The sequence below is a fragment of the Streptomyces sediminimaris genome (assembly GCF_047049295.1).
GTDB classification, from domain to species: Bacteria; Actinomycetota; Actinomycetes; order Streptomycetales; family Streptomycetaceae; genus Streptomyces; species Streptomyces sediminimaris.
In genome coordinates this window covers 2004762-2060951 of sequence record NZ_JBJWOT010000001.1, presented here as the reverse complement: position 1 = coordinate 2060951, position 56190 = coordinate 2004762, and the positions used below count along the sequence as shown (strand labels likewise).

The window sequence follows — 56190 nt, the reverse complement described above, 5'->3', positions numbered from 1 at the left end:
GTAGGCGGGGGCGTGCCCGAGGCCGTCGACGACGGCGTACAGCAGCGCGCCGCTCAGGCCGGCGCAGAGCATGGTGGCGCCCGCCGCCAGCACCAGGGGCCGCAGCCGGGCGTGCGCCCGGAGGAAGCGTGTGCCCTCGGCCGTCCGGGCCCACCAGCCCCCCGCCGGCGTCGCCGCCTTCTCCTCGCGGACGCGCAGGAGGGCGCACACCCCCGCGGCCAGGACGAAGGTGACCGCGTCCAGCAGGGCGACGGCCGGGCCGCCGGACATCGTGTAGAGACCGGCGCCGGCGAGCGGCGCCACCAGCTTCATGCCCTCGTTCGCCGTCATGCGCAGCCCGTTGAAGTCGCCGAGCAGGGAGCGGTCGACGGTGGCGGCGACCAGGGCCGACTCGGCCGCGTCCTGCACCACGCCCGCCGCGCCGTACAGGAACAGGACCGCGTAGACCAGCCAGACCCGGCCGGGCGAGCCGACGGTGAGGAGGGTGAGCAGCAGGGCGGCCGGCAGGAGGTTCGTGCCGATCAGCAGGGGCTTGCGGCGCACCCGGTCGGCGAGGGTGCCGAGCAGCGGACCGGCGAGCGTGGGCGCCCACATGGCGAGCAGGCTGAGGGCCGCGAGGCCGTCCGAGCCGGTCAGGTCCTTCACCCACACGCCCGACGCCAGCCACAGCGCCGAGCTGCCGAAGCCGGAGACCACGACCGCGACGAGGTACAGCCCCGCGTTGCGGTCCCGCAGGACGCGCATCAGGGTCCATTCCGGTCCCGAGGCCGGTTCTTGCGATGCCGATGCCGATGTCGTCATGCCTGGCCATCGTGCGGCTAAGGCCCCCGCCCGGGCATGGGGCAACTGCCCTAGAAAGGCGGCGCGGGCGAGGGGGCGTCCGCCGGTTCTCCCCCCGGCGATGAGTTCCGCGTGCCGGGCCGGTCCACCCTTGCGAGGAACCCCGACCCGGAGGAGCAGCGGATGACCGACACGACCCTCGACCTCGGACCGCAGACGCAGGTCGTCGCGAGCCTGGCGGAGGGGGTGCGCGAGGAGCACATGGTGGGGCCGACGCCCTGTCCCGACTACCCGGTGCGCGCCCTGCTGGCCCACATCCTCGGCCTGGCCGTCGCCTTCCGCGACGCCGCCCGCAAGGACCTGGGCGGCACCACCGACACCTCCCCGCAGGCCGGGCTGCCCGAACTCGGCCCCGGCTGGCGCGAGGAGCTGCCCAAGGCCCTCGACGAGCTCGCCGAGGCCTGGCGCGACCCGGCCGCCCGGACCGGTATGACCCGCGCCGGCGGCGTGGACCTGCCCGGCGCGGTCGCCGCCGCCGTCGCCACCGACGAACTGGTGATCCACGGCTGGGACCTGGCCCGCGCCACCGGCCAGGAGTACACCCCGGACCCGGCCGCCCTGCGTGCCTCGCACGACTTCCTGCGGGCGGCGGCCGGCGATCCGGCCCGCGGCCGCATCTTCGGGCCGATCGTGCCGGTCCCGCCCGGCGCCGCACTGCTCGACCGGGCGGTCGGGCTGAGCGGCCGGGACCCGGCCTGGCGCCGGGAGGGCTGAGCCGAGCAGCCCAGGAACGCCCGGTCGGGGCCGCGCACACCGCGCGGCCCCGACTTCTTCTGCCGGAACCATTGACGAAACCGGCACCCCCTCCTACCTTCGACGCGTCGTACTTCGTACGTCATATATGAGACGCGATACGCGAGATCTGATCACTGGGATCACCCGGATCTCGCGTTGACTCCCGAGAGGCGCGCATGACCTCTGTGCCCACGCCGATCCCGTCCCGCACGCAGTACGTGCTGGACGCGATCAAACACCGCATCCTCACCGGGCAGCTGACGCCCGGTCAGGCCCTGGTCGAGACCGAGCTCGCCGCGCAGTACGGGGTCTCCAAGACCCCGGTGCGCGAGGCGCTCAAGACCCTGGCCGGCACCGGGCTCGTGGTGATGAGCCAGTACAAGGGCGTCACGGTGCGCATGGTGGACGCGGACATGGCGCGCGAGGTCTACGACGTGCGGCTGCTGCTCGAACCGGAGGCGCTGCGGCGGGCGGTGCGGCGCGGCGCCCCGCTCGACGCCGCGCGCGACGCCCTGACCCGGGCCGACGACGCGGGCGACACCGCCGAACGCTCCCTCGCCAACCGGGAGTTCCACCGCGCGCTGTACCTGCCGTGCGGCAACCCGCTGCTCGGCCGGATGCTCGACGAGGTGCGCGACCAGGCCGCCCTGGTCTCCGCGGTGGCCTGGGCCTCCGACCCCTCCTGGGAGCGGGAGGCGGGCGAGCACCGGGAGATCCTGCGCCTCGCCCTCGACGGCGACGCCGACGGCGCGGCCCGCGCCCTGCACGCGCACATCGCGTCCTTCGTGCGGCGGGCGTTCCCCGAAACCCGGTCCGGGGAAGGCCAGGAATGAGCAGCGCGGCGTTCGAGAGCCAGCGGACGGCCCTGGCCGACGTGGTGGCGATCCCGGTCACCCCGTTCGCCGGGGACGGCACCGTCGACACCGGCGCCCACCGGGCCCTGCTGCGCCGGCTGCTGGACGGCGGAGTCACCACCCTCACCCCGAACGGCAACACCGGCGAGTTCTACGCCCTGACCCCGCAGGAGCGCCGGCTGGTCACCGAGCTGACCCTGGAGGAGAGCGGCGACCGGGCGGCGGTCCTGGTCGGCGTCGGGCACGACGTGCCCACCGCCGTCGCCTCCGCCCGGCACGCCCGCGAGCACGGCGCGCGGATGGTGATGGTCCACCAGCCCGTCCACCCCTACGTCTCCCAGGCCGGCTGGGTCGACTACCACCGCGCCATCGCCGCGTCCGTCCCCGAGCTGGGCGTCGTCCCCTACATCCGCAACGCCCGGCTCGCCGGAGCCCGGCTCGCCGAACTCGCCGACGCCTGCCCGAACGTCATCGGCGCCAAGTACGCCGTCCCGGACGCCGCCAGGTTCGCCGCCTTCGCCCGGGACGCGGGCCTCGACCGCTTCGTGTGGATCGCCGGTCTCGCCGAGCCCTACGCCCCCTCGTACTTCTCCGCGGGCGCCACCGGCTTCACCTCCGGGCTGGTGAACGTCGCCCCCTCCGTCTCGCTGAACATGATCGAGGCGCTGCGCGCCGGCGACTACCCGGCCGCCATGAAGGTCTGGGAGCAGATCCGCCGCTTCGAGGAACTGCGTGCCGCGAACGGTTCCGCCGACAACGTCACCGTCGTCAAGGAGGCCCTCGCCTCCCTCGGCCTGTGCCGCCGCGACGTCCGCCCGCCGAGCAGGCAGCTGCCCGCGGAGGAACGCGCGGAGGTCGCCGCGATAGCCGCCGGATGGTCCCTGTGAACGCGCCCGCCGGCCGAATGCGCCCCGAAGAGCTCCGCAGCCACCAGTGGTACGGCACCGAGGGGCGGCTGCGCACCTGGTCGCACAACGCCCGCATGCGCCAGCTCGGTTACGAGGCGGAGGAGTACCGGGGCCGCCCGGTCGTCGCCGTGCTCAACACCTGGTCGGACATCAACCCCTGCCACCTCCATCTGCGCGAGCGCGCCGAGGCGGTCAAGCGGGGGGTGTGGCAGGCGGGGGGCTTCCCGCTCGAGTTCCCGGTCGCCACGCTCTCGGAGACGTACCAGAAGCCGACCCCGATGCTCTACCGCAACCTGCTCGCGATGGAGACGGAGGAGCTGCTGCGCTCGTACCCGATCGACGCGGCGGTGCTGCTCGGCGGCTGCGACAAGTCGACCCCGGCGCTGCTCATGGGCGCGGCCTCGGCCGACGTGCCGTCGCTCTTCGTCCCCGCGGGGCCGATGCTGCCGGGCCACTGGCGCGGTGAGACCCTCGGCTCCGGCACCGACATGTGGAAGTACTGGGACGAGCACCGCGCCGGCAACCTGACCGACTGCGAACTGCGCGAGCTGCAGGGCGGCCTGGCGCGTTCCCCCGGCCACTGCATGACCATGGGGACCGCGTCCACGATGACCGCGGCCGCGGAGGCCCTCGGCATGACGCTGCCGGGCGCCTCCTCGATCCCGGCCGTCGACTCCGCGCACGAGCGGATGGCCGCCGCCTCCGGGCGCCGCGCCGTCGACCTCGCCTGGACCGGGCTGAAGCCGTCCGCGATCCTCACCCGCGAGGCGTTCGAGGACGCCGTCACCACGGTGCTCGGGCTGGGCGGTTCCACCAACGCGGTCATCCACCTGATCGCGATGGCGGGACGCTGCCGGGTGCCGCTCACCCTCGACGACTTCGACCGCGTCGCGCGCACCGTGCCGGTGCTCGCCAACGTCCGGCCCGGCGGACGGACCTACCTCATGGAGGACTTCCACTTCGCCGGCGGCCTGCCCGGCTTCCTCTCCCGGATCACCGACCTGCTGCACCTGGACCGGCGGACCGTGAACGGCACGCTGGGGGAACAGATCGAGGGGGCGGCCGTCCACGACGACGACGTCATCCGCACCCGCGACAACCCGGTCGCGAGCGAGGGCGGAGTCGCCGTCCTGCGCGGCAACCTCTGCCCGGACGGCGCCGTCATCAAGCACATCGCCGCCGAGCCGCACCTGCTCGGGCACACCGGCCCCGCGGTCGTCTTCGACGGCTACCGGGCCATGCAACGCACCATCGACGACCCCGGCTCGGGCATCACGGCCGACAGCGTGCTGGTGCTGCGCAACTGCGGGCCCAGGGGCGGCCCCGGCATGCCCGAGTACGGGATGCTGCCGATCCCCGGCCACCTGCTCAGGCAGGGCGTGCGGGACATGGTGCGGATCTCCGACGCCCGGATGAGCGGCACGAGTTACGGCGCCTGCGTGCTGCACGTCGCGCCCGAGTCCTACGTCGGCGGACCGCTCGCCCTCGTCCGCTCCGGGGATCTCATCACCCTCGACGTCGAGGCACGCGCGCTCCACCTCCACGTGGACGACGAGGAGCTGGCGCGGCGCAGGGCCGACTGGACGCCGCCGCCCACCCGCTACGAACGCGGCTACGGCGCGCTCTACGACGAGCAGATCACCCAGGCCGACACCGGCTGCGACTTCGAGTTCCTGGCCCGCCCGGGCACGGTCGCGGACCCCTACGCGGGCTGAGCCCCGCGGACAGCGCGACCCCGCCGCGCCACATACGTCGAGAAAGCGCTTCACCCATATCCGCACACGACCCACCGCAAGCGAACGGAGAAAGTCATGGCCCAAGCCGCAGCCGTGGCGCGACCGCCCGCACCGGCCCGGCGGCGCCGTGCCTCCGCCACGCCACGCCGGCTGCCCTACCTGCTGATCGCGCCGGGCGCCCTGCTGATGCTGGGCTTCATCGCCTACCCGGTCCTCAGCGTCTTCTACTACAGCCTGCAGAACTACAACCCCACCAAGCCGTGGCGGAACGGCTACGCGGGCTTCGGCAACTTCGTCCGGATCTTCACCGGGGACCCGCAGTTCTGGGACACGCTGACCTTCAGCGCCAAGTGGGTCGTGGTCGAGGTCGGCCTCCAGCTGCTCTTCGGCCTCGCACTCGCGCTGATCGTCAACCAGACCTTCGCCGGGCGGGCGCTGGCGCGCGCGCTGGTCTTCTCCCCGTGGGCCGTCTCCGGCGTGCTGACCTCCGCGATCTGGGTGCTGCTCTACAACTCCCAGACGGGCATCACCCGTTACCTGGCCGACGCCGGGATCGGCTCGTACGGCACCAGCTGGCTCTCGGACACCTCCACCGTCTTCCCCGCGGCGATCGTCGCCGACCTGTGGCGCGGCGTCCCCTTCTTCGCCATCCTCATCCTCGCCGACCTGCAGTCCGTCTCCAAGGACCTCTACGAGGCCGCCGAGGTCGACGGGGCGAGCCGGCTCAAGCAGTTCTGGCACATCACGCTGCCGCACCTGAAGGACGCGATCGTGCTGTCCACCCTGCTGCGCGCGGTGTGGGAGTTCAACAACGTCGACCTGCTCTACACGCTCACCGGCGGCGGCCCCGCGGGAGAGACGACGACCCTCCCGCTCTACGTCGCCGACACCAGCGTCGACGCCCACGACTTCGGCTACGCCTCCGCCCTGACCACGGTGGCGTTCGTGATCCTGCTCTTCTGCTCGATCGTCTATCTGCGGCTGAGCAAGTTCGGAGGTGAGGGCAGGTGATCACCGAGGTCGCACCCGCGCCGGAGCGCCCGGCGTCCGCGCCCGCCCGGCCGGGCAGGAGGCGCCGCGCCTGGGACGAGGTCCCCCGCCGGCACATCTACCTCCCGCTCGCCGTCTATCTGCTCTTCACGCTCGTCCCCTTCTACTGGATCGTGCTCTTCGCGCTCCGCCCGGCCGGCTCGACCTCGCTCGTGCCCTGGCCGATGACCTTCGACCACTTCGAGAAGGTCTGGAACGAGCGGGCCTTCGGCACCTACTTCCAGAACAGCGTCCTCGTCGGGCTCGCCACCCTGGTGACGACGACCCTGGTCGCGCTGGCCGGCGGTTACGCCCTCGCCCGGTTCGACTTCCGGATCAAGAAGGCGTTCATGCTGGCCCTGCTCTGCACGCAGTTCGTGCCGGGGGCGCTGCTCCTGGTGCCGCTGTTCGAGATCTTCGCCGACCTGCGGATGATCAACTCCCTGGGCAGCGTCGTCCTCGCCGAGACCGTCTTCCAGCTGCCGCTGTCGATGATCCTGATCGGCGGGTTCATCCGGAACGTGCCGTACTCCCTGGAGGAGGCCGCCTGGGTCGACGGCTGCGACCGGTTCACCGCCTTCCGCATCGTCGTGCTCCCGCTGCTGCGGCCCGGGCTGATCGCCGTCGGCTCCTTCGCCTTCGTGCACGCCTGGAACCACTTCCTGTTCGCCCTGATGTTCCTCAGCGACCAGGGCAAGCAGACCATCCCGGTCGGCCTCAACACGCTGATGAACGCGGACAGCGTCGACCTCGGCGCGCTCGCCGCGGGCGGCATCGTCGCGGCCGTGCCCGTGGTGATCGTGTTCGCCTTCATCCAGAAGTGGCTGATCACCGGCTTCAGCGCGGGGGCGGTGAAGGGATGAGGCTCCGACGGACCGCGGCGGCCACCAGTGGCGCAGGGAGGACCCCATGACCGTACCGATCGTGCTGGCGGGCGCGCGTGGCCACGGCCGCCGGCACCTGGACAACATCCGCCGGCTCCAGGACCGGGGCGCGGTGCGCCTGGCCGGGATCTGCGAGCTGGCCCCGCTGGCCGCCGAGGAGATCCCCGACCGCCTGGGGGCGCCCGAGCAGTCCACCGACCTCGGCGCGCTGCTCGACTCCACCGGCGCCCGGATCGCCGTGATCTGCACGCCGATCCCGACCCACACCGACCTGGCGCTCACGGCCGCCCGCCGGGGCGTGCACCTGCTGCTGGAGAAGCCGCCCGCGCCGTCGTACGCCGCGTTCCGGCGGATGGCCGACGGGGTGGCCGCGGCGGGCGTGGCCTGCCAGATCGGCTTCCAGTCGCTCGGCTCGCACGCCGTGCCCGCGATCCGCCGGATGGTCGCCGAGGGCGCGGTCGGCGAGGTCGTCGGCATCGGCGGGGCGGGCGCCTGGGCGCGGCCCGAGTCCTACTACCGCCGGGCGCCCTGGGCGGGCAGGCGGCGGCTGAACGGCGTCGACGTCGTCGACGGCGTGCTGACCAACCCCCTCGCGCACGCCGTCGCCACCGCCCTCGCCCTGAACGGCACCCCGCGCGCCGAGGACGTCACCGGCATCGAGCTGGAGCTGCTGCGCGCCAACGACATCGAGTCCGACGACACCTCCTGCGTGCGCGTCACCACCACCCGGGGCGCGCAGGTCACCGTCGCCGCGACCCTGTGCGCCGAGGACCCCGACGAGCCGTACGTCGTGGTGCACGGCACCAGCGGCCGGATCACCTTCTGGTACAAGCAGGACCGCGTCCTGCTGCAGCGCGCCGGCCACGGCCCCGAGGAGTACGAGTACGCCCGCACCGACCTGCTCGAGAACCTCACCGACCACCTCGCGCACGGCAGCGGACTGCTGGTGCCTCCCGCCGCGACGGGCGCCTTCATGAAGGTCGTCGAGGCGATCCGGCGGGCCCCCGACCCGGCCCCGCTCCCGGACGGCACCTGGCACCTGCTCCCCGGCGAGGGCCGCCGGGTCGTCCCCGGTGTCGACGGACTCGTCGCCGCCTCGGCCGACACCCTCGCCCTCTACTCCGAACTCGGCGCCGCCTGGGCCCCGCCGAGAGAGGTGAGCGCCCGATGACGACCACCGACTCGCCCGTCCTGCGCGTCGCGGGCCGCCCGGTCGGCCGCTACGTCACCCGGCCCGAGCTGCCGCCGCGGCTGGCCCCGCGCCCGTATCTGCACCCCGTCACCACACTGGCCGGCACGGCGGTCACCGAGCTGAGCCCGGCCGACCAACGCGTACGGCTGCGGGTCGAGATCGGGCCCGGGGCCCGCTGCCGCTTCTTCCACGACGCCGGGGACGGCCCGCGCCCCTCCGGTGTCGTCTTCGCCGCCACGCCCTGGCGCTGGGTCGGCGCCCTGCTCGGCCTGTTCGCGCTGGCACCCGTCGGGACGGGCCACGCCGGCGCGGCGGCCTTCACGCACTTCAGGATCACCCCCCTGTAACACACCGCACCCGTACGCCTGTCGGGAGCCGCCATGTCACACCTTCGCAGCAAGCGCTTACCCCGCTGGTCGCCCCCTCACCACCCCCTGTCTCCGTCCCATCCGGAAGAAGAGAGCCGACCGATGAAGAGCAGCATCCGCAGAAACAGGCGCGCGGCCGTCGCCGTCGCCCTGGGCTCCGTGCTCGCGCTGACCGCCACCGCCTGCGGCGACGACGGCAGCGGAAGCGCGGGGGACAAGGGCAGCGAGGGCTCCGGCAAGGGCGAGATCACCTTCTGGGACAACAACGGCGGTGTCCGCACCGACATCTGGAAGCAGATCATCGCCGACTTCGAGAAGAAGAACCCGGACATCAAGGTGAACTACGTCGGCATTCCCGCCGCGAGCGCCCAGTCCAAGTACGACACCGCCATCCAGGGCGGCGGACTGCCGGACGTCGGCGGCGTGGGCACCGCGATGCTCGCCGAGGTCGGGGTCCAGGGCGCTCTGGAACCGCTGGCGGGCCGGCTGGCGAAGAGCCCGCTGAAGGGCAGGCTCAGCCAGAACCTGCTGGACAGCAGCAGGGCCGCGGGCGGCGGCGACCAGCTCTACCAGATCCCGACCTCGTCGAACAACGGAACCCTGTGGTACCGCACCGACCTGTTCGAGAAGGCCGGGCTGGCCGCGCCGACCACGTGGGACAAGTTCTACGCGGCGGCCGACAAGCTCACGGACAGGAGCAAGAACGAGTTCGGGTTCACCATCCGCGGCGGTGAGGGGTCGATCGCGCCCGCGCTGGACGCGGCCTACAGCCAGAGCGGGATCACCTCGTTCTGGAACGGCGACAGGACGACGGTCAACGACCCCAGGAACGTCGCCGCGCTGGAGAAGTACGTCGCGCTCTACAAGAAGGACACCCCGTCCGCCGACGTCAACAACGACTTCACCAAGATGGTCGCCCAGTGGGACAGCGGCACCATCGGGATGCTGAGCCACAACCTCGGTTCCTACCAGGACCATCTGAAGGCGCTGGGCCCGGAGAAGTTCCGCGGCCTGCCGAACCCGACGCGGGCCGACGGCACGCGGGTGCAGATCTCCAACCCGGTCGACGGGCTGAGTCTGTTCAGGTCCAGCAAGAACAAGGCCGCGGCCTGGAAGTTCATCGAGTTCGCCGTCTCCCACGAGGAGAACTCCAAGTTCAACGAGTCCGCCGGGCAGATCCCGGCGAACACGGAGGCCGCGGGCGACGCGTGGATCCAGAAGGCGGAGCCCACGAAGCTGGCCGCCGCCGCCCTCAACGGGGGCGAGACCAGGATCGTGCAGTTGCCCTACTACCTGCCGGACTGGAACACCATCTCCAAGGCCGGCAACGAGCCGGACTTCCAGAAGGTGCTGCTCAAGAAGATGAGCGTGAAGGACTTCCTGGACACGCTGGCCGATCAGCTGAACAAGGCCCAGGCGGACTGGAAGAAGAACCACTGACAGCCCGGGTGGTTCCGGGCGGCGGGGGACCGCGGGTCCGCCGCGACGGTCGCGCGCTTCCCCGCCGCCCCTGAACGGATCAGCTCCCCCAGCCGGAAAGGAACCGCTGTGCCGCTCACTCGCAGACAGGTCTCCCTGGCCGCTCTCGGCGCCGTACCGCTCGCCCTCGCCGCCACCGGAACCGCTCGGGCCGCCCACCGGCGGCGACGCACCCTCTACATCGCCGGCGACTCCACCGCCGCCCAGAAGTACGCCGACGCCGCGCCCGAGACCGGGTGGGGCATGGCGCTGCCCTACTTCATGCACAAGGACCTTCCCGTCGTCAACCGGGCGGTGAACGGGCGCAGTTCGAAGAGCTTCATCGACGAGGGCCGGCTCGCCGCCGTGCTCGACGAGATCCGGCCGGGGGACTTCCTGCTGATCCAGTTCGGGCACAACGACGAGAAGAAGAGCGACCCCACCCGCTACACCGAGCCCTGGACGACGTACCAGGACCACCTGCGGCGGTACGTCGAGGGCGCGCGGGCCCACGGGGCGCGGCCCGTGCTGGCGACGCCGGTCGAACGCCGCAGGTTCGACGCCGACGGCGACGCCGTGCCGACTCACGGCGACTACCCGGCGGCGATGCGCGCGCTCGCCCGGCAGGAACGGGTGGCGCTGCTGGACATCGAGGCCCTGTCGCTGGCGCTCTGGCAGGAGCTCGGGGCGGAGGAGACGAAGGTCTACTTCAACTGGACCGCCACCGAGCAGGACAACACGCACTTCAATCCGCCGGGCGCGATCGCCGTGGCGCGGCTCGTGGCGCGGGAGCTGCTGCGCACCCGGGTGCTCGCGCCGCGGGACGTCGTCCGGCTGCACGACGAGATTCCGACGTCCTGGATCACCTGGCCCGAGGCGACCGACGCCCCGGCCGCGTAACCAAGGAGAGCCGCACAGTGCGAACACATATATGTCATGGACGTGCCATAGCGTCGATCGTGGGATGCGCCGCGCTGGTGCTCGGCGTCACGGGGACGGCCGCCGCGCACCCCCGGCACCGCGACGTCGCCCGGCAGGTACTGGGCGCGAACGACGGCTGGGGCTCCTACGGCACCGGCACCACCGGCGGCGCGGCCGCCGGCGCGGCGCACGTCCACACCGTCACCGACTGGGACGGCTTCAAGGCCGCCCTGGCCGACGGCGGCGACGCACCGAAGATCATCAGGGTGCGGGGGACCATCGACGCCGACGGGCCGAGCTGCGCCTCCTTCGAGGCGCCGGGGTACGACTTCGGCACCTACCTCAAGACGTACGACCCCGCCGTCTGGGGCCGCGACAAGAACCTCGACGGCGAGCCCGACGACAGCCCCGAGGGCCTGCGCCGCGCCTCACAGGCCAACCAGGACGCCTACATCAAGGCCTACGTCCCGGCCAACACCACCATCATCGGCGTCGGCCGGGACGCCGGCTTCAGGGGCGCCAGCCTCCAGATCAAGGGAGTCGACAACGTCATCGTCCGCAACCTGAGCTTCGAGAGCCCCCTCGACTGCTTCCCGCAGTGGGACCCGACCGACACCGCGGCGGGCAACTGGAACTCCGAGTACGACAGCGCGGTGGTCCACGGCTCCACGCACGTGTGGATGGACCACGACACCTTCACCGACGGCGACCACCCCGACAGCACGCTGCCGAGCTACTTCGGGCGGATCTACGAGCAGCACGACGGCGAGCTGGACATCGTCAAGGGCGCCGACTACGTCACGGCCTCCTTCAACGTCTTCAAGGACCACGACAAGACGATCCTGATCGGCAACAGCGACAGCGCCTCGACGGCCGCCGTCGACCGCGGCCACCTCAAGGTCACCTTCCACCACAACCTCTTCTCCAACCTGGTGGAACGGGCGCCGCGCGTGCGCTTCGGGCAGGTCGACTCCTACAACAACCACTTCGTGGCGAAGGACGGCTACGGCTACAGCTACGGCATCGGCAAGGAGTCCCAGCTCGTCGCGGAGCACAACGCGTTCACGCTGCCCGACGGGACCGGCGCCGGGAAGATCCTCAAGCGGTGGAACGACTCGCCGCTGACCGCCGACGACAACTACGTCAACGGCGTGCCGACCGATCTGATCGCCGTCCACAACGCCGAGGTGCCCACGGAGGTCCTGCGGCCGGGCGCGGGCTGGACGCCCACCCTGCGCACCCGGGTCGACCCGGTGCGGGCCGTGGCGCACATCGTCGACCACCGAGCGGGCGCAGGCCGCCTGCACTGACGTCCCGGCGGCCGGGGCGCCCGCCGCCCCGGCCGCCACCTCCCCCGTCGCACCGCATCCCCGCATCCCCATCCGCCCCATCGACCCCACCCCAGCATCCCCGCATCGCGAAGGAGCACCCGCATGCCCTCTCCCCGTCCCCGGCACCCGCTGTCCCGGAGGGGCGTCCTCGCCGCGGGCGCCGGCGCCGCCGCCGCGCTCGCCGTGGCCTCCGGCCCCGCGGGCGCCGCCGCACGCACGCGCCCCTTCGGCCGCTTCGGCTCCCCGGAGCGCCGCCTCACCCCCAGGACCCTCTACGTCGACCCGCACGCGCGCGGCGACTTCACCACCGTCCAGGCCGCCGTCACCGCGGCGGCCGGCCGCGGCTGGACCCTGGTCCTGGCTCCCGGCACCTACCGGGAGACGGTGGCGCTCGACACCACCCGCACCGAGGCGACCTGGATCGGCGCCGCGGAGGACCCGCGTGCGGTCGTGATCGTCTACGACCACGCCGCCGGCACCGCCAAGCCGGGCGGCGGCACCTACGGCACCACCGGATCCGCCACCACCACCGTGCGGGCGGACGGCTTCACCGCCCGCTGGATCACCTTCGCCAACGACTGGCTGCGCGCCGGCCACCCCGGCGTCACCGGGACACAGGCGGTGGCGATCAAGGTGCAGGGCGACCGCAGCGCCTTCACCCACTGCCGCTTCCTCGGCCACCAGGACACCCTGTACGCCGACTCGGCGGCCCTCACCGCCTTCGCCCGCCAGTACTACGCCCACTGCTACGCCGAGGGTGACGTCGACTTCGTCTTCGGGCGGGCGACGGCGGTCTTCGAGCGGTGCCACTTCCGCACCCTGAACCGCACCGACCTGACCGCGCCCCCGTACGGCTTCGTCTTCGCGCCCTCCACGGCGGGCGCCGCCCCGCGCGGCTACCTGGTGACCCGGAGCCGGGTGAGCAGCGGGGCCCCGGACGCCTCCTACAAGCTGGCCCGCCCCTGGGTGCCCAGCTCCGACCCCACGGCCCGCCCGAGCCTCGTCGTCCGCGACACCCACCTCGGTCCCGGCATCGACGCGGTCGCGCCCTACGCCAACATGTCGGACGCCCATCCCTGGCAGGACCAGCGGTTCGCGGAGTACCGCAACACCGGCCCCGGCGCCGTGGTCTCCGTCCCCGGCAACAGGCCCCAACTCACCCCGGGGCAGGCCGCGTCGGCCACCCCCGCCGCCTATCTGGGCGACTGGACGCCGTGGAGACAGACCCGCTGACCTCACCTGGGGGCCGCCTCCGCCCGGCTCCGGCCGCCCGGCTCGGCGCCGTCCCGCGGACTCCCCGGGGGGAGGAAGCGGAACCGGACGGTCCAGGGTGCTTGACCCGCTTTTGACCCGACGCGGAGATATCGATCGGGCAACGGGCCTCGCGCCCAGCAGGATGACGCGCGTAGAAACCTGTCATGCATAAGCCACTGCGTATCGCGGCGATCGCCGCAGCGTGTGCCCTCTCCGGCGGTGCTCTGTACGGCGCCGGCGCGGCCACGGCCGGACAGTCCACGGCCAACTCCACCCACGAGCCCTACAACATCGGGCTGCTGGTGAAGGACATCGACACCTACTACGGCACCGCGGCCGACGCGGACGGCGTGTACCAGGCGTCGCCGACCAGCCCGTACGCCAAGGACCTGGCGCGTATCGACTCCGCGGCCAGGAAGTACATCGACAGGGCGGCGCGCAAGGCCCGCCACCACGGCGAGAAGCCCGCGGTCGTCTTCGACATCGACGACACGCTGCTGCTCAGCCTCGACTACGAGAAGCGGTACAACTACTCGTACAACCCGGCCACATGGGCCGCGTACGTGAACAAGGCCGACCGGCCGGAGGTCTTCGGCAGCCCCGGACTCGTGCGGTACGCCGAGAAGAAGGGCGTCGAGGTCTTCTACAACTCGGGCCTCGGCGAGGCGCAGCGCGCGGCGGCCGTGGAGAACCTGAAGAAGGTCGGCGCCGACGTCGGCCTCGACGCCGGCCACATGTTCCTCAAGGACACCGCGAACCCGCCGTCCTACCTGAGCTCGTGCGCCACCCCGGGCAGCTGGACCTGCACGACCGTGCAGTACAAGTCCGGCACCCGCAGGCACATCGAGAAGGACCTCGGGTACGAGATCATCGCCAACTTCGGCGACCAGTACTCGGACCTCGACGGGGGTTACGCCGACCAGAGGTACAAGCTGCCGAACCCGACGTACTTCGTCGGCTGAGCCCCGGCACGCTCACCGTCCCGCGACCGGCCCACCGGCCGGGCGCGGGACGGGGTGTCTACGAGCGGCCCCGGCCGTCCGGCCGGGCCGTGAAGCCGCCGCCCACCGCCCACCGCGTACCGTCCGCCGCGGCCTCGACGGTGTAGCGGTCGTCCCGGTCGTCCCGGCCGCCGCGCCGGTGGTCGTACTGCCCGGCGAACACCCACTCGCCCGCCGGGACCGTGCGGCCCTCCTTCAGCACCCAGGTGTAGACGAGGAAGCCGTCGCGCTCGCCGATCGTGAGGTCGAAGTCCCGCTCGGGCAGGGTGCGCCAGGCCCCGGTGGAGCTCACGCCCCCGGTCTGGGCGATCCGCAGCCGCACGGTGAGGGAGGTGAGCCGTGCGCCGGTGCGCAGGGTGAGGTCGCTCTGCGCCCAGAAGTCGTTGCCGTGCGGGTCGACCGAGCCGTCCGACCACAGCGGGCCGTCCGTCTCACCGGTGGCGGACGGCGCGGACACGGTGGGCCCGGGCGCGGGGGTGCCGCTCGCGTCGGCGTGCGGACCGGGCGTCCGGCCCGGCGCCGGCGTCGGATCGACCCGCGGTGCGGGCGCGGCCGTCGGGGACACCGCGACCGTCTGGCGCCGCGCGGGCGTGCCGTCGCGCACCGCGGACGCCACCGCGTAGCCGCCGGCCGTGAGCATCGCCACGACCGCGGCCGCCGCGCCCGCCACCCGGGCCCAGTCCCGCACCGGCCGCGGCGTCCGACGGTGGCCGGCGCGGCCGTACTCACCCATGCCCCGCTCGATCCGGGCCAGCATGCCCGCCCGGTCCGGCCGGTGCGCCCCGGCCGCCTGCCGCAGCCGGGCGCGCAGCTCGTCGGGCACGTCCTGCCGCCTCACCGGTCCGCTCCTCCGCTCCCGCCGCCGCGTGCGATCGCCGCGTGCACCCTGCGGGGCTCGTCCCGGGTGCCCAGCAGCCGCTGCAACTCGGCCATCCCCTTGGACGTCTGGGACTTCACCGTACCCACGGAGACGCCCAGAGCCAGGGCGGTGTCCCGTTCCGAGAGATCGAAGGCGTGCCGCAGCACCACGCACGCCCGCTTCCTGAACGGCAGCGCGCGCAGGGCCTGCCGGACGTCCACGACGCCCGCGACGTCGGGGTTCTCGGTCCGCTCCGCACGCTGCGCCCAGAACAGCGAGACCCTCCGGCGTTCGCGCACCGCGCCGCGGACGCGGGTGCGGGCCAGGTTGGCGACGACTCCGCGGGCGTAGGCGACGGGGTGGTCGGCCGTGCGCACCCGGTCCCAGCGGCGCCACAGCGCGAGCAGCGCGTCGGCCGCGAGGTCGTCGGCGGCGTCCGCCTCGCCGGTCAACAGGTGGGCCATACGGGAGAGTTCGGCGTAGTGGCGCTCGAAGAAGGCGTGGAACTCCACGGAGGCCGCGTCGTCGACAGTGCCCACGGGGCGAGCGTAGCAGCGGACCGCCTCGCCCGTACGGGACTTCGAACACCGTCCGGACCACCGGCCCTGATTCCGTAACACACGGAAAACCTGAAACCGGTTCGGCGGGGGAACAATCCAGCCAGCATCCGCACACTGATCCATCCGGCGACGAGGAGCATCCGCCATGACCGACACCGAGACGACGGCCGGCCGGCCCGGTACCGCACCACCGGCGGCGAACGGCGTCGACCGGTACTTCAGGATCTCCCAGCGGGGATCCACCATCGGCCGGGAGATACGCGGCGGCTTCGCCACGTTCTTCACGATGGCCTACATCCTTGTCCTGAATCCCATCATCCTGGGCAGCGCGAAGGACAAGTTCGGCCACACCCTCGACACCGGCCAACTCGTCACCGCCACCGCCCTGGTGGCCTGCGTGATGACCGTGATCATGGGCGTCGGCGGCAACCTGCCGCTCGCCATCGCGGCCGGCCTCGGCCTCAACGCCGTCGTCGCCTTCCAGCTCGCCCCCATCATGAGCTGGCCCGACGCGATGGGCCTGGTCGTCATCGAGGGCATCGTGATCTGCGTCCTGGTGCTCACCGGGCTGCGCGAGGCGATCATGAACGCCATCCCGCAGCAGCTCAAGCAGGCCATCGGTGTCGGCATCGGCCTGTTCATCGCCTTCATCGGCTTCGTCGACGCGGGCTTCGTCAGCCGTATCCCGGACGCCGCCGACACCACCGTGCCGGTGCAGCTCGGCGCCGTGGGGCGGCTCACCGGCTGGCCCGTGCTGGTCTTCTGCCTCGGCGTGCTGCTCACCATCGCGCTGCTCGCGCGCAAGGTGAAGGGCGCCATCCTGATCAGCATCGTGACGATGACGGCCGTCGCGATCGTCATCGACGCGACCGCGGACATCAAGAGCTGGGGCCTGACCACCCCGCACCTGCCGGACAAGGTCGTCTCCACCCCCGACTTCGGGCTCATCGGCCACTTCAGCCTGTTCGGCGGCTTCGCGAAGGCCGGCGTCCTCACCGCGGTCCTGCTGGTGTTCACCCTGATCCTGTCGGACTTCTTCGACGCGATGGGGACCATCGTCGGCATCAGCGCGGAGGCCGGACTGCTGGACGAGAAGGGACAGGTGCCGGGCATCGGCCGTGTGCTGTTCATCGACGGCGCCGCGGCCGTGGCCGGCGGTCTCGGCTCCGCCTCCTCCAACACCGCCTACATCGAGTCCGCGGCCGGCGTCGGCGAGGGCGCCCGCACCGGATTCGCCAACCTGGTCACCGGCGGCCTCTTCGGTCTCGCGCTCTTCCTCACCCCGCTGCTGACGATCGTCCCGCTGCAGGCCGCCGCGCCCGCCCTGATCGCGGTCGGCTTCCTGATGATGACCCACGTCAAGCACATCGACTGGGACCGGTACGAGATCGCCATCCCGGCCTTCCTGACGATCGCCACCATGCCGTTCACCTACTCGATCACGGACGGCATCGGCGCCGGCTTCCTCGCCTACGTCGTCATCAAGTCGGTCCTCGGCCGGGCCCGCGAGGTCAACTGGCTGCTGTGGGGGGTGTCGGCGCTGTTCCTGGTGTACTTCGCGATCGATCCGGTGGAGCAGATCCTGGGCGTGAAGTAACCGACGGCGCCGCCCGCTTCCTCAGCGGCTCACCCCGTCAGCGGCTCACTTCTTCAGCGCCGCCTCCATCATGGCCTTGGCCACGGGGGCGGCCAGCCCGTTTCCGCTGACCTCCGAGCGCGCCGCGTCCGACTGCTCGACGAGGACCGCCACGGCGACCTCCTTGCCGCCCGCCTTGCCGTAGGAGGTGAACCAGGCGTACGGCGTCTTGCTGTTGTTCTCCCCGTGCTGGGCCGTACCGGTCTTGCCGCCCACGGTCACGCCGGGGATCTGCGCGTTGGTGCCCGTGCCGTCCTGCACGACCGTCCGCATCGCCGACCGCAGCTGCTCGGCGGTCGAGGCGCTGAGGATCCGCTTCGTGCTCGTGCCGTCGTCGTAGTTCTTCAGCACGTCGCCGCCGCCGTCGGTGATCTGCGAGACCATGTGCGGCGAGCGCAGCTCGCCGCCGTCGGCGATGGCCGCGGACACCATGGCCATCTGCAGCGGGGTCGCCGTGACGTCGTACTGGCCGATGCCGGTCAGGGCGGTGGAGGGGCGGTTCATGTCCTTGGGGTAGACGCTGGTGTAGGCGCGCACCGGCACGTCCTGCTCGGTGTCGTCGAAGCCGAACTTCTCGGCCATCGCCCGCACCTTGTCCTGGCCGAGGTCGACGGCCATCTTCGCGAAGACGTTGTTGCAGGAGTACTGCAGCGCGGTGCGGATGTCGGCGTTCTCGCAGGGCGCGTTCGGGTTCTCGTTGGACAGGGGGGTGGTGGTGCCGGGCAGGGTGTACGGGTCCGGGCTCGTCGTGTGCTGGTCGACCGAGGAGTACAGCCCGTCCTCCAGCGCGGCGGACGCGACGACCAGTTTGAACGTCGAGCCCGGCGGCAGCGGCTGGCGCAGCGCGCGGTTGGTCAGCGGCTTGTCCGGGTCGGCGTTGAGCCTCTTCCAGGCGGTGCCGGCCGTGTTGGCGTCGGTCAGGGACGAGGGGTCGTAGGAGGGGGTCGAGACGACCGCCAGGATCCTGCCGGTCTTCGGGTCGATCGCGACGGCCCCGCCCTTCTTCTCGCCGAGCGCGTCGTAGCCGGCCTTCTGCACGGCCGGGTCGATCGTGGTGACCACGTCGCCCGGGTCGGCGCGCTTGCCGGTGATGGTGTCCATCAGGGTCCTGAGGCGGGGGTCCGTGCCGTCGAGCAGGTCCTGGTAGATGCCCTCCAGCTGGGTCGGGGCGTAGGCCTGTGAGGCGTAACCGGTCACCGCCGCGTACAGCTTGCCGTCCTTGTACGTGCGCTTGTACTTCAGGTCGCCGTTCTTCGTCGGCGCGGAACCGGTGACCGACCGGCCTCCCACGATGATGTTCCCCAGCGGCTCCGCGTAGGTCTTGATCGCGTTGCGCCGGTTGTCCTTGTCGTCCGCGAGGGCCTTGGCGTCGTAGAACTGCACCCAGGTCGCCCTGATCAGCAGAGCGAACACGAGCAGCAGTGTGAAGACGGAGGCCCGCCTGATCGTTTTGTTCATCCCGTTACGAATGACGAGCGAAACCGAGCAGATCGTTCCCTTCGGCTCCGATTTCTCATCGGACGCTCAGGAAACCGGCCTCGTAGGCCGCGATCACCGCCTGGGTCCTGTCCCGGGTCCCGGTCTTCGCCGGCACCGCCGCGACGGGCGACTTCACGGTGGCGGTGCCCACCTCCGTGCGGCGCGCGATCTCCGCGTTCGTCAGCCCGTCCGCCAGGTGCCGCAGGACCTCCCGCTCCTGGCCGGTGAGCTTCGCCACCCAGGGCGGGGGCGCGGGGTACGCGCGCGTGCTCCTCGGCCGGCGCCCGCACGGCGGACGGGAACAGCAGGCCGGGTGGAGAGCACCGCGCCCGGGACTCATCCCTTCAGGGTGAGGACCAGTTCGTCGATCTCGGCGCCCCGCGCGTTCGCGAACCCCGACGCGTGCGCCGTGACCGTGAAGCCGCACTTCTCCAGCACGCGCCGCGACGCGGTGTTGTCCGCGGCGGCGCGCGCGTACAGCGGGCGTTCGCGCACCTCGGCCAGCAGTTCCCGCAGCGCCGCGGTGGCCACGCCGCGTCCCCAGTACGCGCGGTCCACCCAGTAGGTGACCTCGCGCTCGCCCGGGTGCCCGTACACCGACGTACTGCCGACGACGTCACCGTCGGCCAGGATCGTCCGCGCGACGTCGCCGGAGGACCGGATCCGTTGCCACAGCGCCTGGAAGGCGGCCCAGTCGGCCGGGTCCTCGGGTGTGAAGGCCGCCATTCTCAGGGCCTCCGGATCGTTCATCTGCCGGTAGAAGACGGGCAGATCGCTGTCGTGGACCGCGCGCAGGACGACGTTCATGGCGTCAGAGCCTACGGGTCGCCAGTGTCAGCCGGTCCCGGGCGTCGAACAGGGCGTCCTTCACCATCTGTTCGTGCGCGGGCGTCAGCCGCGCCACCGGCACCGAGCAGCTGATCGCGTCCCGTGCCGGGGTGCGGTAGGGGATCGCCACGCCGAAGCAGCGCAGCCCCAGCGTGTTCTCCTCGCGGTCCACCGCGAAGCCCTGCTCGCGGACCTGGTGCAGCTCCTCGATGAGCCTCTCCCGGTCCGTGATCGTGTTCTCGGTGAGGGCGGGGAGCGTCTCCGGGAGCAGCTTGCGGACCTGCTCGTCGGTGTACGTGCTCAGCAGCGCCTTGCCCAGCGAGGTGGAGTGCGCGGGCAGCCGGCGTCCCACCCGGGTGAACGGGCGCAGGTAGTGCTGCGACTGGCGGGTGGCCAGGTAGACGACGTTCGTGCCGTCGAGCCGCGCGAGGTGGATGGTCTCCGTGGTGTCGTCCGACAGCCGGTCCAGCGTCGGCCGGGCCGCCGCGACCACCTCGTCGCCGTCGATGTACGACGTGCCGACCAGCAGCGCCCGCACCCCGATGCCGTACCGCGTGCCCGTCGCGTCGGTCTCCACCCAGCCGAGCTCCACCAGCGTGCGCAGCAGCATGTAGAGGCTGGACTTCGGGTACCCGACGGCCTCCTGGACCGAGGCGAGCGAGTGCATGCCGGGGCGCCCGGCGAAGTACTCGAGCAATTCAACGGTCCGCACCGCGGATTTGACCTGCGCCCCGCCGCCTGCCTCGCCTGCCGACATCGCCCCTGACCCCTTCGTTGGACGGGAAACCGAAGATATAGTCTCTGACAGCAGCATTCATCATCAGAGACGGCGTTCAGTATATCGAACGACTCCGGTGGATGACCCCGAAATACCTGGAGGGACCCGCGGTGGCAGCAGCACCAGTCTGGAGTGTCGACCCCCGAACCGGGAAGCAGCGTGAACAGGTTGCGGTGGAGGCCACGGCCCAGGAGGTGGACGCCGCCGTCCGTGCCGCGCACGCGAGCCGGGCCGCCCTCGCCGACCGCGCGGTCCGCTCGGCCTTCCTGCGCACCGCCGCCGAGCAGCTCGAGGCGGCCAGGGACGGGCTCGTGGAGACCGCGGACGCCGAGACCGCGCTCGGCCCGGTCCGGCTCACCGGCGAACTCGCCCGCACCTGCTACCAGCTGAGGGCCTTCGCGGACATCGTCGACGAGGGCGCCTTCCTCGACGTCATCATCAACCACCCCGACGACACCGCGACCCCGCCGATCCCGGACCTGCGCCGCTACAAGGTGCCGCTGGGCGTCGTGGCGGTCTACTCCGCCTCCAACTTCCCCTTCGCCTTCTCCGTCGCCGGCGGTGACACCGCGAGCGCGCTGGCCGCGGGCTGCCCGGTCGTCGTCAAGGCCCACCCCGACCACCCGGCCCTGTCCGAACTGGTCGCCAAGGTGCTGCGCCGGGCCGCCGCCGCGCACGGCGTCCCGGAGGGCGTCGTCGGCCTGGTGCACGGCTTCGGGGCGGGCGTCGGGCTGGTCGAGCACCCGCTGGTGGCGGCCGCCGGCTTCACCGGTTCCGTGAAGGGCGGCCGGGCGCTGTTCGACGCCGCCGCCGCGCGCCCGAACCCGATCCCCTTCCACGGCGAGCTGGGCTCGCTCAACCCCGTCGTCGTCACCGAGGCCGCCGCCGCCGAGCGCGCGGAGGTGATCGGCACCGGGCTCGCCGGGTCGATGACGCTGGGCGTCGGGCAGTTCTGCGTGAAGCCCGGCCTGGTGCTCGCGCCGTCCGGCGCGGCGGGCGACCGCCTGCTGAAGTCCCTGACGGACGCGGTCAGCGACACCGACGCGGGGGTCCTGCTGGACCACCGCATGCGCGACAACTTCCTCAACGGCGTCGCCGAGCGCACCGGACTGCCCGGTGTCGACTCGCCGGTGACCCCGGGCGCGGGCGGCGAGCACACGGTGAGCGCGGGCTTCCTGACGGTGGAGGCGCAGAAGCTGGCCGCCGAGGGGGCGTACGACCTGCTCCTGGAGGAGTGCTTCGGGCCGGTCACGGTCGTGGCCCGCTACGAGGACGAGGCCGAGGTGGAGTCCGTGCTGTCCCGGCTGCCCGGCAACCTCACGGCGACGGTCCACCTCTCGGCCGAGGAGGCGGCGGGCGAGGGCCGGGGCGCGGAGCTCCTGGCCGAGCTGACCCCGCTCGCGGGCCGGGTCCTCGTCAACGGCTGGCCGACCGGTGTCGCGGTCGCACCGGCCCAGCACCACGGCGGCCCCTACCCGGCGACCACCTCGACGTCGACCTCCGTCGGCGGCACGGCGATCGAGCGCTGGATGCGGCCGGTGGCGTACCAGAACGCACCCCAGGCGATCCTTCCGCCGGAGCTGCGCGACGACAACCCGCTGGGGCTGCCGCGCCGCTACGACGGCCGTCTCGAGCGCTGACCGCCCCGGGCCCGCGAGGCGCGCGCGGAGGTGCCACACTCTCCGGATGGACGTGGAACTCCCCGAACTGCCCTTCGCACTGCGCACCTATGGCCCCGCGGGCAACTGGTCCTACGAGGACGGTGTCCTCACCGGCTGGGCCGGACCCCGGCAGGACCGGTTCGTACCGCCCACCGGTGAGGCCCTGGAACCCGCCTCGGACGCGCCGCGGCTGCTCGGGGCGCCCGAGGGGGACTTCCAGCTGATCGCGCGCCTCACGGTCGGCTTCGCCGGGGCGTTCGACGCGGGTGTGCTCTACGTCCACGTCGGCGAGCGGGCCTGGGCCAAGCTCTGCCTGGAGTACTCCCCGGACGTGCCCACCGTGTGCACGGTGGTCACCCGGGGCCACTCCGACGACGCCAACTCCTTCACCGTCCAGGGCAGTTCGGTGTGGTTCCGGGTGAGCCGGACCGGCCGCGCCTTCGCCTTCCACGCCTCCCGCGACGGCCGGCGCTGGACCTTCGTCCGCCTCTTCACCCTCGGCGGCGAGAAGGAGACCGGCGACGCCCTGGTCGGCTTCATGACCCAGTCCCCGATGGGCGAGGGGTGCGTGGTGACGTACGACCACATCGAGTACCGCCCGCACTGGCCGAGCGACCTGCGGGACGGCAGCTGAGCGCGGGACCGGCGATGTCGCCGGGACACGGAACCGCGGCCGCCGCGGACACGTCCTCCGCTGCATGATCGAAGCGAAGCGGACCGTCGACTCACTGATGATCAGAACCGTCCTGCCCGCCGAGGCCGCGGCCGTCGCCGCGCTGCATCTGCGCGCCCGCGCCACCTACTACCCGGGCGGCCTGCCCGACGACGGCCACGACTGGCCGGCGCTCTGGGCGCGGGCCGTCGCCCGCCCCGACGGGCAGGTCCTGTGCGCGGTCCGCGAGGGCCGCCTGGTCGCCGTCGCCTCCTTCCGCACGCCTCAGGACGCCCCCGCGGACACGGTCGAGCTGATGCAGTTCCACGTCGACCCCGACCACTGGTGCTCCGGCGTGGGCACGGCCCTGCACGCCGCGTGCGTCGAGCAGTGGCGGGCCGACGCCCGGCGCACGGCCGTCCTCCACGTGCACGCCGGCAACCACCGCGCCCAGGCCTTCTACGCCCACCGGGGCTGGATCCCGGACCCGGAGAACCCGCCCGCCGAAGATGACCACCACCTCTGCCTGCGCTTTGCCGTGCCCGGGGAATGACCCGGGCTGCTTGAACGTTCATACACCGGGCGGAGGACGTCTCCGTGTCCGTTTCCGTACGAGCGGGAGAGAGCCGGGAGCATGAAGGTCGAGATCTGGTCGGACATCGCGTGTCCCTGGTGCTACGTGGGCAAGGCCCGCTTCGAGAAGGCGCTGGCCGCCTTCCCGCACCGCGACCGGGTCGAGGTGGTGCACCGCTCCTTCGAGCTGGACCCCGGCCGCGCGAAGGACGACGTCCAGCCGGTGATCACCATGCTCACCGCGAAGTACGGCATGAGCGAGGCGCAGGCCCGGGCGGGCGAGGAGAACCTGGGCGCGCAGGCCGCCGCCGAGGGCCTGGACTACCGCACCGCCGGCCGCGACCACGGCAGCACCTTCGACATGCACCGCCTGCTGCACCTCGCCAAGGAGCACGGCAGGCAGGACGAGCTGATCCAGATCCTCTACCGGGCGAACTTCGCCGAGGAGCGCTCCGTCTTCTCCGAGGGCGACGAGCGGCTGGTGGAACTCGCCGTCGCGGCCGGCCTGGCGGCCGAGGACGCCCGCGGGGTGCTCGCCGATCCCGCCGCCTACGCCGACCAGGTCCGCGCCGACGAACGCGAGGCCGCCGAGCTCGGTGCGAACGGCGTGCCCTTCTTCGTCCTCGACCGCGCCTACGGCGTCTCCGGAGCCCAGCCCGCCGAGGTCTTCACCCAGGCACTCACCCGGGCGTGGGACGAGCGGTCCCCGCTCCGGCCGGTCGACGATGGCGACGCGCAGGCGTGCGGCCCGGACGGGTGCGCGGTTCCCCGGCAGTGAACGCGCGGACCGCGGCAGAGCCGCAGGTCAGAGCCCATATATAAGCGCAGCTTCGCGGATCCACGTAGAAATCGGCAATGGACTGTGGAATCCCGGGGGCCCACAGTGGACCCATGGAGACCTTCGAGAGCCTCGTCCGTGCCGAGTTCGCCCCGAAGAACACCTACCTGAACACCGCGAGCACCGGACTGCTGCCGGCCCGCACCGTGGCCGCCCTGCGCACCGCCGTGGAGGCGGCCGCGGCCGGCGCCCCGACCGACATGTTCGCGGACGTCGAGGCGAGCCGCGCCTCGTTCGCGCGGCTGGTCGGGGTCCCCGAGCGCCGGGTGGCCGCCGGGACGTCGGTCGCCGTCTACACCGGACTGATCGCCGCCTCCCTCCCGGCCGGCGCCGAAGTCCTCACCGCCGAGGGCGACTTCAGCTCGGTGGTCAATCCCTTCCACGTCCGCGCCGACCTCAAGGTGCGCGGTGTGCCGCTGGAACGCGTCGCCGAGTCCGTGCGGCCGGGCACCGCCCTGGTCGCGGTCAGCGCCGCGCAGTCCGCCGACGGCCGCGTGGCCGATCTGCCCGCGATCAGGGAGGCGGCGCGCGCGCACGGGGCCCGCACCTACGTCGACGCGTCCCAGGCCGCCGGATGGCTGGATCTCGACGCGGACGCCTACGACTACTGCGCCGCCGTCGCCTTCAAGTGGCTCGTCTGCCCGCGCGGCGTGGCCTTCCTCACCGTCCCGGAGGACCTCGGCGGTCTCACGCCGCTGTTCGCCGGCTGGGTGGCGGGGGAGCACCCGTGGGACGCCTGCTACGGCCCCATCGGCGAACTCGCCCACTCCGCCCGGCGGTTCGACGAGAGCCCCGCCCTCTTCTGCTACGCGGGCGCCCGCCGCTCCCTCGAACTGCTCGAGGAGATCGGCCCGGGCGCCGTGCGCGTCCACGACCTCTCCCTCGCCGGGCGTTTCCGCGCGGGCCTGGACTCCCTCGGCCACGAGCCCGTCCCGGCGCCCGGCTCGCCGATCGTCTCCGTCCCCGGACTCGGCCACCGCCAGGGCGAGCTGAGCAGCGCGGGGGTTGAGGTCTCCGACCGCGCGGGCAACCTGCGGGCCGCCTTCCACCTCTACAACACGGCCGCCGACGTCGACCGCCTGCTGGACGTCCTGTCCGGCTGAACGGCGCGGTGCGAACCCCGCCCCGCCGTCCGGCACGCACGGCAGCGGGCGGCGTCACGCCGTGGCCGTGAGGCCGGTGACACCGCCCGCTCCGGGTATCCGGTCCGCCGCTTCCGCTACTTCACCGGGGTGAAGTCCCGCGCCCCGATGAACTCGGGCCGGCGCACCGGCGCCGCGAACGGCTCGACCGCGGCGTTCTCCACGCTGTTGAACACGATGAAGACGTTGCTGCGCGGGAACGGGGTGATGTTGTCACCCGAACCGTGCATGCAGTTGCAGTCGAACCACGTCGCCGAACCGGCCTTGCCCGTGAACAGCTTGATGCCGTAGTCGCCGGCCATGGAGGTCAGCGCCTCGTCCGAGGGCGTGCCCGCGTCCTGCATCTGCAGCGACTGCTTGTAGTTGTCCTTGGGCGTGGCGCCGGCGCAGCCCAGGAACGTCTTGTGCGACCCCGGCATGATCATGAGGCCGCCGTTGGTGTCGTAGTTCTCGGTCAGCGCGATCGAGACGGACACCGTGCGCATGTTGGGCAGGCCGTCCTCGGCGTGCCAGGTCTCGAAGTCCGAGTGCCAGTAGAAGCCGCTGGCCCCGAAACCGGGCTTGACGTTGATCCGCGACTGGTGGACGTACACGTCCGAGCCGAGGATCTGCCGCGCCCGGCCGACCACGCGCTCGTCGCGCACCAGGTTCGCGAACACCTCGCTGATCTTGTGGACCTCGAAGACCGAGCGGATCTCCTTGGACTTCGGCTCGACGATCGAGCGCTCGTCCGCGCGGATCTGCGGGTCGCCGACGAGCCGCTCGAGCTCCTGCCGGTAGAGCGGGACCTCGTCCGCGGTGATCAGCTGGTCGATGGCGAGGAACCCGTCGCGCTCGTACGACTGGAGCTCGCTCGCGGAGATCGGGCCCGGGGTGTCGGGGGAGCCCCAGACGACCGGGTCCTTGCGCGGTACGGACACCTCGGCGGGGCCGCGGCTGGGATAGAGATCAGTGATGGCGGTCATGTGATGTCACACCTCCTCGGGCTCGGTGAGCAGCGGGTAGACGCCGTTCTCGTCGTGATCCTCCCGTCCGGTCACGGGCGGGTTGAAGACACAGATGCAGTGGAAGTCCTCCTTGACCTTGAGCGTGTGCCGCTCATGGCCGTTGAGGAGGTACATGGTGCCCGGCGTGATGTGGTACGTCTTGCCGGTCTCGCGGTCGGTGAGCTCGGCGTCGCCCTTGGTGCAGACGACGGCCTCGATGTGGTTCGCGTACCACATCGACGTCTCCGTACCCGCGTACAGGATCGTCTCGTGCACCGAGAAGCCGACCCTCTCCTTGGCGAGGACGATTCGTTTGCTCTCCCAGGTGCCGGACGCGGACTTCACATGCCGGTCGGTGCCTTCGATCTCCTTGAACGAACGGACGATCACGGTGGTGCGATGCCTCCTAGATGGTGCCCACAACGGGGGTTCTACTGGTGTTCAGGCGGTCTCGCGCACGGCGCGGGCGAGGATGCTGAGCCCCTCGTCCAGTTCTTCGGCCGTGACGGTGAGCGCCGGGAGGAGTTTGACGACCTCGCTCTCCGGGCCCGAGGTCTCGATGAGCAGCCCCAGCTCGAAGGCGCGTCCGGCGACCCGGTTCGCGCGCTCCTTGTCGTGGAACTCCATGCCCCAGACGAGACCGCGGCCGCGGTACTCCTTGACGGCGGCGGGGTCCTCCTCGGCGATGGCGGCGAAGGCCCGCTCGACCTGCTCGCCGCGGGCCCGGGTCTGCTTCTCCATGGCGGACCCGTCCGCCCAGTACGCCTCCAGCGCGGCCGTGGCCGTGACGAAGGCGGGGTTGTTGCCGCGGAAGGTGCCGTTGTGCTCGCCCGGCTCCCAGATGTCCAGCTCGGGCTTGAACAGGCACAGCGACATCGGCAGTCCGTAGCCGCTGATGGACTTCGACACGGTGACGATGTCCGGCGTGATGCCGGACTCCTCGAAGGAGAAGAACGCACCGGTGCGGCCGCAGCCCATCTGGATGTCGTCGACGATGAGCAGCATGTCCTGGCGCTCGCACAGCTCGGCCAGCGCGCGCAGCCACTCGGCCCGCGCGACGTTGATGCCGCCCTCGCCCTGCACGGTCTCGACGATCACGGCGGCGGGCTTGTTGAGCCCGGAGCCCTGGTCCTCCAGGATCCGCTCGAACCACAGGAAGTCCGGGACCTGGCCCTCGAAGTAGTTGTCGAAGGGCATGGGGGTGCCGTGCACCAGCGGGATGCCGGCGCCGGCCCGCTTGAAGGAGTTGCCGGTGACGGCGAGCGAGCCCAGGGACATGCCGTGGAAGGCGTTGGTGAAGGACACGATGGCCTCGCGGCCCTTCACCTTCCGGGCGAGTTTGAGCGCCGACTCGACGGCGTTGGTGCCCGTCGGGCCGGGGAACATGACCTTGTACGGCAGGTCGCGCGGCCGCAGCACCAGGTTCTGGAAGGTCTGCAGGAAGGACCGCTTGGCGGTGGTCGACATGTCGAGCCCGTGCGTGACGCCGTCCCGCTCCAGGTAGTCGATCAGCGCCCGTTTCAGGACGGGGTTGTTGTGCCCGTAGTTGAGTGAGCCGGCCCCGGCGAAGAAGTCCAGGTACTCATGGCCGTCCTCGTCGTACATGCGGCTGCCCTGCGCACGGTCGAAGACGGTGGGCCAGCCGCGGCAGTAGCTGCGCACCTCGGACTCGAGGGTCTCGAAGACGCTGAGGTCGGGCTGGGTGATGGTCACGACGATTCGCTCCTCGTTGCGTGGTGGAGTGCGTGGGGTCGTCAGGTTCTGCGGAAGTCCCCGCGGCTCCGGGAAGCCCTTGGCGGCTTCGGGAGGCCTTCGGCGACTTGAGGGAGATCAGAGGGAGAGAGGACCGATGCGGTACAGGACTTCGGGGTCGTGCGGCCCGTCGGGGAACAGGCTCGTGTCGAACAGCACCTCGCGCTCCACCGCGGCGCCGTGCCGCTCGGCGAACGAGGTGAACAGGCGCTCGGAGGCGGTGTTGCCGGGCGTGATGGTGGTCTCCACGGCGGTGATCCGGTGCTCGCCGGAACCGCGTGCCACCAGCCCGTCGAGGAGCGTGGCCGCGAGGCCGCGTCCCCGGTACGCCTCGTCCACCGCCACCTGCCAGACGAGCAGAGTGCGCGGACGCTCCGGCCTCACGTATCCGGTGACGAAGCCGACCGCCTCCCCGCGCGCGTCGCGGGCCACGGCGGTGGTGCCGGCGAAGTCGCGGCACCACAGCAGATAGCTGTACGACGAGTTCAGGTCGAGCGTCTTCGAGTCCCGGGCGATCCGCCACAGCGCGGCGCCGTCCGTCACCGACGGACGGTCTATCTGCAGTTCTGCTCGGTCTGCGTGTGCGGCAGTCATGCAAATTGAATTTACCGAGGGAAAATGCAAAATGCATGGCTGGATAGGGTTACGTATGGGCGTGCGGTGTGTTATCACGCGGGCGTGAGGCGTCCCGTGACGGGCAGGCGAAACGCCGGTTTTGTGCGGTAAATCCGGGGCAAACCGGGCGCGATGTGGAACGCGTCACACTCACCTAACCTGCACGAGATCTGCCCGAATTACACCCGTTGGGGTTCGCGGAATCTTGATGTTTAGCCTAGTGAAAAGCGGGCAGAAGAAGACGGGAAGCTGCCCCTGGTAAAGCCGGAAAATAATAGCACTAATAGCGTCGAATTCAGGCTCCGGTCACCCCGTCGATACACTCACGGAGAATGTCCGCATGGCCGTTGTGCCGGGCGTACTCCTCGACCAGATGGACGAGCACCCAGCGCACGCTGACCTCCCCGGTGAGCAGGGGGCGCGGGCCGTCCGTCCGGAAGGTTCTGCGGTGTGCGGGCAGCCATGGGGGGAGCATGACATATCGGGCAACGGTCCGGCAGCGCCCTGAAGGGGCGCGGGGAACTGCGCGACCAGCCACGACGGCGCGGCAGCCGGGGGCGGCACACGAGGGCGCGGTCGACGCCCGGCGCCGCAGCGGACGCCCGGCACCCGGCACCCATGCCGTAGCCGGCGCCCGGTGTCCGGGCCGTGCCCCGTGGACGGGTGCCCGCGGCACCCGCGGACGCGCCCCCGCTTCCGTCGCGGAGCGCTCAGCGCCAGGCGGCCTCTGCCGCGCGCCGTGCCCTCGCCGGGGCCGCCGGCAGTCCACTGGCCGTCAGTGCGGCGCCCAGTGCCGTCAGGGGCGCCCGGACCGCGTCCACGGTCGCGTCGGGGCCGTAGTGGTTGACGTGGATCATCTCCGCGGTCGGCGGCAGCGCGGGGCCGGACTCCAGCGCCCGCGCGACCGGCTCCGACGCGGCGACCGCCGCCGGCCTCCGCGGCGTGGCGGTCGCGCGGATCGCCCCCTCCAGCAGCAGCAGTGCCTCACCCTGCGTGATCACGGCGTCCTGCTCGGTGCCGAGCAGCCGTGCCACCCGGTCCTCGACCGAGGTGAGGTGGACGGCGCTCATCGGGGGCAGGCCGAGGAAGGGGTGGGTCACGGCCTGCTCTCCTGCCTCACGGCGGTCGGCGTCCGTCGAGGGTATCCGGCGGGTATCCGCCACTTTGACCCCTCCCCGCACTCGCGACTTCTTAGGCGGGGCAGCCCCTCTGCCATGGGTTTGGTTTGAGCAACTCAAACTTCTCCTTATAATCGGAGTTCGCAGTTCACCGACAGGAGGCCTTCCGTGCAGATCTTCTCCGGGCGCCGGACCCGCGTTCTGGCCGCCACCACCGCGACGGCCGGGCTGGTGCTCGTGGCCGCCTGCACCTCCAGCGGCAGCGGCGGCAGCGGGAGCAGGACGGCCGCCGGCGGGGTCGAACTCGTCAAGGCCGGGCAGCTCACCACGTGCACGCACCTGCCGTACCCGCCCTTCCAGTCGGAGATCGACGGCAAGGTGCAGGGCTTCGACGTGTCGATGATCGACCTCGTCGCCGCGGACCTGGGCGTGAAGCAGCAGATCCTCGACACGCCCTTCGAGAACTTCAAGACGGGCGCCTTCCTCAACTCCGGCGAGTGCGACCTGGCCGCGGCCGGCATGACCATCACCGCCGAGCGCAAGAAGAACGTCGACTTCTCCATCCCCTACTTCGACGCCACCCAGGCCCTGATGGTCGCCAAGGACAGCGGCATCACCTCGCTCGCCGACGCCAAGGCGAAGAAGGTCAAGCTCGGCGCCCAGGCGCAGACCACCGGCGAGGACTACGCCAGGAAGCAGGGCGTCGACCCGGTCTCCTTCGAGTCCTCCGACGCCGTCCTCAACGGCCTGCGCACCGGCCAGGTCAAGGCCGTGGTCATCGACTACCCGGTGGTCCGGGGCTGGCTGAAGGACAAGGCCAACGCCGCCTACAAGGTCGCCGACAACATCAACACCGGTGAGCAGTACGGCTTCACGGTGAAGAAGGGCAACACCAAGCTCCTCGCCGCGGTCGACAAGGCGATCAAAGACGCCAAGGCGGACGGCACGTACAAGAAGCTGTACGAGAAGTGGATCGGCCCGTACGACGCGTCAGCGGCACCGGGTGCCTCCACCGCCTCCCCGTCCGCCTCCTGACCCCATGACCGACACGGACGTACGACTCCAGCCGAGGAAAAAGGGCCTGACCCGGCGTCAGAAGCGCAGCCTCTCGCGCGGTGCGCAGTACGTCGTCTTCGTCGCCGCGGTGATCGCCTTCGCGGTCTCGGCGGACTGGGGACGGCTGAAGAACCAGTTCGCGCAGGGCAGCATCGCCAGGCAGATGTTCCCGGACGTCATCACGCTGGCGCTGAAGAACACCGTGCTGTACACGCTGTCCGGCTTCGTCGTCGGCCTCGCGCTCGGCATGCTCATCGCGCTGATGCGGCTGTCGTCGGTGGGCCCCTACCGCTGGCTGGCCGGCGTCTACATCGAGATCTTCCGCGGTCTGCCCGCCCTGCTGATCTTCATCTTCATCGGGGTCGCGGTGCCGCTGGCCTTCCCCGGCACGGAGATCGTCGGCGGCACCTACGGCAAGGTCGCCCTCGCCCTCGGCCTGGTCGCCGCCGCGTACATGGCCGAGACGATCCGCGCGGGCATCCAGGCGGTGCCCAAGGGGCAGATGGAGGCGGCCCGTTCCCTGGGCTTCTCACCCGCCCGCGCCATGATCTCGATCATCATCCCGCAGGCGTTCCGCATCATCCTGCCGCCGCTGACCAACGAACTCGTCCTGCTCTTCAAGGACTCCTCCCTGGTGCTGTTCCTCGGCGTCACGCTGGAGGAGCGCGAACTGTCCAAGTACGGCCGGGACCTGGCCAGTACGACCGCCAACTCCACGCCGATCCTGGTCGCCGGCCTGTGCTACCTGCTGGTGACCATCCCGCTCGGCTTCGTCGTACGCCGTATGGAGGCCAAGGCCCAGGAGGCCGTGAAATGAGCGAACAGCCGCTCGGTGCGGGGCCGGAGATCGACGTGCGCGGCCTGCACAAGTCGTTCGGCGACAACGAGGTGCTGCGCGGCATCGACCTGGAGATCGGCCGGGGCGAGGTGGTGTGCGTCATCGGCCCCTCCGGCTCCGGCAAGTCGACGCTGCTGCGGTGCGTGAACCTCCTGGAGGAGCCGACGAAGGGGCGGGTCTTCGTCGGCGGCGCCGAACTCACCGACCCGGACGTCGACATCGACGCCGTGCGCCGCCGGATCGGCATGGTCTTCCAGCAGTTCAACCTCTTCCCGCACCTGACGGTGACCGAGAACCTCACGCTGCCGCAGCGCCGGGTGCTCAGGCGGGACAGGGCGGAGGCCGCGCGGGTGGCCGCCGAGAACCTGGAGCGCGTCGGCCTGTCGGACAAGGCGGACGCCTACCCCGCCTCCCTCTCCGGCGGCCAGCAGCAGCGCGTGGCGATCGCGCGCTCGCTGTCGATGGGACCCGAGGTGATGCTCTTCGACGAGCCGACGTCGGCGCTCGACCCGGAGCTGGTCGGGGACGTGCTCGCGGTGATGCGCATGCTGGCGCGCGAGGGCATGACGATGATGGTCGTCACCCACGAGATGACCTTCGCACGCGAGGTCGCCGACCGGGTCGTCTTCATGGACGGCGGTGTGATCGTCGAGGACGGCGCCCCCGCCCGGGTCATCGGCGACCCCCGCCACGACCGTACCCGGCACTTCCTCTCCCGGCTCCTGGACCCGGCGATGGCGGAGGTCGAGGAGGAGACGTCCGGCCAGGTGGGCCGGGGCGAGTAGCCGGTCATAGGGTGCAGGCATGAGCGATCGCGCGGTGCTGCACGTGAAGGGCCGGATCCTGGCCGGGCCCGACGACGTCCGGGACGAGCTGTGGGTGGTCGGCGGGCGGATCTGCTACGACCGCCCCGCCGGCGGCCGTGACGTCCGCACCGTGGAGGGCTGGGCCCTGCCCGGTCTCGTGGACGCCCACTGCCACGTCGGTCTCGGCCCGCACGGTCCGGTCGAGCGGGACGTTGCGGAGAAGCAGGCGCTGACCGACCGGGACGCGGGCACGCTGCTGATCCGCGACGCGGGCTCGCCCTCGGACACGCGCTGGGTGGACGACCGCGAGGACCTGCCGAAGATCATCCGGGCCGGTCGGCACATCGCCCGCACCCGCCGCTACATCCGCGGCTACGCCTGGGAGATCGAGCCGGAGGACCTCGTCGCGTACGTCGCCCAGGAGGCCCGCCGCGGCGACGGCTGGGTGAAGCTGGTCGGCGACTGGATCGACCGCGAGGCCGGCGACCTGGCCCCCAGCTGGCCCCGGGACGCGGTGGAGGCGGCCATCGCCGAGGCCCACCGCCTGGGCGCCCGGGTCACCGCGCACTGCTTCGCCGAGAACTCCCTCAAGGACCTGGTCGAGGCGGGCATCGACTGCGTCGAGCACGCCACCGGCCTCACCGACGAGCTGATCCCGCTCTTCGCCGAGCGCGGCGTCGCGATCGTGCCGACCCTCGTCAACATCGCCACCTTCCCGCAGCTCGCGGACGGCGGCGAGGCCAGGTTCCCGCGGTGGTCGGCCCACATGCGGCGGCTGCACGAGCGCCGCTACGACACCGTGCGGAGCGCCTACGACGCCGGCATCCCGGTGTACGTCGGCACCGACGCCGGCGGCCACCTCGCCCACGGGCTGGTCGCGGGCGAGGTGGCGGAGCTCGTCACCGCCGGCATCCCGCCCGTCGAGGCGCTGTCGGCGACGACCTGGGGCGCGCGGCGGTGGCTCGGCCGGCCGGGACTGGAGGAGGGGGCGCCGGCCGACCTCGTCGTCTACGAGGAGGACCCGCGCACCGACGTACGGGTACTGGCGGCCCCGAAGCGGGTCGTGGTGAACGGGCGGCCCCTCGTCTAGGCCCGCACGGCGGGCCGGTGCCGTGCGCGCCGGCCGTGCGCCGGTGCGCCGGCCGTCGTACGCCCCGAGAGAGGCGGTGCGGCGGGGAAAGAGTGGAACGCCTGTGCCGTGCGATTCGAAAACGTTCACGGGGAACGCACGATGGGGTGAAGTGGCGCCGGAACGCCGCCGGTTCACCCCTGGTGCGTAATTCTTGACGGGTCCCGAGCAAGTCTCCTCCGAGGGGTCCCCACCTTGAACGGCTTCAACTTCCGCATGCCCGCACGCCGTCTCGCCACCGTCGCGGCGGCCACGGCCCTCGCCGCCGGTCCCGCGGCCCTGGCCGGCGCGGGCGCCGCGCACGCGACCGGCGACCAGGGCCACGCGAGCGCCGTGGTCCTGCGCACCGGACTCGACGTGTCGCTGCTGAACAAGACCGTGAACGTCCCGCTCGCGGTCTCGCTCAACCAGGTCGAGGCGCCGCGGAGCGCCGGGAAGACCGCGCTGTCCGCCAGACTGGACGGCGTCGACGGCGGCAAGCCCTTCACCGTGCTGTCCGCGCGGGCGGCCTCGGCGAAGGCGACCGTCACCGCCGGCCGGGCCGAGGGCCGCACCAGCCTCGCGCACGCCAGTGTGCACGTCCCCGGACTGCCGCTGCTGTCCCTCATCGAGATCGAGCAGGTCACCTCCGAGGCGACCTGCGCGGCCGGCCGAACGCCCGTCGCCACTTCCGACCTGCTCGGCTCGGTGAGCGTCCTGGGCAAGAAGGTCACCCTGACCACCGGCGGCACCACGGACGTCAAGGTGCCCGGCGTCGGCGAGGTCCGGCTGGACCTGTCGAAGCGGGAGACCACCTCCCGCACGGCGGCCGCCACGGCGCTCGAACTCAAGGTCTCCGTCAACCCGCTGAAGCTGAACGTGGCCGACGTGGAGGGCACCCTGACCCTGGCGAAGGCGACCTGCCGGGCACCGGCCGCCGACGCGCCGCGGTCACCCGCGCCGACCGCTCCGGCCGGCGGCACGAAGCCCCAGGGCGGCCACGGGACGGACCTCGCCGAGACCGGCGGCAACCCCATGACCCCGTACGTCGCGGGCGGGGCGCTCGCGCTGCTCGTGGCCGGCGGCGGGGCGGTGGCGCTGGCGCGCCGCGGCCGGAGCTGAGCCGGCCCTGCCGGTGGCGGGCCCCGGCCGGCGTGCTCAGCGGTGCGAGGCCAGCGTCAGGGCCCGGTCCAGCGCCTGCAGGAAGGAGTTGACCGTCGCCCGGTCCCGCACCGCCAGCCGCAGCCACTCCCCGCCGAGGCCGGGGAAGGTGTCGCCGCGCCGCACCGCGAAGCCCAGATCGCGCAGGTGCCGGCGCACGGTGGCCGCCCGGGGCAGCCGGACCAGGACGAAGGGGCCCTCGGCCGGCTCCACCAGCCGCAGCCCGTCCGAGGCGAACTCGCCGAGGCCGGCCACGAGATGGGCGCGGTCCGCGGCGACGCGGTGGGCCGCGTGCCCCGCCTCGGCGAGGGCCCGCGGCTCCATGCAGGCCTCGGCGGCGGCCAGCGCGGGCGTGGAGACCGGCCACAGGGGCTGGGCGCGCTCCAGGCCGGCGATCGTCCCGGGGGCGGCGAGGACGTAACCGATGCGCAGCCCGGCCAGCCCCCAGGTCTTGGTGAGACTGCGCAGGACCACCAGGCCCGGTACGTCCGTCCGGCCGGCCAGCGTCTCCCGCTCCCCGGGCACCGCGTCGATGAACGCCTCGTCGACGACCAGCGTCCGCCCGGGGCGGGCGAGTTCGGCGACGGCCTCGGCGGGGTGCAGGACGGAGGTGGGGTTCGTCGGGTTGCCGATCACCACCAGGTCCGCGTCCTCGGGGACCGCCGCCGGGTCCAGCCGGAAGCCGTGCTCCTCCCGCAGCAGCACCCGGCGCACCGGGTGACCCGCGTCCCGCAGCGCCGCCTCCGGCTCCGTGAACTGGGGGTGGACCACCACGGGTCTGCGGACCTCCAGGGCCCGGGCGAGCAGCACGAAGGCCTCGGCCGCGCCCGCCGTCAGCAGCACCCGCTCCACCGCGAGCCCGTGCCGCGCCGCCACCGCCGCCCGCGCGGCCCGCCCGTCCGGGTAGGCCGCGAGCGAGCCGAGCGCGCCGGCGACCCGCTCGCGCAGCCACGCCGGGGGAGTGCCGGCGCGGACGTTGACGGCCAGGTCGACGAGTGCGGAACCGCCGTCCCGCACCTCGGCGTCCCCGTGGTGGCGCAGATCGTGCTCGTGGTCAGTGTGCATGGGCGTGTCCGCCGTGGTGGTGCCCGTGGTGCGGGTGGCCGTCGTCGTCCGGGTGGAAGTGCGGCTGCTGCGGCATGCCGACCTTGTCCTCGAACCCCGGCAGCGCGACGCGGTACACGCAGGAGTCGCAGTTCATCCGCACATCGCCCCCCGCGGCCTCCTCGTAGCGCTCCATCACCAGGTCGAGCAGCTCCGGCTCCGGCCCGATGACGTCCGCGGAGCGCACCTCGACCGCGCGGTGCGCGGCCGCCCAGTCCGCGGTCTGCTCGCGTACCCGCTCCGGCAGGACGCCGGTGAAGAGGAAGTACGGCAGGACGACGATCCGCCGCGCGCCCAGCCGGGCGCACCGGTCCAGGCCGCTCGGCACGTCCGGCGCCGCGAGCGACACGAACGCCGTCTCCACGCCCGCGTAGCCGCGCCCCTCCCACAGCAGCCGCGCCGCCTTGTGCACCTCGGCGTTGGCGTCGGGATCGGTGGAGCCCCGGCCGACCAGCAGCACGGTCACGTCGGCGCGGTCCCCGGGCCCGCCGCCGAGCGCCTCCTCCAGGCGGCGCTCCAGGACCGAGAGGATCTTGGGGTGCGGGCCCAGCGGGCGCCCGTAGGCGTACGTCAGCCCCGGGTGCCGCTCCCGTTCGCGGGAGAGCGCCGCGGGGATGTCGCCCTTGGCGTGCCCGGCGGACACCAGCATCAGCGGCACGGCGGCGAACCGCCGCACCCCCCGCTCCACCAGCTCGGTCACCGCCTCGCCCAGCGGCGGCGGGGACAGCTCGATGAAGCCGCCCGCGACGGGCAGCCCGGGGTGGCGCTCTCCCAGCCGCCGTACGAAGGCGCGGAACGCCTCGGCTCCGGCGTCGTCCCGGGTGCCGTGGCCGGCGATGAGCAGGGCGGGCGCAGCGGTGGTCACGATGACTCCTCGGAGTGTGGAACGGGGTGGTACAGCAGGGCGTTGAGCGCGGCGGCGGCCACCGCCGACCCGCCCTTCTCGGACACGTTGCTGACGGCGGGCAGCCCGCTCTCGCGCAGCGCGGCCTTGGACTCGACCGCGCCGACGAAGCCGACGGGCAGGCCGATGACGAGCGCCGGGTCGGCGTCCAGGGTGAGCAGCTCCTCCAGGGCGGTCGGCGCGTTGCCGATCACCCAGAGGGCGCCCGGGCCGACCTGTTCGTGAGCGAGCCGTACGGCGTGCGCCGAACGGGTCAGTCCCGGCCCGGCCACGGCGTCCCCGAGGCGGCAGACGGTCTCGCGGCGGGTGATGCCCGCGCCGACCATCTCCACGTCCACGACCACGGGCGCCCCGCCGTGCAGCGCCGCGTGCGCCTTCGTCAGCTCGCCCTCGTCCATGACGAGGTCGCCCGCGTACGCGAGGTCGGCGGCGGAGTGGACGACCCGCTCCACCACCGCGCGCGTCAGCGGCGGGAGGTGCGAGGTGTCCAGGCGGGCCCGCAGCCGCCGGTAGGACTCCTCCTCGATCGGATGGACCACGCGGTTCACCGGGCCTCCCCCTGCCAGCGGTAGCCGCGAGGGGTCACCATGCGGCCCGCGACGATCCGGGTCGCGGTGTTGCCCACGGTCACGACCGTCATCATGTCGACGGTGGCCGGGTCGAGTCCGGCGAGCGTGGTCACCCGGCTCGACTCCTCCGGCCGGGAGGCGTTGCGTACGACGCCGACGGGTGTACCCGGCTCCCGGTGCCCGGCGAGGATCGCGAGCGCCTTCGGCAGCTGCCAGTCACGGCCGCGGGAACGGGGGTTGTAGAAGGTGACCACGAGGTCCGCCTCCGCCGCCGCGCGCACCCGCCGTTCGATGACCTCCCAGGGGGTGTGCAGGTCGGAGAGGCTGATCGACACGTGGTCGTGCCCGAGCGGCGCGCCCAGGATCGCCCCGGCCGCCAGGGCGGCCGTCACGCCGGGCACGCCGATCACGTCGATGTCGTCGGAGGCCTCGGCGAGCGCGGGGGAGGCCATGGCGTACACGCCGGCGTCCCCGCTGCCGATCAGCGCGACGGCCTGGCCGCGACGGGCCTCGACCACCGCGGTCCGGGCCCGCTCCTCCTCGGCGCCGAGCCCCGACTCCAGGACGCGGGTGCCGGGCCGCAGCAGGTCGCGGATCTGGTCGACGTACTGGTCGAGCCCCACGAGCACGGCGGCGCGCCGCAGCTCGGCCGTGGCGCGCGGGGTGAGCAGGTCGCGGGCGCCGGGTCCGAGCCCGACCACCGCGAGCCGCCCGCGCGCCGGACGCCGTACGACGGCACAGGTCGCCATCGCCGCATGCCCGTCCGCACGCGCCGACTTCCGCTTGGGGACGAGGAGTTCACCGCCGCGGGCGAGCGCGGCGGCCTCGGCGACCGAGGGGGTGCCCACGGCGGTGAGGGGGGCGCCGGAGGGGTTGGGGACCGCGACCTTCGCCAGCTCCTCGGCCGGATGGGTCAGCACGGGCACGCCGAACCGCGCGGCCGCCTCGACGATGCCGGGCTCGTCGCGCTTGGCGTCCACGGTGGCGAGGGCGGCGACGCTGCGGGCGGACAGCCCCGCGTCCCGCAGCGCGCCCTCGACCAGTGCGCACACCTCGTCCGCCGAGACGCCCCTGGACGCGCCGACACCGACGACGAGGGACGGCGGACGCAGCAGCACCTCACCGCCCTGCGGCCGCACCGCACGGTCCGTCAGCCGGACGGTGTGCCCGCCCCGGGCGGCGAACGGCAGCGCCGGCAGGGGCCACGGCACCTCGGCGTCCAGCGTGACCGGCTCCCCGTCCAGCAGCGCCCGCGTCACCCCGGCGACGTCGCCCTCCACGGGCAGCCCCAGCGTGTCCAGGCCGGGGACGCCGACGGCATCGGTCGCCGTGGTCACCACGGGCTCGGCACCCAGCACCCCGCCCACCCGCCGGGCGAGTTCGTTCGCGCCGCCGGCGTGCCCGCCGACCAGCGACACGGCGAACCGCCCGCCCTCGTCGACGCAGACCACACCGGGGTCGGTCGCCTTGCCGCCCAGCAGCGGCGCCACGAGCCGTACGACGGCACCGGTCGCGAGGAAGCACACGAGCTGCTCGCACTCCGCGAACGCGGCCCGTACGGCGTCCCCCACGGGCCCCTCGTACACGCGCGTGCGCCGCGGCCAGGCGGCGGCCAGCCGGTCGCGCGCCGCCGCCCCCGCCGCGGTGGCGGAAATCAGGCCGATCACAGGGCAACTCCTTCGTCAGCGACGGCGCGCGGTCGCACGCCCCACAGCAGGAAAACGGGATTGGCCGCCGCCAGCCGGGTCACGTCCCCCGGCAGCGGCGCGAGCCGGGAGGACTGCAGCAGCACCCCGTCGCAGGCCAGCCCGGCGCCGCCGAGCGCGGCGCGCACCGCGGGCACCCGGTCCAGCGCGGCCACGGCGACCACGACCGTCCGCCGGGCCCGCCGCGCGCACGCGCCGACGATGCCGGGCAGTCCGCGGCCCCCGCCCCCGACGAACACCGCGTCAGGGGCGTCGAGACCGTCCAGGGCGGCGGGTGCCTCACCGTGCACCACGTGCACGTCCACGCCGTGCGCGGCGGCGTTGGCGCGGATCCGCCCCACCCCGTCCGCGGCCTTCTCGACCGCGCTGACGGCGGCGCCCAGCCGCGCGCACTCCACGGCCACCGACCCCGAGCCGGAGCCGACGTCCCACACCAGGTCGCCGGGGCGCGGCCCGAGCCGGGCCAGCGCCAGGGCCCGCACCTCGTACTTGGTGATCATCGAGTCGCGGTGCGCGAAGTCGCCCTCGTCCAGCGCCCATCCGGCGGGCCGGCCGGCCGCCCCCGCGAGCGTGCGCGCGGCACCGGGCGCCCGCGTCTCGTCCAGGCACAGCACGACGCTCACCGCCGTGCCCCAGTCGCGGGCCGCGGCCTCGGCGGGGGAGACCCGCTGCACGCGCTCCGCCGCCGAGCCCAGCGCGGAGGCGACGACGAGGACCCGGTCCGGCACGGTACGGGCGAGCGCGGCGCCCAGCTGGGCGGGAGAGGCGCCCGGCCCGGTGAGCACGGCGACCTTCGGGTGTGCCCGGCACACGTTGACGGCCGTGCGCGGATCCCGCCCGTGCGCGCTGACCACGACCGCGTCGTCCCAGGTCAGTCCCAGCCGTGCGAAGGCGGCGGCGACGGACGGGACGCCCGGCCGCACGTCGAGGCGCCGCGCGCCGAACCGCTCGGCCAGCGCCTGCACGATCCCGAAGAACCCCGGGTCCCCGGAGGCCAGCACGACCACGCGCCGCTCGGCGGCGACGTACTCCTCGACGACGTCCAGGGCGGGTGCCAGCGGACCGAGCACGATCCGCTCGGCGGCCGCGGGCAGCCGTACGGCGTCCAGGTGCCGGCGCCCGCCCACGACGAGCTCGGCGTCCGCCACCGCGTCGGTGACGGCCGGCGCGCCCGTCCCCGTGCCGATGACCGTGATCACGTGCTCGCCCCGCGTTCGCGCAGGGCCTTGCGGGCCTGCGGGTCGGCCCTGCGGTAGCCGTGGAAGTGGCCGGGGTGGTACAGGTGCGACCGGGTGCCCTCGGCGTCCAGCGCGGGGCCGACCACGAAGAGCGTGTGCTTCCAGAGCCTGTGCTCCTTGACCGTCTCCTCCAGCGTCCCCACCGTGCACTTCACGACGAGTTCCTCCGGCCAGGTCGCCTGGTGGGCGACGACGACCGGGGTGGACGTCGGATAGCCGCCCTCCAGCAGCTCCCGCACCAGCTGCCCGCTGCGGGCGGCGGACAGGAAGATCGCCATGGTGGTGCCGTGCCTGGCGAACTCCCGCACCTCCTCCCCGGGCGGCATCGGCGTCTTGCCGCCGCCGAGCCGGGTGAGCACCACCGACTGCGCGACCTCCGGGACGGTCAGCTCGCGCCGCGCGAGCGCGGCGACGGCGGAGAACGCGGAGACACCGGGCACGACCTCGGTCTCCACGCCGATCCGCGCGCACCGGTCGAGCTGCTCCTGCGTGCCGCCCCACAGCGCGGGGTCGCCGGAGTGCACCCGGGCCACCCGCAGCCCCTCCGCCCGGGCCCGCTCGTAGACGGTGACGACGTCCTCCAGGGACATCGTCGCCGAGTCGAGGATCTCCGCGTCCCGGCGCGCGTGCTCGAGGACCTCCGCCTGCACCAGGCTCGCGGCCCAGATCACGATGTCGGCCTCGGCGATGGCGCGCGCGGCACGGAACGTCAGCAGGTCGGCGGCGCCGGGGCCGGCACCGACGAAGGTCACCTTGCCGGTGGTGGCGTCGGCCATGAAAATCGGTCCTCTCTGGACAAAAGGTCATACAGGCGGTGCCGGTGGGGCCGCACGATGTGCGCGAACGGCCGTTGATCGGATAACAAGGCCCCATGGCGGTCTTCGTCGCGCTCGGCGCGTTCCTGATGACGCTGGCCGGCGGCTGGACGGCGCAGCGGGTGACCGACCGCCGCCATCTGGTCCTGGGGCTGGCCGGCGGACTGATGCTCGGTGTCGTCGGCCTGGACCTGCTGCCGGAAGCCCTGAAAGCGGCCGGCGGCGAGGTCTTCGGCGTGCCGGCGGCCCTGCTGCTGTTCGTGACGGGCTTCCTCGTGGCCCATCTGGTGGAACGGCTGCTGGCCGCCCGCCAGGCCTCGCACGGCGGCGAGGAGAACAGTGGCCGGGTGCCCGAGGTGGGTCTGACGGCCGCGGCGGCCATGGTCGGTCACAGCGCCATGGACGGTGTGGCGATCGGCGCGGCCTTCCAGGTCGGCGGCGGCATGGGCACGGCGGTCGCGCTGGCCGTCGTCGCCCACGACTTCGCGGACGGCTTCAACACGTACACGATCACGAGCCTGTACGGCAACGCCCGCCGCAAGGCGCTGACCATGCTGTTCGCGGACGCGGCGGCACCGGTCGCGGGTGCCGCCTCGACCACGTTCGTCACCATCCCGGAGGGACTGCTCGGCGGCTATCTCGGGCTCTTCGGCGGCGTACTGCTCTACCTCGCCGCGGCCGAGATCCTGCCCGAGGCGCACCACGAGCACCCCGCCCGCTCGACGCTGCTGTGCACGGTCGCGGGCGCGCTGTTCATCTGGCTGGTGGTGGGCCTGGCCGGCTGAGCCGGGCCCGCCGCGCCTTCTGCGGGGTGTCACAGCTTGCCGCCCCGCCCGCCGTCGCGCCGCGCGGGCGCGATGAGCGTGGAGAGGTACGGCAGGGGGGTCCCGTCGAGTTCGGCGGCGGGCCGGATCGACTCGGCCTCGAGCCCGAGCGCGCAGCCCCACACGGCGCCGTCGAGCCGTCCCGTCTCGCGCAGCGCCTCGGCGACCTCACCGGCCTGCCGGCCGAACTTGTAGGCGACGACGGTGCCCGGCCCGGCCAGCGCGTCCTTGAGCACGGCGGCCCCGGCGGTGACGGGCACGAGGACGAGCGGCTCGGTGCCCTCGGTGAGCACGGCCCCCGACCGTGCCGCGAGGTCCTGCATGGCGGTGATGCCGGGCACGGTCTCCACCACCGTTCCCGCAACCAGCGCGGCGACGGTCTGCGCGAGATAGGTGAAGGTGGAGTACACGTTGGGGTCGCCGATGGTGGCGAAGGCGACGCTCCCGTGCTCCCGCAGGAGCTGGGCGACCCGCTCCCCGGCCGCGTCCCAGGCGGCCACCCGCCGTCCCCGGTCGCTGCGCTCGTTGAGCGCGAACACGACCCGTACGACCTTCTCCGCGGGCACGTAGTGCAGCACGGTCGCCTCGGCGCGCCCGCGTTCCCCGGTGTCCATGACGGGCACGACGACAACCCCGGCGGCCCGTAGCGCGTTGACGCCCTTGACGGTCACCAGCTCGGGGTCGCCGGGCCCCACTCCCACTCCGGTCAGCCTGCTGCTCATGACGTCCGGCACCTCTCCACGAACCGACGGGCGGCACCGGGCAGCGAGGCCCAGTGCGTGTGCAGATAGCTCGCGTGCACACCGTGTTGCACGAAACCTTCGACGCGCCGCCCGGGGGCGCGCACCCCCCATGCCGGAGCCGTCCCCGCCCCCGGTTCGACGACGGTCCGGTGGAACTCGTGCCCCCGCGTCCGCGTCCCGGCGACGGCCAGCGCGCTGTCGCTCACGGCCACGGCGTCGCGGTACCCGAGGGTCAGCCGCTCGCTCATCCGCGCGGTGGCGTCCAGCACCCCGCACATCGGCAGCCCGTCCAGCTCCCGGCACAGATACAGCAGCCCGGCACACTCGGCCGCGACGGGCGCCCCGCTCCCGGCGAGCGCGGCGACGGCCTTCCGCAACGGCTCGTTGGCGGACAACTCGGCGGCGTACACCTCGGGGAACCCGCCGCCGATGACCACACCCCTGGTGCCGTCCGGCAGTTGCTCGTCCCGCAGCGGATCGAAGACGACGACCTCGGCACCCGCGGCGGTCAGCAGCTCGGCGTGCTCGGCATAGGAGAACGTGAACGCGCTGCCGCCGGCCACGGCGATCGTCAGCCCGTCCGCCGTCCGCGGACGAGGCCCTCCGGACCGACGGGGGCCCGGAGGCCCAGCCCCCACAGCCTCAGCCGCGTCCCACGCCGCACACGGCAACGTCCCCGCACTCCGCGCCAGCGCCCACAGCGCGTCCACGTCGCACCCGGCAGCGACCTGCGCCCCCATCGCCGCCACGGCCCCCACCGCGGCGGCGCCCCGCTCCGCGACCGGTACCAGCCCCAGGTGCCGTGACGGCGTGTGCACCGGCGCGGCCCGCCGCAGCGCACCCAGCACCGGTACCCCGGCCGCGTCCAGCGCCTCCCGCAGAAGCGCCTCGTGCCGGTCGGAGGCCACCTTGTTCAGGATCACGCCGCCGACCCGCACCTCCGGGTCCCAGGAGGCGAACCCGTGCACCAGCGCCGCCACCGACCGCGACTGCGAGGACGCGTCCACGACCAGCACGACGGGCGCCCGCAGCAGCTTGGCGACATGGGCGGTGGAGGCCAGCTCGCCTTCGCCGGCCGCCCCGTCGAACAGCCCCATCACCCCCTCGACGACGGCGACGTCGCAGCCGCGCGCCCCGTGCGCGAACAGCGGCCCGATCAGCTCCGGCCCGCACAGACAGGCGTCGAGGTTGCGCCCCACCCGCCCGGTGGCGAGCGCGTGGTAGCCGGGGTCGATGTAGTCCGGCCCGGCCTTGTGCGGGGACACGGCGAGCCCCCGCGCGGCGAACGCGGCCATCAGGCCCGTGGCGACGGTGGTCTTGCCGCTGCCGGAGGAGGGCGCGGCGATGACCAGCCGGGGCACACCGGTCACCACTCGATGCCCCTCTGACCCTTCTGGCCCGCGTCCATGGGGTGCTTGACCTTGGACATGTCGGTCACGAGGTCGGCGAAGCCGACGAGCTTGTCGGGGGCGTTCCGCCCGGTGATCACCACGTGCTGGGTCCCGGGCCGGTCCCGCAGCACGTCGACCACCTCGTCGGTGTCGACCCACCCCCAGTGCATCGGGTACGCGAACTCGTCGAGGACGTAGAGCCGGTACGTCTCGGCGGCCAGGTCCCGCTTGACCTGCTCCCAGCCCTCGCGGGCCTTCTCCTCGTTGTCCAGCTGCTCGTCGCGCTGCACCCACGACCAGCCCTCGCCCATCTTGTGCCAGTCGACCGTCCCGCCCTCGCCGGAGGCGCCGAGCACCCGCAGCGCGTTCTCCTCGCCGACCTTCCACTTGGCCGACTTCACGAACTGGAACACCCCGATCGGCCACCCCTGGTTCCAGGCCCGCAGCGCGAGCCCGAAAGCGGCGGTGGACTTGCCCTTCCCGACCCCGGTGTGCACGACGACAAGAGGCCGGTTGCGGCGCTGACGGGTCGTCAGTCCGTCGTCCGGCACGACACTCGGCTGTCCCTGCGGCATCACGCGGCCCTCCTCGACGTCCCCTGCACATCCCTCACCAGCCCGGCGATCGAGTCCGCCCGCAGCTCGTCCAGCGTCACCGCCGTGCCGCCGAGGTCTCCCGCGAGCTGCCCCGCGAGCCCCAGCCGCACCGGTCCCGACTCGCAGTCGACCACCACCGAGGCGGTCCCCTCGGCCGCGAACAGCCGCGCCGCCCGCCCGGCGAGCGCGACCGGCTCGGGGCCGCCCGTGGCCCGCCCGTCGGTCACCACCACGACGAGCGCGCGCCGCGCCGGATCCCGCAGCCGTTCCACCCGCAGCACGTCGTGCGCCTTCAGCAGCCCCGCCGCCAGCGGCGTCCGGCCCCCCGTCGGCAGGGACTCCAGCCGGACCGCCGCCGCGTCCACGGACGAGGTCGGGGGCAGCGCCACATCGGCCGCCGACCCCCGGAAGGTCACCAGCCCCACCTTGTCCCGCCGCTGGTAGGCGTCGAGCAGCAGCGACAGCACGGCGCCCTTCACGGCGCCCATCCGCTGCCGAGCCGCCATGGACCCCGACGCGTCGACGACGAACAGCACGAGGTTGCCCTCGCGCCCCTCGCGCGTCGCCTGCCGCAGATCGTCGCGCCGGACCACCAGCCCGCGACCGGAGCGTCCGCGCGCCCGCTGGTGCGGGGCGGCGGCCCGCACGGTCGCCGCCAGGTGCAGCTTGGTCAGGGCGCCCCGCGGCCGCCGCGCCCCCGTCGTCCGCCCGTGCTCGGTCCGCGCCCGCGAGCGCCGCCCGGCGGCCCCCTCGCCGATCCCGGGAACGCTCAGCACCTTGGTCCTGAACGGCTCGGAGGCGCGTACGGCGGACTGCTCCGCGGCACCGGAGGGCTGCGGCGCGCCGTCCTCGCCGGCCTCGGGACGGGCCCCGGTCTCCCCGCCCTGCGGCCCCTCGTCCGGCGCCGGCCGCCCGCCGCCCCCGCCGCCCCCGCCGTCCGGACCCGGGTCGTCGTCGTCCTCCGGCTCGGCGGACTCCTCCAGCGCCTCGTCCAGCTTGTCCTCGTCGAGGCCCGGCGCGTCGAAGGGGTTGCGGCGGCGCCGGTGCGGCAGCGCGAGCAGTGCCGCCCGCCGAACGTCCTCGGCGAGCACCTCGGCCCGCCCGGCCCAGGCCGCGAGCGCGGTGGCGGTACGGGCCATCACGATGTCGGCGCGCATGCCGTCCACCTCGAAGGCGGCGCACGTCGCCGCGATCTGCCTGAGCGCCGCGTCGCCCAGCCGCACCGACGGCAGCACCTTCCGTGCCGCGACGATGCGCCGGCGTACCGCGGCCTCCTCGTCCGCCCAGCGGGCCGCGAAACCGGCCGGATCGTCGTCGTAGGCGAGGCGCCGGCGCACCACCTCCACCCGCTGGTCCGGCTCCCGCGAGGCCGCGACCTCGACGGTCAGCCCGAACCGGTCGAGCAGCTGCGGCCGCAGCTCGCCCTCCTCGGGGTTCATGGTGCCGACGAGCAGGAAGCGGGCGGCGTGCCGCACGGAGACGCCCTCGCGCTCCACGTACGAGGCGCCCATCGCGGCGGCGTCCAGCAGCAGGTCGACCAGGTGGTCGTGGAGGAGGTTGACCTCGTCGACGTAGAGGACGCCGCGGTGCGCCTCGGCGAGCAGGCCGGGCTCGAAGGCCTTCACGCCCTCCGCCAGCGCCCGCTCGATGTCCAGGGCGCCGACCAGCCGGTCCTCCGAGGCGCCGACCGGCAGTTCGACCATCCGCGCCGGGCGGGTCCCGAGCGCCCCCGGCGCGTGCGGACCGTCCGGGCACGCCGGGTCGGGGGCGGCGGGATCGCAGGAGAAGCGGCACCCGGAGACGACGTCCAGTTCGGGCAGCAGCGACGAGAGGGCGCGCACGGCGGTGCTCTTCGCCGTCCCCTTCTCGCCCCGCACCAGGACGCCGCCCACGGCAGGGCTCACCGCGTTGAGGAGCAGGGCCAAACGCAGATCGTCCTGCCCGACGACTGCAGTGAAGGGAAAGGGCGTGCTCATGCCTGGATCACTCCTTCGAGTGGCCGGTGTCCAAGTCGGCCGCGTGCCGGGCACACGGCTGCCAACGTGTCGCTCGGATCCCCGCCGATGCGGGGGTGGCCCGTCCCGTTTCCCCGGGTCCAAGACGTACTCGGTGTGCTTCCCGCCGACGCGGGGATGTCCCGGGAGATCACGCGTCTCCCTCCAGATCTCCCTCGAGTTCGAGGTAGGTCGCCCGGAGCCGGTCCAAGGTCTCCTGGTCCGGCTCCGCCCACAGCCCGCGGTCAGCCGCCTCCAGCAGCCTTTCCGTGATGCCGCGCAACGCCCAGGGGTTGGACTTCCGCATGAACGCCTGGTTCTCGGGCGAGAACACGTACTCGGCCGACAACTTCTCGTACATCCAGTCGTCGACCACGCCCGCCGTGGCGTCGTAGCCGAACAGGTAGTCCACCGTGGCCGCCATCTCGAAGGCGCCCTTGTAGCCGTGCCGGCGCATCGCCGCCATCCAGCGCGGGTTGACCACGCGCGCCCGGAAGACCCGGTGCGTCTCCTCGCCCAGCGTGCGGGTCCTCACCTGGTCGGGGGTGGCGGAGTCGCCGACGTACGCCTCGGGGCTCTCGCCCGTCAGATGGCGCACCATGGCGACCATGCCGCCGTGGTACTGGAAGTAGTCGTCGGCGTCGACGAGGTCGTGCTCGCGGGTGTCGACGTTCTTGGCGGCGACCGCGATCCGCCGGAACGCCGTCTCCATGTCCCCGCGCGCGGCCCGCCCGTCGAGCCCGCGCCCGTAGGCGTAGCCGCCCCAGACCGCGTACACCTCGGCGAGGTCGGCGTCGGAGCGCCAGTTGCGGGCGTCGATCAGGGGCAGCAGGCCGGCGCCGTACGCGCCCGGCTTGGAGCCGAAGACACGGGCCGTCGCGCGCCGCCGGTCGCCGTGCTCGGCGGTGTCCTGGTCGGCGTGCGCCTTGACGAAGTTCCGCTCGGCGGGCTCCGGCAGCTCGGCCACCTCCCGCACCGCGTCGTCGATCAGCCCGACGACGTGCGGGAAGGCGTCCCGGAAGAAGCCGGAGATACGGACCGTGACGTCGATGCGGGGGCGCCCGAGCTCCGCGAGCGGGACGATCTCGAAGCCGGTGACCCGGCGCGAGGCGTCGTCCCACACCGGCCGGCAGCCCAGCAGCGCCAGGACCTCGGCGATGTCGTCGCCCTGGGTGCGCATCGCGGACGTGCCCCAGACCGTCAGGCCGACGGACTTCGGGTACGCGCCGGTGTCCTGCAGATAGCGCTGGACGAGCGAGTCGGCGAGCGACTGCCCGACCTCCCAACTCAGCCTGGACGGGATGGCCTTGGGGTCGACCGAGTAGAAGTTGCGGCCGGTCGGTAGGACGTTGACCAGGCCGCGGGTGGGGGAGCCGGACGGCCCGGCCGGGACGTAACCGCCGTCGAGCGCCTTGAGGATGTGGCCGATCTCGTCTCTCGTGCGGGCCAGCCGCGGCACGACCTCGGTGCACGCGAACTCCACCACGGCGACCGCCTCCGGCAGTTCGGCGCCCAGGACGTCACGGACCAGGCCCGGGGCGGCGGCCACGGCCCACTCCCGCTCCTCCATCCCCTCCGCGATCCGCCGGCACAGCCGCTCCAGCAGGTCGATCGCGTCGGCGGCCGAACGGGACGGACCCTCGACGAGGTCCGTGAGCTCCGCCGGCACCTTCACCGGCGCGCCCGGCTCGGCCAGCAACTCCTTCTCCACCAGCCCGAAACGGGCCGCCAGCGAAGCCCTGAGCCCCGGCAGCGCGTTCGCCTGCCCGCCCCACACCTGGGAGGCGCGCAGCACGGCGAGCACGAGGTTCACCCGCGGCTCGCCGACCGGGCCGCCGCCGAGGACGTGCAGGCCGTCGCGGATCTGCACGTCCTTGATCTCGCACAGATAGCCGTCGATGTGCATGACGAACTCGTCGAAGTCGCCGTCGTCCGGCTGTTCGTCCACGTGCAGGTCGTGGTGGAGCTCGGCCGCCTTCACCAGCGTCCAGATCTGCGCGCGCACCGCCGGGGCCTTCGCCGGGTCCAGGTCGGAGACGAGCGCGTACTCGTCGAGCAGCTGCTCCAGCCTGGCCAGGTCGCCGTAGGTGTCGGCCCGTGCCATCGGCGGTACGAGGTGGTCGACGACCGTGGCGTGCCCGCGCCGCTTGGCCTGGGTGCCCTCACCGGGGTCGTTGACGATGAAGGGGTAGATCAGGGGCAGTTCACCGAGCACCGCGTCCGGGGCGCAGCCGCGGGAGAGGCCGAGTCCCTTGCCGGGCAGCCACTCCATCGTGCCGTGCTTGCCCATGTGCACGATCGCGTCGGCGCCGAAGCTGTTCTCCAGCCAGCGGTAGGCCGCCAGGTAGTGGTGCGACGGCGGCATGTCGGGGTCGTGGTAGATCGCGATCGGGTTCTCGCCGAAGCCGCGCGGCGGCTGGATCATCACGACGACGTTGCCGAACCGCAGGCAGGCGAGCACGATGTCCTCCCCGTCGACGTACAGCGAGCCCGGCGGCTCGCCCCACGCCTCGGTCATCGCCTCTCTCAGCCCGGGGTCGAGCGTGGCGAACCACGCCCGGTAGTCGGCGAGCGGCACGCGCGCGGGGGCCGCCGCGAGCTGGTCCTCGGTCAGCCACTCGACGTCGTGCCCGCCCGCCTCGATGAGCCGGTGGATCAGCTCGTCGCCGTCCGCGGGGTACCCGCTGACGCCGTATCCGGCCTCCCGCAGCGCGTCCAGGACGCGCACCGCCGAGGCGGGCGTGTCCAGGCCGACGGCGTTGCCGACCCGGGAGTGCTTGGTCGGGTAGGCGGTGAAGACGAGCGCGACCTTCTTCTCGGCGTCGGGCCTGTGCCTCAGCTCCGCGTGCCGTACGGCGATCCCGGCGACCCGCGCGGCCCGCTCCGGGTCCGCCACGTACACGGGCACGTCGTCCGGGCCCTGTTCCTTGAAGGAGAAGGGGACCGTGACGAGCCGCCCGTCGAACTCCGGGATCGCGACCTGCATCGCCGCGTCCATGGGGGAGAGGGCGGCGTCCGACTCCTCCCAGGCGGCCCGCGACGAGGTGAGGCAGAGCCCTTGCAGCACCGGCACGTCCAGGCCGGCGAGCGCCCCGACGTCCCACGCCTCCTCGTCGCCGCCCGCCGACGCCTGCGAGGCGTGGGTGCCGCCCGCGGCGAGGACGGTGGCGACCAGGGTGTCGGCCTTCGCCAGCAGCTCGTACAGGCCCGCGTCCGCGCCGCGCAGCGAACCGCAGTACACGGGCAGGGCGTTGGCGCCGCGCGCCTCGATCGCGTCGCACAGGGTGTCCACGAAGGCGGTGTTGCCGCTCAGTTCGTGGGCCCGGTAGAAGAGCACGCCGACGGTCGGCCGTCCCGCGACGCGCGGACGCTCGCCGTGGACGCCGTACTCCGGCATCCTCCGCGGCTCGACGAACCCCTCGCCCGTCAGCAGCACGGTGTCGGAGAGGAACCGGGCGAGCTCGGTGAGGTTGGCGGGCCCGCCCTCGACGAGGTACTTCAGCGCCTCGGCCACCACACCGGCGGGCACGGACGACTCGGCCATCAACTCCGCGTCCGGGACGGCCTCTCCGCCGAGCAGCACGGTCGGCACGCCGGACGTCCGCAGCGCCGCGAGCCCGTCCTCCCAGGCCCGCTTCCCGCCGAGCAGCCGTACGACGGCGATGTCGGCGCCCGCGAGGAGAGCGGGCAGCTCACCGGCCACGTCCAGCCGGGTGGGGTTGCCGAGCCGGTACGAGGCACCGGACGCGGCCCGCGCGGCCAGCAGATCCGTGTCGGCGGTCGACAACAACAACACTGTGCTCATGCGGGTGCTCCCGGTGGAATGAAGGGCAGTCCTCGCGGTGCGCCGGACTCGATGAGCCGCCACAGCGCGTCCGTGTCCGCGTGCTGTTCGATCAGGTCGCCGAGCCGGTCGAGCCGCTCCTCGCGCAGCGCGGCGAACGAGGTGGCGGGGGCCGGCACGAACCGGCGGCCCGCGGCGGCCGCCACCTCGCGCAGGAAGGCCCGCCGGAATCCGTCCGACTCCAGCGAGCCGTGCCAGTGCGTGCCCCAGGTCTGCCCGACCCGGCAGCCGTCCAGGAAGGGCTCACCGCCGTGCACGGAGGCGACGCCGTGATGGATCTCGTAGCCCTCGACCCGCTCGCCGAGGGCCTCCCCGGCCGGACGGGCGAGGGTCTTCTCACGGGCGAACCGCACCCGCACCGGCAGTACTCCGAGCCCCGCGACCGCGCCGGCCCGCGACTCGACCTCGTCCTCGATGTGCTCACCGAGGAGCTGGAAGCCGCCGCAGACGCCGAGGACCGGGCGGCCCTCCGCGGCCCTGGCGAGCAGAGCGTCCGCGAGCCGGCGCCGCCTGAGCCACTCCAGCGCCCGGACCGTTCCCCGGGTGCCGGGGACGACGACCAGGTCCGCGTCGGCCAGCTCCTCCGGCCGGTCCACGAACCGCACCACGACGCCGGGTTCGGCGGCGAGCGCGTCCACGTCCGTGAAGTTGGACATCAGCGGGACCGCGCACACGGCGACCCGCAGTACCTCCGCACCGGCCGGGGGAGCGGTGTCCGGCTCCCGCGTGCTCCCGTGCGGGGGGACCGCCATCCCGTCCTCCTCGTCGATGCCGAGCCCGCGGCGGAAGGGCAGGACGCCGTACGTCCGCCGCCCGGTCAGCCCGCGCAGCATGCCGAGGCCGGGCTCCAGCAGGCTCACGTCGCCCCGGAACTTGTTGACGAGGAACCCGGCGACGAGCTCCTGGTCCTCGGGCGAGAGCAGCGCGACGGTCCCGAAGAAGGACGCGAAGACGCCGCCGCGGTCGATGTCGCCGACCACGAGCACCGGGAGCCGCGCGCCGCGCGCGATCCCCATGTTGACGATGTCGGTCCGTCGCAGATTGATTTCGGCGGGGCTGCCGGCCCCTTCACAGATCACCGCGTCATACGTGCCCCGCAACTCGGCGAGGCAGTCGAGAACGGTGCCGAGCAGCCGCTGCTGCCGCCCGCCGTGGTATCCGCGCGCACTGAGCTCGCCCACCGGCCTGCCCAGCAGCACCACCTGGCTGCTCCGCTCACCGCCGGGCTTGAGCAGCACCGGGTTCATGAGCGCGGTCGGCTCGATCCGGCACGCCTGCGCCTGCATGGCCTGCGCCCGCCCGATCTCGGCGCCCTCGCGCGTCACGAAGGAGTTCAGCGACATGTTCTGCGCCTTGAAGGGCGCGACCTTGACGCCCTGCCGCACCAGCCAGCGGCAGATCCCGGCGGTCACGACACTCTTGCCGGCGTCGGAGGTGGTGCCGGCGACGAGCAGCCCACCGCCGTTCACGACGCACGCTCCGGCGCCCGCGCCGGGCGCCCTGCCGCCCGTGCCCGCAGCAGCCCCCCGGCCGCGCTGACCCCCAGGGCCAGCCACCCGACCCGGCCGGACAGCCGGACGGCCCGCTCGATGTCCCCGGTCTCCACGGCTCGCCCCTCCCCGTTCAGCACCGGGCGGTGCTCGACGCGCCCCCCGTACGACAACGTCCCACCGAGCCGTACCCCGAGAGCGCCCGCGAAGGACGCCTCCACGGGCCCGGCGTTGGGGCTGGGATGCCTGCCCGCGTCGGCGCGCCAGGCGCGCACGGCCCCGCGGGGATCGCCCCCCGCGACCGCCGCCAGCGCGGCGGTCAGCCGTGCCCCGGGCCACCCGGCGACGTCGTCCAGCCGCGCCGAGGCCCATCCGTAGCGCAGGTACCTGGGCGATCTGTGCCCCACCATGGCGTCGAGCGTGTTGACCGCCCGGAACCCCAGCAGCCCCGGCACCCCGCCGACCGCGCCCCACACCAGCGCCCCCACCACCGCGTCGGACGTGTTCTCCGCGACGGACTCGACGACGGCCCGGGCGATCCCGCCGGCGTCGAGCGCCTGCGGATCCCGCCCGCACAGACGCGGCAGCCGCGCCCGTGCGGCGGCCAGGTCCCCGGCCTCCAGGGCCCGCCCGATGCCCCGGGCTTCGCGCGCGAGGGACGTCCCGCCGACCACGGCCCAGGTGGCGGCGGCGGTCAGCGCGAGAGAGGCGGTGCGGGAAGGACGCAGGCACGACTGCGCCACGGCACCGAGCGCCACGGCACCTGAGGCGCACACGGTGGTGTGCAGCGCGCCCCACCCGCGGTGGTCCCGCCACAGCACCCGCTCCACGGCGGCCGCGGCACGCCCGAAGACGGCGACCGGGTGCCCGCGGCGCGGATCGCCGAGGAGACGGTCACCGAGGAGTCCGGCGGCGGCGCCGTACGCGAAGACGCGACCGGCACGCATCGGCTCAGCCGGCCGTGGGGGCGGGCAGACCTCGGGTGTGGAGTCTCAACAGGCAGCCGGGCATGGCGATATGTCCTCACTCAGGGTGTCCGCGCCCTGGTTCGACGAGACCGGCGGTGGGAGTTCCTGGCTCCCGGGGCTACCTACCCCGGTGACAGTGGCGGGACCGCGCCGGACTCACACCGGCTTCCTCCCGTGCCGCCGTACATGGCCCCGGCAGTCCACCACGGGGCCGGAAGGGCCGTCAACTCGCCGTTGACCTGCGACGGGAGAGTGTGCGGAGGACCACACACGCGGGGTCGCGGCGGTCACGCGAACGCGTGGTGCCGGGACGGACCACCGTCCCGGCACCACGCGCGTCGGTCGTCGGCCCGGGCCTCAGCCCTTCGCCGTGATCAGGTAGATGCCGTACGCCACCGCCGTCAGGCACGCCGCGAAGCACACGTACGCGCCGGTGACCGCGAGGGCCGCCGAGTTGCCCTCGGCCGCGGCCCGTTCGCGGCGCGAGAGGCCCTTGATGCCGAGGGTGAACAGGACCACCAGGCCCACGGTGACCGCGAGGCTGACGCCGAAGACGGAGCCCAGAGCCGCCCAGTCGATCTTCATGCTGCTTCTCTTCCTTCGTGCCGGGTGCGCCGGCTCAGACGGTCGCGGCCGGCGGGGTCGCCGGATCGGCGGCGGGGACCGGGGCCGGGGCCGCGGTCGTGGACGCGAGCTCCTCGGCCACCGTGCCGGGCGGGGGCGGGGTGACGGCGGCGATGGCCGTGGTGACCACACCGGCCGGCTCGTCGACGTCGTTGACGTTCGCGGCGTTGACGACCTGGCGGCGGGAGAGCAGCCAGATCCCGGCGCTCGCGGCGACCAGGAAGACGGCGATGACGGCCGTGCCCGCGTCGCCGAGTTCAGTCACCTTCTCGGCGCCCGCGCCGACGAGCGCGGCGGCCGGCAGGGTCAGCACCCAGGCGAGGGACATCCGGCCCGCGGTGGACCACCGCACCACGCCGCCCTTGCGGCCCAGGCCCGCGCCCATCACCGAGCCGGTGACGGCGTGCGTGGTGGAGAGCGAGAAGCCGAGGTGGGAGGAGGCCAGGAGCACGGTCGCCGCGCTGGTCTGGGCGACGAAGCCCTGCTGCGGCTGGAGGTCGGTCAGGCCCTTGCCCATGGTGCGGATGATGCGCCAGCCGCCGATGTAGGTGCCGAGCGCCATGGCGAGGCCCGCGGAGAGGATGACCCAGGTGGGAGGGTTGGAGCCGGGGGCGAGGACGCCGCCGGTGACCAGGGCGAGGGTGACGATGCCCATGGTCTTCTGCGCGTCGCCGGTGCCGTGGGCGAGCGAGACCAGGGCGGCGGAGGCGATCTGGCCCGCGCGGTAGCCCTTCCTGGCGGCCCGGGTGTCGGCGTTGCCGCGGCCGGCGGCGTAGGTGAACCGGGCGGCGACCGCGGCGGCGATGCCCGCGACCAGCGGGGCGGCGACCGCCGGGATGATCACCTTGGTGACGAGCACGCCGGCGTGGACGGCGCCGGTGCCCGCGGTGGCGACCGCGGCGCCGATGAGGCCGCCCATGAGGGCGTGCGAGGAGCTGGAGGGCAGGCCCACCAGCCAGGTCACCAGGTTCCAGAGGATCGCGCCGACCAGCGCGGCGAAGATGACCTCGGGACGGATGCCGTTCTCGTCGATGAGACCCGAGGAGATCGTCTTGGCGACCTCGACGGAGAGGAAGGCGCCCACAAGATTCAGCACGGCGGACATGGCCACCGCGATCTTGGGCTTGAGCGCGCCGGTGGAGATGGTGGTGGCCATCGCGTTGGCGGTGTCGTGAAAACCGTTCGTGAAATCGAACGCGAGTGCGGTGACCACCACAATCGCGAGGATCAGCGAGAAGTTTTCCATTTACCCAGGCAATCGTTCGAAGTCATCGGTCGCTTGACCGTAGGAAACCTGAGTGAACGGAAGATGAACTGAGCAGGGCTTCGAGGTGACCTGATGAGGGGGCCGCCGTTCCGCCTCGGTCCGGCGGCCCCCGGATCCCCGGGCGCCGCTCGGCTAGTGGCCCCGGGCGAACCTCTTCAGCTGGGCCCGGGAGCCGTTGAAGAGATCCTCGTCACCCGGCAGGCCGCCCTTGCTGCCGTACTGCCAGAAGGTCCAGTACTTCCAGCCGGCGGGCAGTGCTCCCGGCCCCGACGGGCGGCGTCCTGCCAGCCACAGCGCGTGGTCATGGGCGAACGCGCGGCTGCGGCCGGTGCACGTGTTCCACCAGCGGGCGGTCGTGTAGATCACCGGCCGGCGCCCGGTGCGCCGCTTCACCTCGTCGCTGAAGGAGCGGATCCAGCGGACCATGCCCGCCTTGCTCAGGCCGTAGCACCGGTGCCTGGAGCTGTAGGGGTTGTATTCGATGTCGAGGGCCGGGGGCAGGGTCCGGCCGTCCGCGCGCCACCGGCCCCCGTGGCGGACGAAGTACGCCGCCTGGGCCCTGCCGGACGACCTGTCCGGCAGCGCGAAGTGGTACGCCCCGCGGATGATGCCGGCGTGCCGGGCGCCGTTGTACTGCCGGGTGAAGTACGGGTTGCGGTAGGTGGTGGACTCGGTCGCCTTGACGTAGACGAACCTGGCGCCCCGGGCCCTCGCCCGCGACCAGTCGACGTTCTTCTGGTGCGAGGAGACGTCGTGCCCCTTCGGCAGGCCCGCGGCCGAGGCCGGAAGCCCGGCCAGGGCGGTGCCGACGGTCAGCGCCGCCACGCAGACGGTGACGGCGCGGGCGCGGCGGAGCGGTGTGCGATCACGGGTCGTGTTCCCTCCGGAACGGCGGCGCGCACGGCGCGTCGAGGGGAGACTGCCGGGAGACCACTGCTTGGCCGCTGATCTCCGGCCGAACCGGGCGAGAGAGTGATTTGTCCTCATATGTGATCTTTCGGAGGTTCGGCTCCCGTCCTAAAGTGCCCCCGGTCCTGCGGCGTGTCGGGGGTGTGCCTGGCAGGATCGCGGCATGGCTGAGCAGCGGCAGGACCACAGGGATCGGCGGGGAGCCCGGGATGACGGACCTGACGGGTCCCGGACGGGCCGGAGGGAC

At 73.1% G+C, this 56190-nt stretch carries 52 protein-coding genes, 3 pseudogenes and 1 riboswitch (2 of these 56 running past the window's edge); of the genes and pseudogenes, 26 read left to right on the top strand and 29 right to left on the bottom strand.

The window, feature by feature from the left end; translation table 11 throughout:
- On the bottom strand, positions 1-801 hold the 5' portion of the coding sequence (locus ACJ9NR_RS09610; protein ID WP_412487082.1) for an MFS transporter. Its footprint begins 468 nt before the window's first position; 801 of the gene's 1269 nt are visible here — the first part of the coding sequence; its start codon is at positions 799-801; its stop codon lies beyond the left edge, outside the window.
- Between the two features lie 162 nt (positions 802-963).
- Between ACJ9NR_RS09610 and ACJ9NR_RS09605 the strand changes: the two genes are divergently transcribed.
- From ACJ9NR_RS09605 to ACJ9NR_RS09545, 13 genes are all read left to right on the top strand, one after another.
- A complete protein-coding gene (locus tag ACJ9NR_RS09605) occupies positions 964-1554 on the top strand; it encodes a TIGR03086 family metal-binding protein (protein ID WP_412487081.1) in 591 nt (196 codons plus the stop codon).
- 197 nt (positions 1555-1751) lie between these two features.
- Positions 1752-2408, top strand: a complete 657-nt coding sequence (locus ACJ9NR_RS09600; protein ID WP_412487080.1) for a GntR family transcriptional regulator — start codon at positions 1752-1754, stop codon at positions 2406-2408.
- The gene (locus ACJ9NR_RS09595) at positions 2405-3316 is read left to right on the top strand and encodes a dihydrodipicolinate synthase family protein (RefSeq protein WP_412487079.1); all 912 of its coding nucleotides are present in this window, start codon (positions 2405-2407) and stop codon (positions 3314-3316) included. Before ACJ9NR_RS09600 ends, ACJ9NR_RS09595 begins: the two co-directional genes overlap by 4 nt.
- A gap of 17 nt (positions 3317-3333) precedes the next feature.
- A complete protein-coding gene (araD, locus tag ACJ9NR_RS09590) occupies positions 3334-5052 on the top strand; it encodes an L-arabinonate dehydratase (RefSeq protein ID WP_412512767.1) in 1719 nt (572 codons plus the stop codon).
- A gap of 96 nt (positions 5053-5148) precedes the next feature.
- Positions 5149-6084: a carbohydrate ABC transporter permease gene (locus ACJ9NR_RS09585; RefSeq protein ID WP_412487077.1), complete on the top strand. Its 936-nt coding sequence runs from the start codon at positions 5149-5151 to the stop codon at positions 6082-6084.
- Positions 6081-6965 carry a carbohydrate ABC transporter permease gene (locus tag ACJ9NR_RS09580; protein ID WP_412487076.1) on the top strand — a complete coding sequence of 295 codons (885 nt, stop codon included), beginning with the start codon at positions 6081-6083 and terminating at the stop codon, positions 6963-6965. Before ACJ9NR_RS09585 ends, ACJ9NR_RS09580 begins: the two co-directional genes overlap by 4 nt.
- A 46-nt stretch (positions 6966-7011) precedes the next feature.
- Positions 7012-8157, top strand: a complete 1146-nt coding sequence (locus tag ACJ9NR_RS09575; protein ID WP_412487075.1) for a Gfo/Idh/MocA family protein — start codon at positions 7012-7014, stop codon at positions 8155-8157.
- Positions 8154-8525 carry a DUF6807 family protein gene (locus tag ACJ9NR_RS09570; RefSeq protein ID WP_412487074.1) on the top strand — a complete coding sequence of 124 codons (372 nt, stop codon included), beginning with the start codon at positions 8154-8156 and terminating at the stop codon, positions 8523-8525. The genes ACJ9NR_RS09575 and ACJ9NR_RS09570 overlap by 4 nt, the downstream gene beginning before the upstream one ends.
- Positions 8526-8648: 123 nt before the next feature.
- Positions 8649-9986 carry an ABC transporter substrate-binding protein gene (locus ACJ9NR_RS09565; protein WP_412487073.1) on the top strand — a complete coding sequence of 446 codons (1338 nt, stop codon included), beginning with the start codon at positions 8649-8651 and terminating at the stop codon, positions 9984-9986.
- Between the two features lie 108 nt (positions 9987-10094).
- Positions 10095-10904, top strand: coding sequence for a rhamnogalacturonan acetylesterase (locus ACJ9NR_RS09560; protein WP_412487072.1), 810 nt, complete (start codon positions 10095-10097; stop codon positions 10902-10904).
- 17 nt (positions 10905-10921) lie between these two features.
- Positions 10922-12235, top strand: coding sequence for a pectate lyase family protein (locus ACJ9NR_RS09555; RefSeq protein WP_434056971.1), 1314 nt, complete (start codon positions 10922-10924; stop codon positions 12233-12235).
- Between the two features lie 123 nt (positions 12236-12358).
- Complete coding sequence (locus ACJ9NR_RS09550) at positions 12359-13489, top strand: pectinesterase family protein (protein WP_412491814.1); 1131 nt, start codon at positions 12359-12361, stop codon at positions 13487-13489.
- Between the two features lie 185 nt (positions 13490-13674).
- Entirely contained in the window at positions 13675-14472 is a 798-nt protein-coding gene (locus ACJ9NR_RS09545) for an HAD family acid phosphatase (RefSeq protein ID WP_412491813.1), read from the top strand.
- Positions 14473-14530: 58 nt separating this feature from the next.
- On the opposite strand, the gene ACJ9NR_RS09540 is transcribed toward ACJ9NR_RS09545, so the two are convergent.
- Together ACJ9NR_RS09540 and ACJ9NR_RS09535 are read right to left on the bottom strand one after the other, a co-directional pair.
- Complete coding sequence (locus tag ACJ9NR_RS09540; protein ID WP_412491812.1) at positions 14531-15349, bottom strand: hypothetical protein; 819 nt, start codon at positions 15347-15349, stop codon at positions 14531-14533.
- Positions 15346-15909 carry a SigE family RNA polymerase sigma factor gene (locus ACJ9NR_RS09535; protein WP_412491811.1) on the bottom strand — a complete coding sequence of 188 codons (564 nt, stop codon included), beginning with the start codon at positions 15907-15909 and terminating at the stop codon, positions 15346-15348. Before ACJ9NR_RS09535 ends, ACJ9NR_RS09540 begins: the two co-directional genes overlap by 4 nt.
- Positions 15910-16075: 166 nt before the next feature.
- On the opposite strand from ACJ9NR_RS09535, the gene ACJ9NR_RS09530 reads away from it, so the two are divergent.
- Positions 16076-17527 (top strand): NCS2 family permease, encoded by a 1452-nt coding sequence (locus tag ACJ9NR_RS09530; RefSeq protein WP_412491810.1) that lies wholly within the window; start codon positions 16076-16078, stop codon positions 17525-17527.
- Positions 17528-17572: 45 nt separating this feature from the next.
- Here ACJ9NR_RS09530 and ACJ9NR_RS09525 read toward each other — a convergent pair whose 3' ends face one another.
- The 4 genes and pseudogenes from ACJ9NR_RS09525 to ACJ9NR_RS09510 form a co-directional block, all read right to left on the bottom strand.
- Positions 17573-19024, bottom strand: coding sequence for a peptidoglycan D,D-transpeptidase FtsI family protein (locus ACJ9NR_RS09525; protein WP_412491809.1), 1452 nt, complete (start codon positions 19022-19024; stop codon positions 17573-17575).
- A 55-nt stretch (positions 19025-19079) separates the two neighbouring features.
- Positions 19080-19353, bottom strand: a pseudogene (locus ACJ9NR_RS09520) (response regulator transcription factor); the annotation flags it as partial.
- Between the two features lie 28 nt (positions 19354-19381).
- Positions 19382-19852, bottom strand: coding sequence for a GNAT family N-acetyltransferase (locus tag ACJ9NR_RS09515; RefSeq protein ID WP_412491808.1), 471 nt, complete (start codon positions 19850-19852; stop codon positions 19382-19384).
- 4 nt (positions 19853-19856) lie between these two features.
- On the bottom strand, positions 19857-20630 hold the full coding sequence (locus ACJ9NR_RS09510; RefSeq protein WP_412491807.1) for an IclR family transcriptional regulator: 774 nt from the start codon (positions 20628-20630) through the stop codon (positions 19857-19859).
- Between the two features lie 131 nt (positions 20631-20761).
- Here ACJ9NR_RS09510 and ACJ9NR_RS09505 point away from each other — a divergent pair, with 131 nt between their 5' ends.
- The 5 genes from ACJ9NR_RS09505 (at position 20762) to ACJ9NR_RS09485 (ending at position 25478) form a co-directional block, all read left to right on the top strand.
- On the top strand, positions 20762-22291 hold the full coding sequence (locus ACJ9NR_RS09505; RefSeq protein ID WP_412491806.1) for an aldehyde dehydrogenase (NADP(+)): 1530 nt from the start codon (positions 20762-20764) through the stop codon (positions 22289-22291).
- Positions 22292-22337: 46 nt separating this feature from the next.
- Positions 22338-22946: a DUF1349 domain-containing protein gene (locus ACJ9NR_RS09500; protein WP_412491805.1), complete on the top strand. Its 609-nt coding sequence runs from the start codon at positions 22338-22340 to the stop codon at positions 22944-22946.
- Between the two features lie 64 nt (positions 22947-23010).
- Positions 23011-23517, top strand: a complete 507-nt coding sequence (locus ACJ9NR_RS09495; RefSeq protein WP_412491804.1) for a GNAT family N-acetyltransferase — start codon at positions 23011-23013, stop codon at positions 23515-23517.
- Positions 23518-23598: 81 nt separating this feature from the next.
- Positions 23599-24315: a DsbA family oxidoreductase gene (locus ACJ9NR_RS09490; RefSeq protein ID WP_412491803.1), complete on the top strand. Its 717-nt coding sequence runs from the start codon at positions 23599-23601 to the stop codon at positions 24313-24315.
- A gap of 113 nt (positions 24316-24428) precedes the next feature.
- Positions 24429-25478: an aminotransferase class V-fold PLP-dependent enzyme gene (locus tag ACJ9NR_RS09485; RefSeq protein ID WP_412491802.1), complete on the top strand. Its 1050-nt coding sequence runs from the start codon at positions 24429-24431 to the stop codon at positions 25476-25478.
- 116 nt (positions 25479-25594) lie between these two features.
- On the opposite strand, the gene thpD is transcribed toward ACJ9NR_RS09485, so the two are convergent.
- The 6 genes and pseudogenes from thpD to ACJ9NR_RS09455 form a co-directional block, all read right to left on the bottom strand.
- The gene (gene thpD, locus ACJ9NR_RS09480; protein WP_412491801.1) at positions 25595-26482 is read right to left on the bottom strand and encodes an ectoine hydroxylase; all 888 of its coding nucleotides are present in this window, start codon (positions 26480-26482) and stop codon (positions 25595-25597) included.
- A gap of 6 nt (positions 26483-26488) precedes the next feature.
- Positions 26489-26893, bottom strand: coding sequence for an ectoine synthase (locus ACJ9NR_RS09475; RefSeq protein ID WP_412491800.1), 405 nt, complete (start codon positions 26891-26893; stop codon positions 26489-26491).
- Between the two features lie 51 nt (positions 26894-26944).
- Positions 26945-28216, bottom strand: a complete 1272-nt coding sequence (gene ectB / locus ACJ9NR_RS09470; RefSeq protein WP_412491799.1) for a diaminobutyrate--2-oxoglutarate transaminase — start codon at positions 28214-28216, stop codon at positions 26945-26947.
- 117 nt (positions 28217-28333) lie between these two features.
- Positions 28334-28849 (bottom strand): diaminobutyrate acetyltransferase, encoded by a 516-nt coding sequence (gene ectA, locus ACJ9NR_RS09465; RefSeq protein WP_412491798.1) that lies wholly within the window; start codon positions 28847-28849, stop codon positions 28334-28336.
- Positions 28850-29165: 316 nt separating this feature from the next.
- A pseudogene (locus ACJ9NR_RS09460) lies at positions 29166-29273 on the bottom strand (mycothiol transferase); the annotation flags it as partial.
- Between the two features lie 535 nt (positions 29274-29808).
- A pseudogene (locus ACJ9NR_RS09455) lies at positions 29809-29970 on the bottom strand (alanine--glyoxylate aminotransferase family protein); the annotation flags it as partial.
- A gap of 186 nt (positions 29971-30156) precedes the next feature.
- Between ACJ9NR_RS09455 and ACJ9NR_RS09450 the strand changes: the two are divergent.
- From ACJ9NR_RS09450 to ACJ9NR_RS09430, 5 genes are all read left to right on the top strand, one after another.
- Positions 30157-31023, top strand: coding sequence for a transporter substrate-binding domain-containing protein (locus ACJ9NR_RS09450; RefSeq protein ID WP_412491797.1), 867 nt, complete (start codon positions 30157-30159; stop codon positions 31021-31023).
- 4 nt (positions 31024-31027) lie between these two features.
- Complete coding sequence (locus tag ACJ9NR_RS09445) at positions 31028-31861, top strand: amino acid ABC transporter permease (protein ID WP_412491796.1); 834 nt, start codon at positions 31028-31030, stop codon at positions 31859-31861.
- Positions 31858-32667, top strand: a complete 810-nt coding sequence (locus tag ACJ9NR_RS09440; protein ID WP_412491795.1) for an amino acid ABC transporter ATP-binding protein — start codon at positions 31858-31860, stop codon at positions 32665-32667. The genes ACJ9NR_RS09445 and ACJ9NR_RS09440 overlap by 4 nt, the downstream gene beginning before the upstream one ends.
- A 19-nt stretch (positions 32668-32686) precedes the next feature.
- Positions 32687-33778 (top strand): amidohydrolase family protein, encoded by a 1092-nt coding sequence (locus ACJ9NR_RS09435; RefSeq protein WP_412491794.1) that lies wholly within the window; start codon positions 32687-32689, stop codon positions 33776-33778.
- A gap of 234 nt (positions 33779-34012) precedes the next feature.
- Complete coding sequence (locus tag ACJ9NR_RS09430; protein ID WP_412491793.1) at positions 34013-34918, top strand: SCO1860 family LAETG-anchored protein; 906 nt, start codon at positions 34013-34015, stop codon at positions 34916-34918.
- A 36-nt stretch (positions 34919-34954) separates the two neighbouring features.
- Here the strand turns inward: ACJ9NR_RS09430 and cobC are convergent, their stop codons facing one another.
- Genes cobC through cobM form a run of 6 tightly spaced genes read right to left on the bottom strand, consistent with a single transcriptional unit; the run spans position 34955 to position 41254 of the window.
- Positions 34955-36022 (bottom strand): Rv2231c family histidinol phosphate aminotransferase CobC, encoded by a 1068-nt coding sequence (cobC, locus tag ACJ9NR_RS09425; RefSeq protein WP_412491792.1) that lies wholly within the window; start codon positions 36020-36022, stop codon positions 34955-34957.
- Complete coding sequence (locus ACJ9NR_RS09420; protein ID WP_412491791.1) at positions 36012-36926, bottom strand: sirohydrochlorin chelatase; 915 nt, start codon at positions 36924-36926, stop codon at positions 36012-36014. Before ACJ9NR_RS09420 ends, cobC begins: the two co-directional genes overlap by 11 nt.
- Entirely contained in the window at positions 36923-37513 is a 591-nt protein-coding gene (locus ACJ9NR_RS09415; protein ID WP_412491790.1) for a precorrin-8X methylmutase, read from the bottom strand. The genes ACJ9NR_RS09420 and ACJ9NR_RS09415 overlap by 4 nt, the downstream gene beginning before the upstream one ends.
- On the bottom strand, positions 37510-39201 hold the full coding sequence (gene cobJ / locus ACJ9NR_RS09410; RefSeq protein ID WP_412491789.1) for a precorrin-3B C(17)-methyltransferase: 1692 nt from the start codon (positions 39199-39201) through the stop codon (positions 37510-37512). Before cobJ ends, ACJ9NR_RS09415 begins: the two co-directional genes overlap by 4 nt.
- Positions 39198-40439, bottom strand: a complete 1242-nt coding sequence (cbiE, locus tag ACJ9NR_RS09405; RefSeq protein ID WP_412491788.1) for a precorrin-6y C5,15-methyltransferase (decarboxylating) subunit CbiE — start codon at positions 40437-40439, stop codon at positions 39198-39200. Before cbiE ends, cobJ begins: the two co-directional genes overlap by 4 nt.
- On the bottom strand, positions 40436-41254 hold the full coding sequence (gene cobM / locus ACJ9NR_RS09400; RefSeq protein WP_412491787.1) for a precorrin-4 C(11)-methyltransferase: 819 nt from the start codon (positions 41252-41254) through the stop codon (positions 40436-40438). Before cobM ends, cbiE begins: the two co-directional genes overlap by 4 nt.
- Positions 41255-41349: 95 nt before the next feature.
- On the opposite strand from cobM, the gene ACJ9NR_RS09395 reads away from it, so the two are divergent.
- Positions 41350-42078, top strand: coding sequence for a ZIP family metal transporter (locus ACJ9NR_RS09395; protein WP_412491786.1), 729 nt, complete (start codon positions 41350-41352; stop codon positions 42076-42078).
- A gap of 29 nt (positions 42079-42107) precedes the next feature.
- On the opposite strand, the gene cobI is transcribed toward ACJ9NR_RS09395, so the two are convergent.
- From cobI to ACJ9NR_RS09345, 10 genes are all read right to left on the bottom strand, one after another.
- Complete coding sequence (cobI, locus tag ACJ9NR_RS09390; protein WP_412491785.1) at positions 42108-42839, bottom strand: precorrin-2 C(20)-methyltransferase; 732 nt, start codon at positions 42837-42839, stop codon at positions 42108-42110.
- On the bottom strand, positions 42836-44233 hold the full coding sequence (locus ACJ9NR_RS09385) for a cobyrinic acid a,c-diamide synthase CobB (protein WP_412491784.1): 1398 nt from the start codon (positions 44231-44233) through the stop codon (positions 42836-42838). The genes cobI and ACJ9NR_RS09385 overlap by 4 nt, the downstream gene beginning before the upstream one ends.
- Positions 44227-44826 (bottom strand): cob(I)yrinic acid a,c-diamide adenosyltransferase, encoded by a 600-nt coding sequence (cobO, locus tag ACJ9NR_RS09380; protein WP_412491886.1) that lies wholly within the window; start codon positions 44824-44826, stop codon positions 44227-44229. The genes ACJ9NR_RS09385 and cobO overlap by 7 nt, the downstream gene beginning before the upstream one ends.
- Entirely contained in the window at positions 44826-46823 is a 1998-nt protein-coding gene (locus ACJ9NR_RS09375) for a putative cobaltochelatase (protein ID WP_412491783.1), read from the bottom strand. The genes cobO and ACJ9NR_RS09375 overlap by 1 nt, the downstream gene beginning before the upstream one ends.
- A gap of 169 nt (positions 46824-46992) precedes the next feature.
- Positions 46993-50646 carry a cobaltochelatase subunit CobN gene (gene cobN, locus ACJ9NR_RS09370; RefSeq protein WP_412491782.1) on the bottom strand — a complete coding sequence of 1218 codons (3654 nt, stop codon included), beginning with the start codon at positions 50644-50646 and terminating at the stop codon, positions 46993-46995.
- The gene (locus ACJ9NR_RS09365; protein WP_412491781.1) at positions 50643-52154 is read right to left on the bottom strand and encodes a cobyric acid synthase; all 1512 of its coding nucleotides are present in this window, start codon (positions 52152-52154) and stop codon (positions 50643-50645) included. The genes cobN and ACJ9NR_RS09365 overlap by 4 nt, the downstream gene beginning before the upstream one ends.
- Positions 52151-53122, bottom strand: coding sequence for a cobalamin biosynthesis protein (locus ACJ9NR_RS09360; protein ID WP_412491780.1), 972 nt, complete (start codon positions 53120-53122; stop codon positions 52151-52153). The genes ACJ9NR_RS09365 and ACJ9NR_RS09360 overlap by 4 nt, the downstream gene beginning before the upstream one ends.
- A 101-nt stretch (positions 53123-53223) precedes the next feature.
- Positions 53224-53363: riboswitch (cobalamin riboswitch) on the bottom strand.
- A 137-nt stretch (positions 53364-53500) separates the two neighbouring features.
- Positions 53501-53728 carry a hypothetical protein gene (locus tag ACJ9NR_RS09355; RefSeq protein WP_412491779.1) on the bottom strand — a complete coding sequence of 76 codons (228 nt, stop codon included), beginning with the start codon at positions 53726-53728 and terminating at the stop codon, positions 53501-53503.
- Between the two features lie 34 nt (positions 53729-53762).
- On the bottom strand, positions 53763-55013 hold the full coding sequence (locus ACJ9NR_RS09350) for an inorganic phosphate transporter (protein WP_412491778.1): 1251 nt from the start codon (positions 55011-55013) through the stop codon (positions 53763-53765).
- 153 nt (positions 55014-55166) lie between these two features.
- Positions 55167-55859, bottom strand: a complete 693-nt coding sequence (locus ACJ9NR_RS09345; RefSeq protein ID WP_412491777.1) for a lysozyme — start codon at positions 55857-55859, stop codon at positions 55167-55169.
- Between the two features lie 247 nt (positions 55860-56106).
- Here ACJ9NR_RS09345 and ACJ9NR_RS09340 point away from each other — a divergent pair, with 247 nt between their 5' ends.
- Positions 56107-56190, top strand: partial view of a class II aldolase/adducin family protein gene (locus ACJ9NR_RS09340; protein WP_412491776.1) — the 5' end (the start) only. It continues 648 nt past the right edge of the window; the window shows 84 of its 732 coding nt (coding positions 1-84); its start codon is at positions 56107-56109; its stop codon lies beyond the right edge, outside the window.

Bases quoted from the DNA above. Each gene is read 5' to 3' on its own strand.
- ACJ9NR_RS09605 (WP_412487081.1), top strand. From the start codon at position 964: ATGACCGACACGACCCTCGACCTCGGACCGCAGACGCAGGTCGTCGCG.
- ACJ9NR_RS09600 (WP_412487080.1), top strand. From the start codon at position 1,752: ATGACCTCTGTGCCCACGCCGATCCCGTCCCGCACGCAGTACGTGCTG.
- ACJ9NR_RS09595 (WP_412487079.1), top strand. From the start codon at position 2,405: ATGAGCAGCGCGGCGTTCGAGAGCCAGCGGACGGCCCTGGCCGACGTG.
- araD (WP_412512767.1), top strand. From the start codon at position 3,334: ATGCGCCCCGAAGAGCTCCGCAGCCACCAGTGGTACGGCACCGAGGGG.
- ACJ9NR_RS09585 (WP_412487077.1), top strand. From the start codon at position 5,149: ATGGCCCAAGCCGCAGCCGTGGCGCGACCGCCCGCACCGGCCCGGCGG.
- ACJ9NR_RS09575 (WP_412487075.1), top strand. From the start codon at position 7,012: ATGACCGTACCGATCGTGCTGGCGGGCGCGCGTGGCCACGGCCGCCGG.
- ACJ9NR_RS09570 (WP_412487074.1), top strand. From the start codon at position 8,154: ATGACGACCACCGACTCGCCCGTCCTGCGCGTCGCGGGCCGCCCGGTC.
- ACJ9NR_RS09565 (WP_412487073.1), top strand. From the start codon at position 8,649: ATGAAGAGCAGCATCCGCAGAAACAGGCGCGCGGCCGTCGCCGTCGCC.
- ACJ9NR_RS09550 (WP_412491814.1), top strand. From the start codon at position 12,359: ATGCCCTCTCCCCGTCCCCGGCACCCGCTGTCCCGGAGGGGCGTCCTC.
- ACJ9NR_RS09545 (WP_412491813.1), top strand. From the start codon at position 13,675: ATGCATAAGCCACTGCGTATCGCGGCGATCGCCGCAGCGTGTGCCCTC.
- ACJ9NR_RS09530 (WP_412491810.1), top strand. From the start codon at position 16,076: ATGACCGACACCGAGACGACGGCCGGCCGGCCCGGTACCGCACCACCG.
- ACJ9NR_RS09525 (WP_412491809.1), bottom strand. From the start codon at position 19,024: ATGAACAAAACGATCAGGCGGGCCTCCGTCTTCACACTGCTGCTCGTG.
- ACJ9NR_RS09515 (WP_412491808.1), bottom strand. From the start codon at position 19,852: ATGAACGTCGTCCTGCGCGCGGTCCACGACAGCGATCTGCCCGTCTTC.
- ACJ9NR_RS09510 (WP_412491807.1), bottom strand. From the start codon at position 20,630: ATGTCGGCAGGCGAGGCAGGCGGCGGGGCGCAGGTCAAATCCGCGGTG.
- ACJ9NR_RS09500 (WP_412491805.1), top strand. From the start codon at position 22,338: ATGGACGTGGAACTCCCCGAACTGCCCTTCGCACTGCGCACCTATGGC.
- ACJ9NR_RS09495 (WP_412491804.1), top strand. From the start codon at position 23,011: ATGATCGAAGCGAAGCGGACCGTCGACTCACTGATGATCAGAACCGTC.
- ACJ9NR_RS09490 (WP_412491803.1), top strand. From the start codon at position 23,599: ATGAAGGTCGAGATCTGGTCGGACATCGCGTGTCCCTGGTGCTACGTG.
- ACJ9NR_RS09485 (WP_412491802.1), top strand. From the start codon at position 24,429: ATGGAGACCTTCGAGAGCCTCGTCCGTGCCGAGTTCGCCCCGAAGAAC.
- thpD (WP_412491801.1), bottom strand. From the start codon at position 26,482: ATGACCGCCATCACTGATCTCTATCCCAGCCGCGGCCCCGCCGAGGTG.
- ectA (WP_412491798.1), bottom strand. From the start codon at position 28,849: ATGACTGCCGCACACGCAGACCGAGCAGAACTGCAGATAGACCGTCCG.
- ACJ9NR_RS09445 (WP_412491796.1), top strand. From the start codon at position 31,028: ATGACCGACACGGACGTACGACTCCAGCCGAGGAAAAAGGGCCTGACC.
- ACJ9NR_RS09440 (WP_412491795.1), top strand. From the start codon at position 31,858: ATGAGCGAACAGCCGCTCGGTGCGGGGCCGGAGATCGACGTGCGCGGC.
- ACJ9NR_RS09435 (WP_412491794.1), top strand. From the start codon at position 32,687: ATGAGCGATCGCGCGGTGCTGCACGTGAAGGGCCGGATCCTGGCCGGG.
- cobC (WP_412491792.1), bottom strand. From the start codon at position 36,022: ATGCACACTGACCACGAGCACGATCTGCGCCACCACGGGGACGCCGAG.
- cobM (WP_412491787.1), bottom strand. From the start codon at position 41,254: ATGGCCGACGCCACCACCGGCAAGGTGACCTTCGTCGGTGCCGGCCCC.
- ACJ9NR_RS09395 (WP_412491786.1), top strand. From the start codon at position 41,350: ATGGCGGTCTTCGTCGCGCTCGGCGCGTTCCTGATGACGCTGGCCGGC.
- cobI (WP_412491785.1), bottom strand. From the start codon at position 42,839: ATGAGCAGCAGGCTGACCGGAGTGGGAGTGGGGCCCGGCGACCCCGAG.
- cobO (WP_412491886.1), bottom strand. From the start codon at position 44,826: ATGCCGCAGGGACAGCCGAGTGTCGTGCCGGACGACGGACTGACGACC.
- ACJ9NR_RS09375 (WP_412491783.1), bottom strand. From the start codon at position 46,823: ATGAGCACGCCCTTTCCCTTCACTGCAGTCGTCGGGCAGGACGATCTG.
- cobN (WP_412491782.1), bottom strand. From the start codon at position 50,646: ATGAGCACAGTGTTGTTGTTGTCGACCGCCGACACGGATCTGCTGGCC.
- ACJ9NR_RS09360 (WP_412491780.1), bottom strand. From the start codon at position 53,122: ATGCGTGCCGGTCGCGTCTTCGCGTACGGCGCCGCCGCCGGACTCCTC.
- ACJ9NR_RS09355 (WP_412491779.1), bottom strand. From the start codon at position 53,728: ATGAAGATCGACTGGGCGGCTCTGGGCTCCGTCTTCGGCGTCAGCCTC.
- ACJ9NR_RS09350 (WP_412491778.1), bottom strand. From the start codon at position 55,013: ATGGAAAACTTCTCGCTGATCCTCGCGATTGTGGTGGTCACCGCACTC.